Here is a 57,671-nt window from a genome sequence, read left to right as displayed (position 1 = left end):
ACACGACCCCGACGATGGCCGCCGCGCTGCTCGACGCGGGGCTCTTCGAGCACGGCCCCACGACGGTCGTCCTCGGCGGCGAGGCCGCCTCCCCGCACGTGTGGCGCGCCCTCCGCGCGGCGGGCGTCGGGGCGATCAACCTCTACGGCCCCACCGAGGCGACGGTCGATGCCCTCGGAACCGACCCCGCGGATCCGCCCGCGCTCGCCGACGCCGCCGACGCCGTGCCGATCGGCGACCCCCTCGGATCCGTGCGCGCCTACGTCCTCGACGCCGCCCTCGCGCCGGTCGCGGACGGCCAGCCGGGCGAGCTGTTCCTCGCCGGCCCGCAGCTCGCGCGCGGCTACCTCGGCGCCCCCGCTCTGACAGCCGAGCGCTTCGTCGCCGACCCGTGGGGCCCGCCCGGCGCGCGCATGTACCGCACGGGCGACATCGTCCGGTGGAGCCCCGAGACGGGCTGCGTCTTCGCGGGGCGGACGGACGACCAGGTCAAGGTGCGCGGGCACCGGGTCGAGCTCGGCGAGGTCGAGGCGCTTCTCGCCGCGGCACCCGGCGTCGCGGCGTCGGCGGCGGCCCTCCGGGAGGATCCGCGCGTGCGCCTCATCGGGTACGTCGTGCCCGCCACGGGCGCGGCGCTCGACGCGCGTGGCGTGCGCGCGCACCTCGCCGCCATCGCCCCCGACCACCTCGTGCCCGCCGACGTCGTCGTGCTCGACGAGCTGCCGCGCACGGTCAACGGGAAGATCGACCGCGGATCCCTGCCGGCTCCCGCGCGTGCGGCCGCGGCGATCGAGGAGCGCACGGACGCCGAACGCGCGTTCGCCGATGCGGTCGCGGGCGCCCTCGGATCCGGATCCGACGAGATCGCCCTCGACGACGACTTCTTCACCCTGGGCGGCGACAGCATCACGGCGATCGGGGCGAGCATCCGCCTCCGCCGTGCCGGGTGGGAGGCGCCCCCGCGCGAGCTCCTCTCGCGGCGCCCGCTGCGCGCGCTCGCCGCGTCGGCGCGCGCCGTGGCGGCGACCGCGGACGCGGCCGAGGACCTCGCGGTGGGCGAGGTCGCCGCACCGCCGATCCTGCGCTCCCTTCTCGCGCAGAACCCGGATCCGCGCGCGATCGCCGCCTACGCGCAGTGGACCGTCGTCGGACTGCCCGACCCGCCGCACGACTCGGCGCTGCGTGCGGCCGTCGCGGCGATCCTCGATCGCCACGACGCGCTGCGCCTCATCCTGCGCGGCGGCGAGGCGCCGACCGCGATCGTGCGCCAGCCGGGATCCGTCTCAGCGGACGAGGTCGTGGTGGCCCGCGAGGGGGTGCACGCTGCGCGGATCGCGACGACGGATCCCACGATCCGCGCCGTCGCGGAGGAGCTCGCGGGCGGCCTCGACCCGTGGCGCGGGCACACGATCCGCATCGCGCTCCTGCGCGGTGGGCGGCCGGGCGGCGGCGACGCGCTCGTCGTCGTCGCACACCACGCGGTCGTCGACGCCGTGTCGTGGCGCGCGCTGCTCGCCGATCTCGGCGCCGCCCTCCGGCAGGGTGAGGCGTGGCGCCCACCGGCTCCGGGGGGTTCCTGGCGCTCGCACGCCGCGCACCTCGCGGCGCTCGCGGAGGCGGGCGCGCACCGGGCGGAGATCGGATTCTGGCGCGATGTCGTGGGCACCGAGGATCCGCTCGGCTCGCGCGCGCTCGACGCGCGCGACACCGTCGCGACCGCCCGGCGCGAGGTCACGGCGGTGCCCGTCGCCGTCACACGGACCCTGCTGCGCGAGGTGACGGATCGCTACGCGATGACGGCGACCGAGGTGCTGCTCGCCGCGGCCACCGCGGCGCTGCGGCGGTTCGACGCGCGACGCGGGCGCGAGGGATCCCCGCGGTCGCTCCTGCTCGAATCGCACGGGCGCGAGCTCGACGCGGCGGGCCGCGACCACTCCGAGACCGTCGGATGGTTCACCCGCGAATACGCCGTGCGCGTGCCGGATCCGGTCGCCGATCCCGCCGCGCACACATCGGGCGGGGAGGCCGCCGGACGCCTGCTGCGCGCCGCGAAGGAGGCGCACCGCGCTCTGCCCGCCGACGGGGTCGGGTACGCCGTGCTGCGCCACCTCGACCCGGGGGCGCGGATCGGCGCGCCCGACGTCGTCCTCAACTACCTCGGCCGCGTCGCGGAAGGCGCCCCGTCCGGTGGTGTGGAGGCGCCGGAGGGGGAGCCCTTCGCGGTCGTCGAGCCGGCGCGGAAGCGGCTCGGCGAGGCGCTCGCCCTCAACGTGTTCCTGCGTGACGGCGACACCGGTGAGGAGCTGGCGTGCGAGTGGATCGCCGCGGGCGGGGTGCTCTCGGGCGACGACCTCGCTGAGCTGCAGGCGATGTGGATCGACGCGCTCGCGGCTCTCGCCGCGCACGCGCGCCGCAGCGAGGGCGGGCTCACGCCGAGCGATGCGGACGCGGGGCTGGTCGTGACGCAGGGCGAGATCGATGCGCTCGAGGCCCGCCACGGCGCGCTCGAGCGGATCATGCCCCTCTCGCCGCTGCAGGAAGGGCTGCTGTTCCGCGCGCTGGCCGATGGGTCCGCCGATGCGTACGGTCTGGCCGTGCGCCTCGACCTGACGGGGCCCGTCTCCGCGGACGCGGTCGCCGCGGCGTTCCGCGCCGTGCTGCGCCGTCACGCGAACCTGCGTGCGGGCTTCGACGCGGCGGCCGCCGAGGCGCCGCTCGCGTTCGTGCCCCGTTCGGGGGAACCGGAGTGGGATGCCGTCGATCTCCGCGACCTGCCCCGCGAGGCCGCAGAGCGCGCCGCCGACGAGCTGCAGTGCGAGCTCGCCGAGACGCCGTGGGACGTCGCCCGGCCGCCGTTGCACCGGATGCGCGTCATCGCGATGCCGGCGGACGACGACGGCACCGCGCGCACGCGCGTGATCCTCGCCACGCACCATCTGCTGACCGACGGGTGGTCGACGCCCATCGTGCTGCGCGAGCTGCTGCGGATCCTCAACGACGGGGAGGGATCCCTCGCATCCGCACCCGACTTCGCCGACCACCTGCGCTGGCTCGCGGGCGTCGACCGCGGGGCGGCCGCCGATCGCTGGGCCGCACGCCTCGGCCCGGCGCCGGCACCGGCGACGATCGTCGCACCCCGCGCGGCGCGGGGCGGATCCCGCGCCGTCCCCGTACCGCTCCCGGGCGACCTCTCGGATCGCCTCGCCGCCCGCGCGCGCGAGCTCGGCGTCACGCCGAACATCGCCCTCCGCGCCGCATGGGCGCTGCTCCTGCGCGATGTCACGGGCCGCGACGACGTCGTCTTCGGCGCGACGGTCGCGGGCCGCCCCGTGCATCTGCCGGGCGTCGACGAGATGGTCGGGCTGTTCGCCAACACGGTGCCGGTGCGCGCACGGCTGGCCGGCGCCTCGCGGGGCGAGCTGCTGCGGGCGCTGCAGGACGAGCAGAACGACGCCTCCGACGATGCCGTGCTGGGCCTCGCGGAGATCGAGCGAACGGCGGGCGGCGGAGCCCTGTTCGACTCCCTCGTCGTGTTCGAGAACTTCCCCGCGGGCGCGCTCGCGCAGCCCGAGACCCACGCCGTGCGGCTCGACCGCATGCACAACATCGGCGGCACGCACTTCCCCGTCACCGTCGTCGCGCCGCCGTCAGACGCCTTCGAGGTCCTCCTCGTGGTCGACGCCGGCGCGGTGCCCGACCCGGTCGCGGACGCCTGGGCCCATCGCCTCGGCGAGCTGCTCGCCGACGTCGTCGCGGATCCGGACCTGCCGCTGCCCGCGCGCGAGGCGATCCCGGCCGCGGGCGCCGCCACCGCCGGAGGCGCGCGGACCGGTGGCGCGGCGCCGTCGGCCGCCCGCGCGATGGCGGGCGATGCGTCGCCGGCCGCTGTTCCCGCGGCCCATGCGCAGACGCCCGACGCGTCGCCTGCCGCCGCGGGCGGGATCCCCGGGCCGCGTGTGGCCCGTGACGTGGCGGAGGCGATCGCGGGGGAGCTGGCCGAACTGCTCGGCGCCCCCGGCTACGGCGTCGACGACGACTTCTTCGCCGCGGGCGGGCACTCGCTCGTCGCGATGCGCCTCGTCGGGCGCCTGCGCCGCCGCGGCGTCCGCGTGAACGTGCCGCAGCTGCTCGACGCCCGCACACCCGCGGCGCTCGCCGCCGTCGCCGAGATCGAGGCCGACGCGGACCTGGGGACAGGGACGATGAGCGCTCCCGATCGGCACGGCGCGTCGCCACGCGAGATCGCGCCTGGATCCCTCGGCGCGGCTCCCGGCCGTGCGGCCGGCATCGGCGCCGCCGCGGCGCTGCCGGGCGTCGAACCGTCCGCCGACCGGAAGGGGGCCGCTCCCGCCGCGCCTGCGCACGACGTCTCGGCGGCGCAGCGGCGGCTGTGGTTCCTGCACCGCCTCGAGGGGCCGAGCACGTCCTACGATGTGCCGCTGGCGCTGCGGCTCGAGGGGCCGCTCGACGTCTCCGCTCTTCGCGCCGCGTGGGGCGACATCGTCGCGCACCACGAGGTGCTGCGCACGGCGTATCCCGACGACGGATCCGGCGGGGCGACGACCCGAGTGCTCCCCGTGGATCCCGCGCAGTGGCGCGAGGCCCCGGCGGATGCGCCTATCGCGCCCGTCGACATCCTCGCCGAGGCGCCCGCCCGCGCGATCCTCTCGCCCCTCGGCGTCGATGCGCACCTGCTGCGCATCGTCGTGCACCACATCGCGATCGACGCCTCGTCGTTCGGGCCCCTCCTCGCCGACCTCGACCGCGCCTATCGCGCACGTCTCGCGGGCGCCGCGCCGCGACTTGCGGACCGGCCGACGATGCGCGACCTCGCCCGCGCGGAGCGCGCGACGCCGGAGCGCACGGCCGCCCTCGCGCACTGGCGCGACGCGCTCCATGGCTGCCCCGAGGAGCTCGAGCTGCCCTACGACCGCCCGCGCGGCGCGGTCGCGGACCACGTCGGCATCGCCGTGGAGCGCGACCTCGGCGCCCTGAGCGAGCGGCTCCGGGCCCGGGCGGCCGCGTGGGGCGCGACGCCCCTCGTCCTCACCCAGGCCGCCGTCGCCCTCGCGTGGAACGCGCTCGGGGCCGGATCCGACATCCCGCTCGGGAGCACCGTCTCGCTGCGCGAGGGCGGCGATCTGCCCCTCGACGATGCGATCGGATACCTCGTCAACACCGTCGTCGTGCGCGCCGACCTCTCCGGGCATCCTCGGGTCGAGGACGTCGTGCGGCGCGTGCGCGACGCGCTGCTCGCCGCGTGGGACCACCTCGACGCGCCCTTCGAGCGGGTCGTCGAGCAGGCCACGGCCGACGGGGTCGTCTCACGCGACGCCGCGCGCTCGCCGCTGTTCCAGACCCTCGTGTCGTATGAGGCCGCGCCGGAGCCGTTCGCGCTCGGGCCGCTGACCGCGATCCCGCGGCCGGTCGGATCCGAGACGGCGCGCTTCGACGCGGGCGTCTGGTTCGTGCGCACGGCGCGCGGCGCGTCCCTGCGGCTCGTCGCCGACGGCGCGCTGTTCGACCGCGCGACGGCCGAGCGCATGGCCGATGCGATCGTCGCGGCCCTCGCCGCGATCGCCGACGCCCCCGAGGCGCCCCTCTCCGCGCTGCGCCTCGCGGGCGGAGAGCGCGCCCAGCCTCCCGCGCGCCGGACGCGGCCCGAGAGCGTCGCCGCGCGGATCCTCGACCGTGCGCGGCGCACCCCCGGGCGCGTGGCCGTCGACGATGGCCGCCGGAAGCTCACCTACGGCGAGTTCTCACATCGGGTCGACGCGATCGCGGCGGGCCTCGCCGCCCGCGGCATCGGCGCCGACGACATCGTGGGCGTCGTCGCCGAGCGCGGCGTCGACCTCGTCGCGGCGCTGCTCGGCGTGCTCCGCGCGGGCGCGGCGTACCTGCCGCTCGACCCCGCCTACCCCGCCGACCGGATCGCCGTCATGCTCGACGACGCGCGGCCCTCCGTCGTCCTCACGACGCCCGGCGCGGGCGCCGCTCTGCCCACGGGGATCCTCGCCGTGGACATCGCGCGCCTCGCCGACGACTCCGACCCCGCGGAAGCCCCCGCCGTTCCCGCCGCCGACGACCGGCTCGCGTACGTGATCCACACCTCCGGATCCACGGGGCGCCCCAAGGGCGTCATGGTCACGGCGGCGAACGCCGCCGCGTTCGCCGCGACCGTCGCCGAGCGCGGCTGGGTGCGGGAGGGCGAGACGATCGTCGCCGTCACGACGGTGTCGTTCGACATCGCCTTCCTCGAGCTCGTCGCGCCCCTCGCGATCGGCGCGAGCGTCGTCGTCGCCGACCGGGCGCGCGTGCTCGATCCCGAGGCGCTGCGCGGGATCCTCGCGCTCCACGGCGCCGATGTCCTGCAGGCGACGCCGTCGCTCTGGCGCATGCTGCAGGAGACCGCGGATCCGGGCGACCCCGCCCTCGCGCGCCTGCGCGGCCTCGTCGGCGGAGAGGCGCTCCCGGGCGACCTCGCCGAGGCGCTCGCCGCGGGCCTCGCCGAGACCCATAACGTGTACGGGCCCACCGAGGCGACCGTCTGGGCGACGACCGCCGAGGTCCGCACGGGACGGCCCGTGCGCATCGGCGAGCCGTGGGCGGGCGTCACGGCCCATGTGCTCGATGACGAGCTCCGCGAGGTTCCCGAGGGATGCGAGGGCGAGCTGTACCTCGGCGGCGCGCAGATCGTGCGCGGCTACCTCGGCCGCCCGGCCCTCACCGCCGAGCGATTCGTCGCCGACCCCGCGGATCCGGGTCGCCGGATGTACCGCACGGGCGACCGCGTGCGCGCTCTGCCCGACGGGCTCGCCTTCGTGCGCCGCGTCGACGACCAGGTCAAGGTGCGCGGCTTCCGCATCGAGCTGGGCGAGGTCGAGGCGGCCCTCGCGCAGGCGCCCGGCGTCGCGGCCGTCGCGGCCGTCGTCAGGCCGGATCCGTCGGGATCCGCGCGCCTGCTCGGCTACGTCGTGCCGCGCGACGGCGCCGCCCCCACGCCCACCGAGGTGGCGCGCGCCGCGGGCGAGCGCGTGCCGGACTACATGGTGCCGAGCATCATCACGGTCACCGACCGCATCCCGACGACACTCAACGGCAAGGTCGATCGCCGCGCCCTGCCGGATCCGGTCGTCGCCGCGTCCGCCGTCGCGCCGCGCGGCGCGACGGGCGTCGTCGCGGAGGCGATGGCGGAGGTCCTCGGCGCGCCCGTGCCGGATCCGTCGACGTCGTTCTTCGCGCTCGGCGGCGACAGCATCTCGTCGGTGCGCCTCGTCGCGGCGCTGCGCGCCCGCGGACTGACGATCGCGGTCGCGGACGTATTCGCGGCGCCGAGCGCCGAGCAGATCGCGTCCCGTGCCGTCGCGGCGACCGCAGGCGGCGCCGCGCGCGTCGCGGCGGCCGACCTCGAGCCGACGCCGGACCAGCGCGCGCGGCTCGATGCCTGGATGCCCGGCTGGCGCCGCGTGCTCCCGCTCGCGCCGCTGCAGGAGGGGCTCCTGTTCGAGACCGCGCTCGAGGAGGGCGAGGGGGCCGCGGTCTACAACGTGCAGCACCGCTTCGACGTCGCCCGCGGCACCGCCTTCGACGCGGCCGCGTGGCGGGCGGCGGCCGACGCGCTCGCGCGCCGATACCCGACGCTCACGGCGGGCTTCGGCCACGCCGGCTTCGACGGACCCGTGCAGGTCGTCCCGGGCGATCCGCGGATCCCCCTCCGCGTCGTCGACGTCGCGGGATCCGACGAGGTCGAGCGCGCCGTGGACGACGAGTTCCGCGAGCCCTTCGACCCCGCGCGTCCGCCGCTCATCCGCCTGGCGGCGATCCGCGACGGCGGCCGGCTCGCGAGCCTCGTCCTCACGCAGCACCACATCCTCAGCGATGGATGGTCGCAGACGATCCTGCTCGACGAGCTGTTCCGGCTGCACGCCGCGGCGCGCCGCTGGGGTGCGGCGGACGACGACCCGGCGCTCGCGCGCATCCTCGACGAGGCCGTGCTCGCGCCGCCCGCCGACTTCGCGGATCACGTGCAGGCGGTGCGCTCGCGCGACCAGGCCGCCGCCGCCGAGGCGTGGCGCGAGCACCTCTCGGGGCTCGAGGAGCCGACGCTCCTCGCGGGCGCCGACGCGGGCCGGCCGGTCCCGCCGCGCCGGCACCGCGCGACGCTTCCCGCGGGGCTGTGGCCGCGCGTCGCAGAGGCCGCCTCCGTCGCGGGAGCGACGCCCGCGACGGCCGTGGCGGTCGCCTGGGCCCTCACCCTGCGGGCGGCGACGGGGCGCGACGATGTCGTGTTCGGATCCACCGTCTCGGGCCGCGCGGACGACGTCCCCGGGGGCGACCGCATCGTCGGCCTCGCGCTCAACACCGTGCCGGTGCGGGTCGCGCTCTCGCCGCGCGAGCGCATCGGCGAGGTGCTGCGACGCGCCCACACGGCGCAGGGCGGGCTGATCGCACACCAGCACCTCGGCCTGAGCGAGATCCAACGGATCAGCGGGCATGCGCGGCTCTTCGACACGCTCCTCGTCTTCCGAAACGCACCGCGCGCCGACCTCGGCGAGGGGGGCGTCTTCGCGGCGGCCGGTGTGAGTGAGGCGAGCGCGCGCGACAGCACCCACTATGCGATCACCCTCGATGTCGACCCGGCCGCGCCGGGCGGTGCCGCGATCACGATCGAGAACCGTCCCGACCTCGTCTCGGACGCCGAGGCCGCGCGCCTGATCGACCGCCTCGTCGCCGTCCTGGAGCAGATGACGGCACCAGCGGATCCGGACACGGCGATGGTCGCGGACGCGACGGGGCCGGCGGCGCCGACGCCGCCCGCGTTCGCCCCGGAGCGGGTGCCTGCGCCGGAGCCGGGCGAGCCCGAGGGCAGCGTCGACGCGCTGCTGCGCGGGCTCGCGCGCCGGCATCCCGATCGCACGAGCCTCGTCTGCGGTGAGGAGAGCATCACGGCGCGCCAACTGGACGAGCGCGTCGACGCCCTCGCGCGCCTGCTCGCCGCGCGCGGCTGGGGCGCGGGCGATGTCGTCGGGATCGCCCTCCCGCGCACGGCGGACCACGTCGTGGCGATCTTCGCGGTTCTGCGGGCGGGCGCCGCCTATCTGCCGATCGACCTCGCGTATCCCGCCGCTCGGCGGCGGATGCTCCTCGAGGAGGCGGGCGCGCGCGGCGTCGTGACGTCGCTCGCCGCCGACGCGAGCGCGCCCGGCGTCGAACCGCTGCACCTCGACGACCCCGAGGTCTCCGATGTGCTCACGGGACAGGCCCCGGCACCCGTCGTCGCGGACGCCGCCGTGTCGGGTCCGCGCGACGCGGGGCAGCCCGCGTACCTCATCTTCACCTCCGGATCCACGGGGCGCCCGAAGGGCGTGCAGGTGCCGCACCGCGGGCTGACGACGATGTTCCACAACCACCGGCGCGAGATCTTCGCGCCCGTGATCGCGGAGGCGGGTGGGCGGGTGCTGCGCGTCGCCCACACGGTGTCGTTCTCGTTCGACATGTCGTGGGAGGAGCTGCTGTGGCTTCTCGCGGGCCACGAGGTGCACGTGATCGACGAGACCGCGCGCCTCGATCCGCACGCGCTCGTGCGGCACTACCGCGACATCGGCATCGACGTCGTCAACGTGACGCCCTCGTATGCGCGCGAGCTGCTCGCGGCCGGCCTGCTCGACGGCGAGATCCACCCGTCGCTCGTGCTGCTCGGCGGTGAGGCCGTCCCCGCGGCGCTCTGGCGCCGACTGCGCGAGCAGCCGGGCGTCACGGGGTACGACCTCTACGGGCCCACGGAGTTCACGATCAACGCGATGGGATCGCCGGCCGCCGCGTCCGAGACGCCCTGCCTCGGCCGACCCGTGCAGGGCGCCGTGGCGCGGATCCTCGACTCGGGCCTGCGCGAGGTGCCCGTCGGCGCCGTCGGCGAGCTCTACCTGTCGGGCGACGGCGTCGCCGACGGATACGTGGGCCGCGGCGGTCTCACGGCCTCGGCGTTCGTGGCGGATCCGTACGGCCCTCCGGGCACGCGGGCCTATCGCACGGGCGATCTCGTGCGGCGCCGGGCCGACGGGGAGTGGGAGTACCGCGGCCGCGCCGACCACCAGGTGAAGCTGCGCGGATTCCGGATCGAGCTCGGCGAGGTCGAGGCGGCCGTCGAGGCCTGCGCGGGGGTCGAGCGCGCCGCGGCGCATGTCTGGGACGGCGCCGGCGCGGCGCGGCTCGTCGCGTATGTGCGGGCGGCGGACGGATTCGACGCCGAGGCGGCCCTGCACCGACTGCGTGAGACGCTCCCCGCGCACCTCGTGCCGTCCGCGCTCGTGGTGACCTCTGAGATCCCGCTCACGGTCAACGGCAAGCTCGATCGCGCCGCGCTCCCGGCGCCGCCGCCGCTCGAGGAGGGAGACCCGCCGCGCGACGAGCTCGACCGCACGCTGATCGGCGCGTTCGGGCGCGTGCTGGGGGAGGAGCCCGCGTCGATCGACCACGCGTTCTTCGATCTCGGCGGCGACTCGCTGCGCGTGATGCGCCTCGTCGGCGAGATCCAGCTGGCGACGGGCCGCTTCGCGCCGGCGCCGGAGGTGCTGGCGCGGCCGACCGTGCGCGCGCTCGCCGATTGGATCCGCACGAGCGCCGAGGCCGTCGGCTGAGATCAGGCGCGTGACGGCGCCGGGGGAGCCGTCGACTCACGCCAGACGATGTGCTGGAACCCGTCCGGATGGGTGGGTTCCGGCCCGCCCTGGAGCATGGCGATGAGGCGCTGCATCGAGTAGCCGCCGAGGAGCTCGCGCTCCTGCACGACCGAGGTCAGCGACGGGCGGAGGAAGGCGCTGCTGTCGGCGTCGTCCCATCCCGTGATGCTCATGTCTCCCGGGATGCTCCACCCGCGCGCGGCGGCGGCGCGGATCGCGCCCGTCGCAAGCATGTCGTTGGCCGCGATGACGGCCAGCGGCGCGTCGTCGTCGAGTGCAGCGATCGCGTCGTAGCCGGACTGCGGATCCCAGCTGTCACCCACGACGCCGAGGGACTGCGCGCCGAGCCTGCCGATCGCCGCGAGATACGCATCCGCCCGCGCCACGGCGGTCGGATAGGAGCTCGCGCCGGCGATGTGGAGGAAGCGCCGATGCCCGAGCTGCGCGAGGCCGTCCATCAGGCCGTCGATCGGGCTCGCATCCGTGAGCTCCCCCGAGGCGCGCATGCTGTCGTCGAACTCCGTGAGGGAGAGGATCGCGGGGCTCGTCTCGCCCGTCGCGGGGGCGGATCCGAGCCGGGTGAATGACAGGATCCCCTCGTGCTGGCCGGCATCGATCAGCTCGTGCACGCGCTCCTCCCGTGCCTTCGGGCCGCCCGGCAGGCTCACGAGCTCCACGGAGTAGCCGGCCTGCTCGGCCGTCGTGATGGCGCCCTCGAGCAGCGGCATGGGGTTCATGGCCGTCGCCACGGGGAGCACGACGACGAGTCGGCCCGTCCGGTTGGTGCGCATCGAGCGCGCCGCGAGATTGGGGCGGTAGTTCAGCTCGGCCGCGACCTCCTCGACCCGCCTCCGGGTGGCGTCGGAGACACCGGCCTTGCCGCTCAGAGCGAGCGATACGGACGCCTGGGACACGCCGGCCAGTCGTGCCACGTCGCGGCTCGTCGCCCGCTTCCTCATGCGATTCATCCTTCCCGCTCGGCGCGGTCCGATCCAGGGGTTGACGTCGTCGACCGGCATCTGCATACTACCTTATACGTATTACTAGTACGTATAAGCAATGAGGCCGATCATCGAGGAGGATGCACGGACTATGAGCATCGCTGAGCTGCGGAGCATGTCGCATGCCCGCGCGGGCGGCAGGCGGAGAGGGCGCGGTTCGCGCCCGCCCGCGCCGGACAACCGCGCCGCGCTGGTCTTCCTGGCGCCCTTCATCCTGGGGGCGGCCGCACTGACCCTCGGGCCGATCCTGATGTCGCTGTACCTGTCGTTCACCGACTTCAACCTGCTGCAGGACCCGAACTGGGTGGGTCTGGACAACTACGTCCGGATGATCGGCGACAGTCGGCTGCACCAGTCGCTCCTCGTGACCTTCCTGTACGTCTTCATCGGAGTGCCGCTTCAGCTCGTGGTCGCGCTCGGCCTGGCGGTCATGCTCGACAAGGGCATGCGAGGGCTGCCGTTCTATCGCTCGGCGTTCTATCTGCCGAGCCTGCTCGGCGCCTCGGTGGCCATCGCCATGCTGTGGCGGCTCATCTTCGGCGCCGAAGGGCTGCTCAACGCGGTGCTCGGGCTCATCGGCATCGAGTCGTCGACGAGCTGGATCGGGAGCCCCGAGACCTCGCTCAGCACGATCATCCTGCTGCACGTGTGGATGTTCGGCTCGCCGATGGTGATCTTCCTCGCAGGGCTCCGCCAGATCCCGGCCGAGCTGTACGAGGCCGCAGCGACCGACGGCGCCCCCGCGTGGTGGCGTTTCCGCGCGATCACGCTGCCGCTGCTGACGCCGATCATCTTCTTCAACCTCGTGCTCGCGGTCATCAACTCGTTCTCCGCCTTCACACAGGCGTTCATCGTGTCGGGTGGCACAGGCGGCCCCGCCGACTCGCTCCTCTTCTACACGCTCTACCTCTATCAGGAGGGCTTCGGCTCGTTCCGCATGGGTTACGCCTCGGCGCTCGCCTGGCTCCTCCTCATCATCATCGGGGTGCTCACCGCGGTGAACTTCTGGCTCTCGAAGTACTGGGTGCACTATGACGACTGAACCCACGACCACGCGAACCCTCGTCGCGCCGAAGAAGCGCGGTGCCGGCCCCTATCGCCAGCCGAGCCGATCCCGCTGGGGCACCGCGGCGCGCCAGTCCGTCATGATCGTCATGGTCATCGTGTCGCTCTACCCCGTGCTGTGGATGGTCGTGAGCTCGCTCCGACCGGACGGCGCGATCTTCTCGAACCCGTCGCTTCTGCTGACGACGTTCGAATGGGAGAACTACGCCTACGGATGGACCGCGCTCGGCACGCCATTCGGGCAGTACCTGCTCAATTCGGGGGTGATCGTGCTCGGCTCGATCATCGGAAACCTGTTCAGCTGCTCGCTCGCGGCGTACGCCTTCGCCCGCCTGCGGTTCCGCTTCCAGCGCCCCGCGTTCGCCTACATGCTCATCACTCTCATGCTGCCGATCCACGTCGTGATCGTGCCGCAGTACATCCTGTGGGCGCAGCTGGGGCTGAACGACTCGTTCCTGCCGCTCATCGTCCCGAAGTTCCTCGCGACCGACGCGTTCTTCGTCTTCCTGATGGTGCAGTTCATCCGCGGCCTGCCGAAGGAGCTCGACGAGGCGGCGCGCATCGACGGGGCGGGCCACGGTCGGATCTTCTTCCAGATCCTGCTCCCCCTCATGATGCCGGCGCTCGCGACGACGACGATCTTCACCTTCATCTGGGTGTGGAATGACTTCTTCTCACAGCTCATCTTCCTCACGACCCCCGACAACTACACGGTCCCGATCGCGCTGCGGTCGTTCATCGACGCGCAGTCGTCCTCGTCGTTCGGTGCGATGTTCGCGATGAGCGTCGTGTCGATCATCCCCCTCGTGCTCATCTTCGCGTTCGGGCAGAAGTTCCTCATCAAAGGCATCGCCACAACCGGGCTCAAGTGAGCCCGCCTAACCCAGGAGAATCATGAAGCGCAACATCCTCCGCGCCGGGGCCGGCATCGTCGCCGGATCCCTCGCGCTCGGGCTCGCCGGCTGCGGGCTCGGAACCGGTGGGGACGTCTCCACCGAACTCAGCGACGAACCCGTCACTCTCCGGATGTACTGGTGGGGCGGCGATAACCGCCATCAGCGCACGCAGGAGGTCATCGCGCTCTTCGAGGACGAGCACCCGAACATCACGGTCGAGCCCGAGTTCGCCGACTGGACCGGGTACTGGGAGAAGCTCGCCACCGCGACGGCGGGCAGCAACTCGCCCGACGTCATCCAGATGGATCTGCTGTACCTCGCCGAATACGCGGGCCGCGGATCCCTCACGCCGCTCGACGATCTCGACATCGATCTGGCCGGTATGGAGGACAGCGTGCGCGACATGGGGGCATGGGGCGACGCCCTGTACGCCGTACCGGTTTCGACGTCGAGCCTGACGGTCGCCGTCAACACCGACCTGCTCGACGAGATCGGCGTCGACATGCCCGACGCCGAAGGCTGGACCTACGACGAGTACGAGAGCTGGGCGCTCGAGGTCAGCGAGGCGGCGCCGGACGGCGTCTACGGCGGGTCCGTCATGACGGGCGGCCACATGCTGAGCCTGTTCGCGCGGCAGCACGGAGAGGAGCTGTTCGAAGGCGACACGGTCGCGGTCTCGCCCGAGACGGTCGCGGCCTTCTTCCAGAAGGCCCTCGACATGACGACGAGCGGCGCCGCGGCTCCCGCGTCGGTCTTCGCCGAGACGTCCGGGCTCGCGCTCGACCAGCTGCCGATCTCGACGGGGGCCGTCGTATCCGCTGTCGTATACGCGACGCAGGTGTCGGCCTATACGCAGGCGGCCGACGCGAATCTCGAGCTGCTCGAGCTGCCGACCGAGCCGGACGGGGTCGAGGCCTACGACTACTTCAAGCCGGGCATGTACTGGTCGGCGTCATCGCAGTCGGAGCACCCTGCGGAGGCGGCGCTGCTCATCGACTTCTTCCTCAACGATCCCGAGGCGGTGAAGATCATCGGCACCGAGCGGGGTCTGCCGGCGATGTCGACGACGCTCGAGCTGATCGCCGACGACCTCACGCCCGAAGAGGACAAGGCCGTCGAGTACTCGAACAGCGCGATCCCCCGGCTCGGCGCCGCGCCTGATCCGTACCCGCGCGGGTCCTCGGAGCAGGACGCCGTGATGACTCGGTACATGCAGGAGGTCCTCTTCGAACGGATGAGCCCGGCGGAGGCCGCCGAGGGCGTCATCGCGGAGCTGCAGTCGGCCATCGACGCGGCGAACTGACCACACCCGGCGGTCCCGGCCTGGCGACCGGGACCGCCACCTCACGAGAGAGAAAGAGAGCATGCTCAGAATCGGAATCATCGGCACGGGCTCGATCGCGAACGCTCACATCAACGGGTATCTGGCGTTCCCAGGCGAGTGCGAGATCGTCGCTCTGGCGGACGTGGTGCCAGGGAAGGCGGCGGAGAAGGCCGCGGAGTTCGGCCTGACGGGCGCGACCGGCTACGACGACCCGACGCGGATGATCGCGGAGGCGGGGCTGGATCTGGTGAGCATCGCCACGCCGCCGTCGACGCATGCGGCGCTGTCGATCGCGGCGCTGGAGGGCGGGGCGCATGTGCTGGTGGAGAAGCCGATGGCGCCGTCGCTGGAGGAGTGCGATGCGATGCTCGCCGCGCAGGAGCGCTCGGGCCGGATCCTCTCGGTCGTCGCGCAGAACCGCTTCCGCGACGATCTGGCGACGCTGAAGACCGTCGTGGACTCGGGGCTGCTGGGCTCGGTCTCGCATGTGCGGGTGGATTCGGCGTGGTGGCGGGGCCTGTCGTACTACGACCTGTGGTGGCGGGGCACGTGGGAGAAGGAGGGCGGCGGATGCGTGCTGAATCACGCGATCCATCACATCGATCTGCTGCTGTGGCTGCTGGGGTCGCCATCGGAGATCACGGCGATGCTCGCCAACGCACAGCACGACAACAGCGAGGTCGAGGATCTCTCGGTGGCGGTGTTCCGCTATGAGCGAGGCCTGGCCCAGCTGACGAGCTCGGTGGTCCACCACGGCGAGGAGCAGGAGATCGTCATCCAGGGCCAGCATGCCCGGGTCTCGCACCCGTGGGACGTCATCGCGGAGCGTGCGGGTGGGGGCGGTTTCCCTGCGGCGGGCGGGGCACCGGATGTCGTGGCGGAGATCGAGGCGCTCGTCGCGGGCCGGGAGCCGCTCGCACACCTCGGTCACGAGGGGCAGATCGGGGATCTGCTGGCGGCGATCCGCGAAGGCCGTGCGCCGATCGCGGACGGCGTGGATGGCCGGAATGCGATCGAGGTGGTCACGGCGATCTACCAGGCGGGTATCGAGCATGAGCTGGTGTCGCTGCCGCTGAAGGCCGACGATCCGTATCGCCGATCCGGGTACCTCGTGGAGCACGCGCCGCACTTCTTCGAGAAGGAGCGTTCGCTTGCGGAGGCCGCGACATGAGCGGCTCCTCCTTCCCCGGCGGCACCTCGCTGTCGCACCTCGACATCTACGGCGATGAGGCGCCCGACGGCGTCTGCGGCGGCAGCCCGCACATGCACCTCGTCTCGACCGAGGCCTATGTCGTCGTCTCGGGGCGCGGTGCGCTGCAGACGATCGACGGCGCGGGCTTCCGCGAGACCGAGCTCGAAGCGGGCGATGTCGTGTGGTTCACGCCCGGCACGATCCACCGGGCCGTGAACCGCGGGGACCTGAAGGTCGTCGTGCTCATGAGCGATGCCGGCCTGCCGGAGGCGGGCGACGCGGTCATGACCTTCCCCGCGGACGTCGTGGCGGATCCCGGATCCTATGCCGAGGCGGCGTCGCTCGGCGACGCGGACGGCCGCGCCGCGCGCGCATCGGCCCGCCGGGACCTCGCCGTGGCGGGGTTCGAGGCGCTCCGCGACGCGGTCGTCGCGGGCGACCGCGGCCCGCTCGAGGAGTTCCACCGGGCGGCCGGCGCGCTCGTGCGCGAGCGCGCGGCGGCGTGGGGCGACATCGTGCGCGAGCGCCCGCTGGCGCAGGCCGAGCGGTCGCTCACCCTGTCCGACGCCGTCGCGCGCGGCGATGTGGCGCACCTGTCCGATGCGCGCGTGCAGCAGGCGGCGCCCGCCGCGGGCGAGCGCGCCTTCGGGATGTGCGGCCGACTCCGCGCATACGACGTGACCGATTCCGAGGAGAACCCCGCATGAGCCGCCCGTACACCTTCGACCCCCTCCCGGATCCCGTCGTCGGGCCGGGGGAGTTCGTCTTCGCGGCGGTCGGCCTCGACCACGGCCACATCTTCGGCATGGCCGACGGCCTGACGGGGGCGGGCGCGACCGCGAAGTGGGTCTACGACGCGGATCCCGCCCGCGCGGCGCAGTTCGCCGAGCGCTACCCGGGCGTGCGGATCGCGTCGAGCGAGCAGGAGATCCTCGACGATCCCGAGGTGCGGCTCGTCGCGTCCGCGGCGATCGCGTCCGAGCGGGCGCCGATCGGGCTGCGCGCGATCGAGGCCGGGAAGGACGCGTTCGTCGACAAGGCGCCGCTGACCACGTTCGCCCAGCTCGAGGCCGTCCGCGAGGCGACGGCTCGCACGGGTCGGAAGTACGCCGTCTACTACGGCGAGCGGGTGCACTCCGAGGCGGCGATCCTCGCCGGTCAGCTCATCGAGCGCGGCGCGATCGGCCGGGTCCTGCAGGTGGTGTGCTTCGGGCCCCACCGCATCGGCGGCGGGCGGCCCGACTGGTTCTACGACCCGGCGCAGTACGGCGGGATCCTGTGCGACATCGGCAGCCACAACTTCGAGCAGATGCTGCACTACACGGGTGCGTCGGGCGGGCGGATCACGGCGTCGACCGTCGCGAACTACGCGCACGCCGAGACGCCGGGGCTGCAGGACTTCGGCGACGCGCACGTCGTGCTCGACAACGGCGCGACGGGATACGTCCGGGTGGACTGGTTCACGCCCGACGGGCTGGAGGTGTTCGGCGACGGCCGCACCCTGATCCTCGGCACGGACGGATACATCGAGATCCGCAAGTACGTCGACATCGGCACCGACAACGGCGGCGGACAGGTGCTGCTGGTGAACCAGGAGGGCCAGCACCGCTTCGACGCGAACGGCATGACGGGCTTCCCGTTCTTCGGGCAGCTGATCCGCGACTGCCTCGACCGCACCGAGACGGCGATGACGCAGGACCACGCGCTGAAGGCGGCGGAGATGAGCCTCCAGGCGCAGGACGGCGCCCTCGTCCTCGCCCCCTGAGGCGCGGGCGGCGCGCAGGCCGGAGCCCGCGCGCCGCCTTCGGTGCGCTCAGCGCGCTGTGAAGAGCACGCCCTCCACGCCCCAGCCGAGGGGGACGACCTCGTCGCGACGCCAGCCGTGGGCGCCTGCGAGCGCCGAGATCGCGTCGGCATCGCGCAGCGCGGATCCGGTGAGGGCGAGGTGGCGGACCTCGGTGTGCGCAGACGCGCCCGCGAGCGCATCGGGGCGCGACGCCTCGAGCACGAGCAGGCGCGGTGCGATGCCCGTCACGCGCGCGACCAGCTCGGTCGCCTCGGCGTCGGTGCGGTGCCCGAGCGCGTGGGCGAGGACGATGACGTCCGCCTCGTGCGAGGCGGCGGACACCGCGTCGAGCGGATGCGTCGGGATCGCGCCCGCGACGTCCTCGCGGATGGCGGCGAGGCCCGCGCGCGGCTCCGCGATCGAGACGTCGGCGACGGCGCGGTGGCCGCGCAGCGCGAGGCCGACCGGTGTCGACCCGGGGCCCACGACGAGCACGCGCGAAGCGGACTCCCACACCGCGTGGGCGAGGAGGCCGTCCGTCAGATAGGCGAGCTGCTCGCCGCCCTCCTGCAGCTCCTCCTGCAGCTCGGCGTCGCCGTCCGCCTGTGCGGCGAAGCTCGCGCCCGTGCGCCGGCTCCATGCCGAGGTGCCGGAGCGGAGGGCGTCGCCGAGACCGTCGAGGCTCGCGAGGATCTCGCTGTCGAGGCCGTCGTAGACCTCGCGCGCATGCTCGTCGGCGAGGAGCTCCTCACCCGCCGGGCCGAGGCGCAGCCCATCGGCGTCGCCCGCGAGGATCCCATGCGTGAGCAGGTCGCCCAGCAGGGGAGCGAGCGGTCCCGCGTCGATGCCCACCGCGGTCGCGGCATCCGCGAGGGCGATGCCCGGCGAGGCGGCGACCGCGTCGACCAGCCCCACCTGCAGCGCCGCGCGCACCACGAACCAGGCGCGAGGTGACGGCACGGGAACGGGGTGCGCATCGTCTCCCGCCGCGGCCGGATCCTCCGGCGCCTCGTGCTCGTCCTCGTGGTGCCAGTAGCCGGTGATGTCGAGGCGCTCGCGCGGCAGGCCGACCTCGCGCGAGAGATGGCGCCGCAACGGCAGCAGAGCGCGGCTCTCGGCACCGCACCAGGCATAGCCCGTGGCGACATCGGGGCGCTCGGCGAGGCCCAGCGCGCGCACGGCGGCCACGAGCGCATCGCCGTCGGTCGGATCCGCGAGGATCCACTCCACGCGATCGTCCGCGCGCACGGCCAGCTCCTGCCGCGCCGTCGGATCCGAGATCGTCAGCACGATCGTCGCGGGGGCGTCGATCGGCCGCTCGTCGAGGAATCGCCCGACCGCCGGCAGGCCCGTCTCGTCGGCGACGAGCAGGATCCAGTCGATGTGCTCGGGCGCCTGGGTCGAGGCCTTCGGGCCGACGAACCAGAGATCGTCGCCCGGCCGCGCCTCCTGCGCCCACCGCGACGCGACGCCGCCGTCGTGGATGACGAAGTCGAGGTCGAAGCCGTCTGCCGTCACGTTGCGCGGCGTGTAGTCGCGCGCGCGGCGGGTCTCGGACGCCGTCCACTCGATCCCGTGCGGGAGCTGCACGGGGAGGGCCGGCGCGATGTCGCCCTCCGCGAAGATGAGCTTGATGTGGTCGTCGAAGGCCGACGACACGAAGGGCGGGTGCGTCGTCCCGTCCTTCTCGAAGGATCCCAGCTGCGCGCCCGTGAGCGTGATGCGGCGCATCCGGGGAGTGATGTCCCGGATGCGCCGCACCTCGGCGCGGCGCAGGACCAGCGGGTGGGTGGTGAAGCGTCGCCGTGCCATCGGTCGATCAGGCGAAGAGGTCTTCGAGGATGTCGAGCGTGGCGAGCGCCTCGTCGTAGTCGCCGCGGAGCGTCCAGTGCGGCAGCAGGTGCACGCTGTCGCTCTCGAACGCGGGCAGCGCCGCGTAGACGGGGTTCTCCTCGAGGGTCGCGATGTCGATCACGTCACCGTTGAAGCCGAGCACGAACAGCGTCGGCTGCGTGTAGACCTGGCCGACCTGCTCGGTCGACAGCTCGAACATGTCGCCGCCGCCTCCGTACACCTCGAAATCGTTGTCGGCGAAGACGGTGTCGACCTCGATGCCGACGTCGGCGAACTGCGTCGGGAGGCCGAGATCCTCGACCAGGCCGTACGGCGTGCCGTCGCCTGTGAAGACGAGCTGCGCGACGGGGCCCTCGGGCGGTGTGATCGCGTCGGCGACCTCGGCCGCGCGCTCCTCATACGCGGTCACGGCGTCGGCGTACACCTCGGGGGCGTCGAAGACGTCCTCGGCGAGGAACGCGAACTGCTGCTGCCACGTCGACAGGCTTCCGCTCACGAGGACCGTCGGCGCGATATCGCTGAGCTCGTCGTAGACGGCCTCGGCCTGGAACAGCGGGAAGCCGATGCCGCCGCCGATGATGAGGTCGGGGTCGGCCGCGAGCACGGCCTCGAGGTCGAAGCCGTCGACGCTCCAGGGCAGGAACTCGGTGCCGGCCGCCTGGGCCTCGTCGGCCCAGAACTCCGAGTATTCGCCCTCGGTCGCATCCGCGTCCTCGGGGATCGTCGCGGTGACGGGGACATCGAGGTCGTACAGGTAGCCGGCGAGGGCGTAGTTGAGCACGACGACGCGCTGGGGGTCGGTGGGGACCTCGACGTCGCCGTAGTCGGTGGTGACGGTGCGCTCGGCGGGAGCGGTCTCCTCGGCCTGCGCGCCGTCGGACTCGGCGGCCGAGCCCTGGTCAGCGGCGCAGCCCGCGAGGGCGAGGACGCCGGCGAGTGCCAGCGCGGGGATGGTGCGGGTGAGATGCATGGAACCTCCTGTGCGGGGATCCGCGGCGCATCGGACTGATGCGCGGCGGCGTCGACGCGCCCGGGTGCGCGGCGTCGGAACGGGGGAACACTATCAGCTAAGCTGAGGCTAACCTAAGTTGTTTTGTCGATCGGCGTCGACCGCCCCGTCCGATGCCACGGAGACCGCCATGGCCGCTCACACCGCCGCGCGACCGCGCCCCGGCGTCGCGCGCTCGGTCGGGCTCCTCGCGTGCATCGCGGCGCTCGCCGTGGCGATCGCGCTCAGCATCGCCGTCGGATCCGCCATGCTCCCGCTCGACGTCGTGTGGGCCGCCTTCGCATCACCCGACGGATCCGTCGACCACGCGACCGTCGCGGACGCGCGCGTCGCGCGCACCCTGCTCGGCATCGCCGTCGGCGCCGCGCTCGGCGTCTCCGGCGCGCTCATCCAGGGGCTCACGCGCAACCCCCTCGCCGATCCCGGTGTGCTCGGCGTCAACGCCGGCGCCGGCTTCGCCGTCGTGCTCGCGGTCGCGGCCTTCGGCTTCACGCGCATCGACCAGTACCTGCCGTTCGCCTTCGTCGGCGCCCTCGCGGCCGCGGCCCTCGTGTATCTCGTCGCGAGCGGCGGGCGCGGAGCCCCGACGCCGCTGCGGCTCACGCTCGTCGGCGTCGCGCTGGGATCCGTCCTGACGGGCATCTCGCAGACGCTCGCGCTCATCGACGTCGAGACCTTCGACGCCATGCGGTTCTGGGGTGCCGGATCCATCGCCGACCGCCCGCAGGGCACGCTCGACGCGATCGCGCCCTTCCTCGCCGCGGGGCTGCTGCTCGCCGCCGCGAGCGCGCGGGGGCTCAACGCGCTCGCGCTCGGCGACGACACGGCCCGCGCCCTCGGGGCGGGTGTCGGCGCGACGCGGATCCTCGTCGTCGCCGCGGTCACCCTGCTCTGCGGCGCCGCGACGGCCGCCGCGGGGCCCATCGCGTTCGTCGGACTCATGATCCCCCACATCGTGCGCTGGGCGACCGGCCCCGACTGGCGCTGGATCGCGCTGTTCTCCGCGCTGCTCGGGCCCGCCTTCGTGCTCCTCGCCGACACCCTCGGGCGCGTCATCGTGCTGCCCGCCGAGCTGCAGGTCGGCATCGTGGCGGCGCTCGTGGGGGCGCCCGTCCTGATCGCGCTCGCCCGGACGAGCCGTGCGAGGGCGCTGTGAGCGCTCAGGCCCTGGTCGTCCGCGCGGGGGTGTGGAGCGCCCGCACCACGCGCCGCGCCGTGATCGTGCGCGTCGCGCTCGCGGCCGCGATCCTCGCGCTCGCGACGCTCGCGCTCTGCCTCGGGAGCTATCGGGTCGGCGTCGTCGACGTGATCCGCGCCCTCGCCGGCCTCGCTGACGGGCCCATCGCGACGGTCGTGCTCGAGTGGCGTCTCCCGCGCGTCCTCGCGGCCGTCCTGTTCGGCGCGGCCCTCGCCCTCGGCGGCGCCGTGTTCCAGTCGCTCACCCGCAACCCGCTCGGCAGTCCCGACGTCATCGGCTTCTCGGCCGGGTCCTACACGGGAGTCGTCGGCGTGCTGCTGCTCGGCGCGAGCGGGTACGCGGCGATGGCCGCCGGCGCGCTCGCGGGCGGCCTCGCGACTGCGTTCGCCGTCTACGTCCTCGCCTTCCGGCGCGGCGTGCAGGGATTCCGATTCATCGTCGTCGGCATCGCCGCCGGCGCCTTCCTCACGGCGCTCAGCACGTGGTTCTCGGTCAAGGCCGACGTCGACGCCGCGCTCCGCGCGGCCGTCTGGGGGGCCGGCAGCCTCAGCATCGTGTCGACCGCGTCGCTCGCGCTCGCCGCGGCGGTGCTCGCGTGCGTCCTCGTCGCGGCGCCCGCCGCGCAGCGCCGCCTGCAGGCGCTCGAGCTCGGCGACGACGCCGCCGCGATGCTCGGCGTGCGCGTCGAGCTCGTGCGCGCGGCGCTCATCGTGCTCGGCGTCGTCGCGACGGCGCTCGTGACGGCTGCGGCGGGGCCGATCTCGTTCGTCGCGCTCGCCGCGCCGCAGATCGCTCGCCGCCTCTGCGGCCGCGACGCCGGCGTCGACCTGCTCGGGTCGGCGCTCGTGGGATCCGTGCTCCTCATCGGCGCCGACATCGTCGCCCAGCACGCGATCCCGAACATCAGCCTGCCGACGGGATCCGTCACGGTCTGCGTCGGCGGCGCCTATCTCGTGTGGCTGCTGATGCGCGAGGCGAGAAGGGAACGCGGATGATGGCCCGAGACGAGAGGGAGGGCGCCGTGAGCGCACTGGAAGCGCGGGGGCTCGGCGCCGGATACGGCGACCGCGGCGTGCTGGACGGGCTCGACGTGCGGATCGCCGAGGGCGAGTTCACGGCGATCGTCGGCCCCAATGCGTGCGGCAAGTCGACCCTGCTGCGTTCGCTCGCGCGGCTGCTTCCCGCGAGCGCGGGATCCGTGCTGCTCGACGGGCGGGACATCCGCCGCCTGCCGACGCGCGACGTCGCGCGACGGCTGGGCCTGCTGCCGCAGACCTCGATCGCGCCCGACGGCATCACGGTGTTCGACCTCGTGGCGCGCGGACGCTTCCCGCACCAGTCGGTCCTGTCGGGCTGGTCGCGCCGCGACGAGGAGGCCGTGCGCACCGCGATGCGCGAGACCGACGTCGAGGCCCTCGCCTCGCGCCCCGTCGACGAGCTGTCGGGAGGCCAGCGGCAGCGCGTGTGGATCGCGATGGTGCTCGCGCAGCAGACGCCGACCGTCCTCCTCGACGAGCCGACGACCTTCCTCGACATCGGCCACCAGCTCGAGGTGCTGGATCTCGTCTCGCGCCTGCGCGACGAAGGTCGCACGGTCGTGGCGGTGCTGCACGAGATCAACCACGCGGCGCGGTACGCGACCGACCTCATCGTCATGAGGGACGGCGTCGTCGTCGCGCAGGGGCCCCCGGCCGACGTGCTCACCGCGGAGACCATGGCGGACGTGTTCGGAGTCGACGCCCGGATCATCGCCGACCCCGACACGGGGGTGCCCGTCATGCTCCCCCGCGCGGTCGCGCGGCGGGGCGCTCAGGTCGACACGTCCGCCCGCTGATCCCTCTTGCTCACTTTGCCGACGCCCGTGCTCGGGAAGGCGTCGACGAGCTCGAAGGCGTCGGGGATCTTGAACACGGCGACGCCGCGCTCGCGCAGGTGGCGGCGCAGCGCGCGCGCCGACAGCGCGGCCGCATCGGCGCCGTTGCGGGCGATCACATAGGCCTTCGTGCGCTGGCCGAGGACGGCGTCGGGGACACCGACGACCGACGCATCGTGCACGCCGTCGTGGCCGAGCAGGAGGTTCTCGACCTCCTCGGGGGCGATCTTCTCGCCCCCGCGATTGATCTGATCCTTCGCGCGCCCCACGACCGTGAGGGATCCGTCGGCCAGGCGCCGCACGATATCGCCCGTGCGGTAGAAGCCGTCGGCCGTGAAGCTGCGCCGGTTGTGCTCGGGTGCGCGGAAGTAGCCGCGGATCGTATAGGGGCCGCGCGTGAGCAGGTGCCCGCTCTCGCCGTCGGGGACGTCGCGGTCGTCGTCGTCGACGACGCGGACCTCGTCGTCGGGAGAGATCGGCCGCCCCTGCGTCGTGACGATGGTCTCGATGTCGTCATCGAGCCGCGTGTAGTTGACGAGCCCCTCGGCCATGCCGAAGACCTGCTGCAGGGTGCACCCGAGCTCGGGGCCCACGCGCCGGGCCGCCTCCTCGCTGAACTTCGCTCCGCCGACCTGCAGCACCTCGAGGCTCGACAGGTCGAACTCGGCGCGGCGCGGCGAGTTGAGCCACGCGAGCACGAGGGGCGGTACGAGCGCCGCCTGCGTCACACGGTGTCGCTCGATGAGAGGGAACGCCGTGTCGGGGCTGCCATCGGAAGCCAGCACGATCGTCGCACCCGCCGCGAGCGCGCCGAGCACGCCGGGAGAGCTCATCGTGAAGTTGTGTGAGAGGGGGAGCGCGGCGAGCTGCACGGTGTCGGCCGTCACGCCGCAGATCCGATTGCTCTCGCGCACGGAGCAGAGATAGTCGTCGTGCGTGCGGGGGATGAGCTTCGGGGTGCCGGTCGTCCCTCCGGACAGCTGCAGGAACGCGAGGTCCTCCGGCAGCGAGCGGGGCTCGTCGGCGAGGGGCGCGTGCGCGAGCAGTCGCACGACCGCCTCGCCTCCGCCGCCCGGCGCGACGAGGATCGCGTGCGCGAGCGAGGGAGCGGACCGGAGGAGCTCGTCGGCGAGGCCGGCCAGATCGGCGCCGTCGTGGCTCGCGACGGCGATGTAGGCGCGGGCCTCGGCCGTGCGCACCATGTGCTCGATCTCCGTGCGCCGATGCGCGGCGAGCGCGAAGACGGGGATCGCGCCGAGTTCGAAGAGCGCGAACGTGAATGCCGTGTGCTCGGGGATGTTCGGGAGGTGCACGACGACGCGGTCGCCGCGCGCGATCCCGAGGTCCGCGAGGCCGGCGGCGAGGCGGAGCACGCGATCGCGCAGCGCGCGGTATGTGATCCGCTCGTCGCCCGCGATGATCGCCGTGCGATCGGCGTGTGCGCGAGCCGAGGCGGCGAGCATCTCGGCATGCGTCTGGCCGATCCAGTGTCCCCGCTCGCGGTGGGCGCGCGCGGCCTCGGGCGGGTACGGCACGACGCCGTCGACGCGCAGCGGGGCGAGGGATCCGCTCATCGCTCGACCACGGCGGCGGACGCGGCCTGCTTCTCGCGCAGCGATCGCGGCCGCAGATCGGTCCAGTGCTCCTCGATCCAGGCGAGCACGTCGCCGCGGGGTGCGCCGTCGGGGCCGCCGTAGGCGATCTCCCAGCCGTCCGGGACCGGCCGGAAGGTCGGCCACAGCGAGTGCTGCTCCTCGTCGTTGACGAGCGCGTAGAAGGATCCCTGCTCGTCGTCGAAGGGGTTCGGTGCCATGGTGCTCCTTGTCGTCGACTCGACGGACGCACTGCCGTCGTTAGTTAGGCAAGCCTAATCTAATACGCAACGCGTCGTCGTTCGAATGTCAGACCTCCCGCCTAGCCTGGTGGCATGGCTTCGAAACGATCCGCCGCCCCGGCATACGTCTGCGGCGAGTGCGGCTGGACGACGATGAAATGGGTCGGCCGCTGCGGCGAGTGCCAGCAGTGGGGCACCGTCGTCGAGCAGGGGGCGAAGCCCGCGTCGCATCGCGTACAGGCGCTTGCGCCGAGCTCGGCCGCACAGCCGATCACGCAGGTGTCGACGACCGACTCTCCGCGACGCCCGAGCGGCGTCGGGGAGTTCGACCGAGTGCTGGGCGGCGGAGTCGTCCCGGGCGCGGCCGTTCTGCTCTCGGGTGAGCCGGGCGTCGGCAAATCGACGCTGCTGCTCGAGGTCGCCGCGCGCTCGGCACGCGAGGGGCGGCGCGTGCTCTACGTCAGCGCGGAGGAGTCGGTCGCGCAGGTGCGGCTGCGCGCCGAGCGAACGGGCGCCCTGCACGACGAGCTGTTCCTCGCGAGCGAGACCGACCTCGCGACGGTGATCGGCCACATCGACACCGTCGAGCCCGAACTCGTCATCGTCGACTCGGTGCAGACCGTCGCATCGAGCATGCAGGACGGCGCGGCGGGCATGCCGGGGCAGGTGCGTGAGGTCGCCTCGACGCTCATCCGCGTCGCAAAGGAGCGTGCGCTGCCGATCATCCTCGTCGGCCACGTCACGAAGGACGGCCAGGTCGCGGGCCCACGCGTGCTCGAGCACCTCGTCGACGTCGTGTGCCACTTCGAGGGCGATCGGCAGACGGCGCTGCGGTTCATCCGCGCGCTCAAGAACCGCTTCGGCCCGACCGACGAGGTCGGCTGCTTCGAGATGGCGGGTGACGGCATCCAGGAGGTGCCGGATCCCTCGGGCATGTTCCTCTCGCAGGGCGAGCCCGAGCCGGGCACGTGCGTGGGCATCGCCCTCGAGGGCAAGCGCGCCCTGCCCGTCGAGGTGCAGGCGCTCACGACCCCCACGGGCGCGCCGAACCCGCGCCGCATCGTGCACGGCGTCGACTCCTCGCGCGTCGCGATGGTGCTCGCGGTGCTCGAGCGCCGCGCGGGCATCAAGACGAGCGACATGGATGTCTACGTCTCGACGGTCGGCGGCGTGAGGTTCACCGAGCCAGCGGCCGACCTCGCGATCGCCGTCGCCGTCGCCGGATCCCTGCGCCAGTTCGCCGTGCCGCGCGACATCGCGGCCGCGGGCGAGCTCTCGCTCGCGGGCGAGGTGCGCCCCGTCACGCAGGCGGCGCAGCGCCGCGGCGAGGCGAACCGGCTCGGCTACTCGCGCGTCATCGACGACCGATCGGGCAAGCTGCGCGCGGCGCTGGAGGACGTGCGCGCCCACCGCGTCCCCGTGCTGAAGGACGTGCCCGAGTTCTGAGGCTCCGGCGGCCCGAAGAGCAGCTGCGGCACACCGGCGGCGTCGATGCGCTGTGTGCGGATGCGGTACACCGGCTCGAGGATCTCGGGGCGCAGCACCTCGGCGGGTGTGCCGCTCGCGACGACGCGACCCTCCTCGAGCAGTACGACGTCGTCGCAGTACCGTGCCGCGAGGTTGAGGTCGTGCAGCACGACGATGCTCGTCTGGTGCAGGGCGCGCACGAGCGCGAGCACCTCGTGCTGGTAGCGCACGTCGAGGTGGTTCGTCGGCTCGTCCAGGAGCAGGTGGCTGGCGCCCTGCGCGAGGGCCCGCGCGATGAGCACCCGCTGGCGCTCGCCGCCGGAGAGCAGGTGCACGTGGCGCGGCGCGAGGTGCAGCACCCCGGCGCGGCGCATCGCGTCGGCCGCGCGCTCCTCATCGGCTGCGTCGTATGCGCGCCAGCCCGTGCGGTGCACCGAACGGCCGAGCAGCACCGAATCCCAGGCGGTGACGTGCGCGTCGGGCACCTCCTCCTGCGCGACGACGGCGATGAGTCGCGCGCGCTCCGCGGCCGAGCAGGCGGCGAGTTCCCGTCCGTCGACGAGGATCCGCCCCTCCTGCCGGCGCGCGGCGCCGAGGATCGCGCGCAGGGTCGTCGACTTCCCGGATCCGTTCGGTCCGATCAGGCCGAGCATGCGCCGCTCGTGGGCACGCAGATCGACGCCGTCGGCGGCGACCCTCCGGCCGTACCGGACGGTCAGCCGCTCGACGCCGATCATGGGCGCGGCGCCCCCTCGAGGACGACGCGCAGGCCGTCGATGGCGCCGGGGTCGGGCGCCAGCGATGACCCGGGCACGCCGACGACGGCGCCGGAACGCACGGCGGCGAGGTCCTCGGCACCCGGCTCGGATCGCAGCTTCGCGAGCGCGTCGTCGAAGCTCTCGCCGTACATTCCGTAGGCGATGACGATCATGGCGGGGTCGGCGTCGAGCAGGGTCTCGATGTTCGCCTCGAGGTACACCGACGGCTCGTCTCCGTACACGTTGCCGTAGCCGGCGCGTGCGAGCACGTCATCGGCGATGCCCTGGCCGCCGCGCGCCGACAGCGACGCGCTCTCGGAGAAGTAGTAGACGACGGCTGCCTCGGCATCGTCGCTCGGCTCGGGGGCCGTCGCCGTGAGCTCGTCGAGCTCGGCGCGCAGCGTGGTGAGGTTCGCCGCCGCGTCCGATTCGGTGCCGAAGATGCGTGCGAGACGCTCGACGTCGGCGAAGATCGCCTCGAAGTCGGTCTGACCGGTGAGCGCCGCGTCGTGGCTGCACTCGCCGTCGATGATGACGTTCGGGATCCCGGCGGCCGCCACATCGTCCTCGGACGCGTTGAAGAGGCCGTAGCCGACGATGATGTCGGCCTCGGAGCCGACGATGGTCTCGATCGCGGGGTCCGCGGGGTCGAGCACCTCGGCGGAGGTCGGCGGGTTCTGCAGATCGGCCGGCAGCTCGGCGCCGAACTCGCCCGTGCGGGCGATGATCCGGTCGGATGCGCCGGCGGCGTCGAGGAGCGACACCGACGACGTGCCGACCGTGAGGATCGTCTGCGGCTCGGCGTCGATCGTGAGCTCCTCGCCGCAGTTCTCGATCGTGAGCGGGAAGCCGGCCGCGGCATCGGGCGCGGAGCCCTCCGCGGCGGGAGAGCATGCGGCGGCGGCTCCCGCCGTGACGAGGGCGAGCGCGGCGGCGGCCGCGCGGAGGAGGTGGCGTGCTGTGGTCATCTCGGTTCTCCTGTGCTGTGGGGTGTGCGGGTGCGGATCAACGAGTGAGGGAGCGGCGGACGAGCGCGATGAGCATCGGCGTGCCGATCAGGGCGGTGAGGATGCCGAGCGGCAGCTCGCGCGGGGCGAAGGCGATGCGGGCGAGCGCGTCGGCGGAGACGAGAAGAAGCGCACCGAGGAGAGCTGAGGTCGGGAAGAGCGCGCGATGGGTGCCGCCGACGAGGCGTCGGGCGATGTGCGGGACGACGAGGCCGACGAAGCCGATGAGGCCCGAGACCGAGACGGCCACGGCGACGACGAGGCTCACCGCGAGGGCCGCTGCGGCGCGGAAGCGTGTGGGATCCGTTCCCAGCGCGAGTGCGGTGTCGTCGCCGATCGCGAGCGCATCGAATCGGCGCGCCCACCACGTGAAGACGAGCAGGCCCGCGATGACGGCGACCGCGAGGAGCGGCACGGACTCCCAGCGGCTCTGCGCGAGGGAGCCGAGCATCCAGAACATGACGGCGCGGGCGCCGTCGCGCGACTCGCTCGCGAAGACGAGGAAGTTCGTCAGGGCCGTGAGGGCGAAGCCGACCGCGATGCCGGCGAACACGAGCCGCGAGGTGACGAGGCGCCCGCCGATGCGGGCGACCGACAGGACGAGGGCGATCGCGACGACGGCGCCCGCGAACGCGCTGCCGGTGAGGGCGACGACGCCGAGCCCGCTTCCGAAGCCGAAGAGGATGCTCGCTGCCGCACCGGCGGAGGCGCCCGAGGAGATCCCCAGCAGATAGGGGTCGGCGAGTGGATTGCGCACGAGCGCCTGGACGGCGACGCCCGCCATCGCGAGCGCGGCGCCGACGAAGGCGCCGAGCAGGACACGGGGTGTGCGGATGAGCCAGACGATCGCGTCTTCCGCGGATGAGCCGACGGGTGCGGGGAGCGCGCCGAGGCGGTGGAGGACGACGCCCGCGACCGTGCCGGGGTCGACCGCGACGGGACCGATGCCGATCGCGAGGAGCGTCACGCCGACGAGCACGACGCTGAACGCCGCGATCAGCGCGCGGGCGCGACGGCGTGTCGCGGCCGCTGTCGCGGGAACGGCGGTGAGCGGGCGGGTCATGGGTGGCGGGATCCTCAGGGCGTCGTGTAGAACTGTCTTCACGTCTATTGAAAATGATTATCAATAAAGATAGCAGGAGTACGTGGATCACCTTCGCCTCGCCGCGCTCACCCGGCCGGTCGTCATCGGTCAGCTCGTCTGCGCCCTCGTCGGGCTCGCGCTCAGCGGGCTCGCGATCGGCCAGGCGCTCGCGATGTCCGCGCTGTTCTCCTCCCTCGTGACCGGAGGATCGCTCGCCGCGCTCACGACGCCCTTCCTCGCCCTGTGCGCCGTGCTGCTCGCGCGCCCCGCCGTGACCGCCCTGCGCGAGATCAGCGCACACGCCGTCGCGGGCCGGATGAAGCGCGTGCTGCGCCGCCGCCTGCTCGACGCGGCCGCCGCACGCGGCCCGTTCGCGGGGGCGCAGGAGAGCGTGGGAGCGCGCCAGTCGCTCCTCGTCGACGGGGTCGAGAACCTCGAGCCGTACGTGACGCGCTACATCCCGCAGATCGTGGTCACGACCGTCGGCGCGACGATCGCGATCGCGATCCTCGTCATCGTCGACCCGGTGGTCGGCATCGCCGCGGCGCTCGCGGCCCTCGTCGTGCCCCTGATCCCGCGCCTGTGGGATCGGGTGCTGCGTGCGCACGGCGACGCGCACTGGGCGGCATACTCCGGCATGCACGCCGACGTCGTCGACTCGATGCGCGGGATGGAGACACTCAAGCTGCTCGGCGCGTCCGGCCGACGACGCGCACAGCTCCGGGCGGCGAGCGCCGATCTGCTCTCGTCGACCCTGCGCCAGCTGCGCCTCTCGCTCGTCGAATCCGGCCTCACGGGCCTGCTGCTCGTCGCCGGCCCCGCGATCGTCCTCGCCGTCGGGGTGGCGCGCGTGTGGTCGGGCACGCTCGCCCCCGAGGACCTGTTCGTCGTCACGCTCGTCGGCTTCGAGGTGTTCCGCCCCTTCCGCGAGCTCGCCAATCACTGGCACGCCGGATACGTCGGGCTCTCGGCCGGTCGCCGGATCCTGGAGGCGCTCGCGGATGACGCACACGCCGCCCCGACCGCGGCAGAGCGCCCCGCTCCGAGCGACCCCGATCTCGCGATCGAGCTCTCGGGGGTCGACGCCCGCTACCCGGGGGCGGACATGCTCGCCGTCCGCGATCTCCACCTCGGCGTGCGCCGCGGATCGTTCACCGCGATCGTCGGCGCATCGGGGGCGGGCAAGTCGACGATCGGCGATCTCATCCTCGGCGTCCTCGCTCCTGAGCGCGGCACGGTCGCGATCGACGCGGGCGGGGGATCGGCCCCCGTCGCCCTCGTCTCGCAGGATCCCGTCCTCTTCTCCGGTTCTCTGCGCGAGAACCTGCGCGCTGTGGCGCCTCTCGCGGCGGACCACGAGCTGGAGCATGCCCTGCGCACGGCGCAGGCGAGCGATCTGATCTCCGACGGCTCGGGCCTCGACCGCGAGGTCGGCGAGAGCGGCGGGCTGCTCTCGGGCGGACAGCGCCAGCGCGTCGCCGTCGCGCGAGCGCTGCTGCAGCACGCGCCGATCCTGCTCCTCGACGAGGGGACGTCGGCGCTCGACGGGCGCCGCGAACGCGACCTCGTCTCCGCGCTCAGCGGCCTGCCCGAACGCCGCACGCTCGTCGTCATCGCGCACCGGCTGTCCGCGATCGAGACCGCCGACGAGGTCGTCGTCGTCGGCGACGGGCGGGTGCTCGAGCGAGGCGCGTATGCGGATCTCGCCGCGGGCGACGGGCCGTTCGCGCGCCTCGCCGCCGCCCAGCGCGAGGGGATCCCCGCATGAGCGCCGCTGCGCGGCTGCTGCGCCCGATCCTGCGCCTCATCCGGAACGCGTCGGGCGAGCGCGCGCTGTTCCTGCGCTCGACCGCGTCGATGACGGTCCTTCAGCTCGCGACGGCCGCCGCAGCGGGGCTCAGCGCCGCGGTGGGGTCCGCCGTCGTCCGCGGCGACGGCGGAGGGATCGTCGCCGCGCTGCTCGTAGCGCTCGCGGCTGCCGTGATCGCCGTCGCCGCGTTCACCTGGATCGAGTCGTGGCTCAGCCATTTGCTCGCCTACCGCGTCATCGACGCCCTGCGGATGCGCGTCTACGACGCCGTCGAGAAGCTCGTGCCCACCCGCACGGGGCGCCGTCGCGCCGGTGAGGTGGCGGGAACCGCGATGGGCGATGTCGAGGTGCTCGAGTGGTTCTACGCACACACGCTCGGGGCCGGCGTGAACGCCCTCGCGACGCCGCTCATCGCGACCGCCGTGCTCGTCGGGATCGTCGGTCCGGCCGGCCTCATCGTCGGCGCGGGCGTCGCCCTGGTACTCGCCGTGCCGTGGCTGCTCGCGGGGATGCAGGTGCGGCAGGGGCGCGAGATCCGGGCGGAGGTCGGAACTCTGCACGCGGCATCGGCCGAGGGCGCCGGCGCGCGCCGCGAGCTCGCCGTGCTGGGCCTCGAGGCGCGCCACCGCGACGAGGTGCTCGACCGGACCTCCGCCGTGCAGGCGGCCAAGCGGCGATTCGCGCTGCGCGCCGCGGCCGAGAGCGCCCTCGCCGACGTCGTCCTCGCCGTCACGAGCATCGGCTTCCTCATCGCCCTCGGCGCGCTGTCGTCGAGCGGCCGGCTCGACGCGTTCTGGATCCCGCCCGCCATGGTGCTCGCCGTCGCGGCCTTCGCGCCGTCGGCCGGGGCGTTCGCGATGCTGCAGCGGCTCGGCGAGATGTCCGCGGCGGCGGGTCGCGTGCAGGCGCTGCTCGACGAGGCCGACGAGGTGCGCGGCGACGTGACGGGGGAGGAACAGGTCGCGCCCGGCCCGGGCCGGGTCCGCTTCGAGAGGGTGCGCTTCGCCTACGACGACGATCGCCCGGCGATCGCGGGCCTCGACCTCGAGATCCGCGCGGGGCGCACGACGGCGCTCGTCGGAGCCTCCGGAGCGGGCAAGTCGACCCTCGCACGCCTGCTCACGCGGCTGTGGCCGACGGATGAGGGGCGGATCCTCCTCGACGACGCCGACATCGGCGCGCTCGACGTCGAGGCGCTGCGACGCGAGGTCGCCCTCGTCGCCCAGACCCCATTCGCGTTCCGAGGCTCGATCCGCTCGAACCTGCTCCTCGCAGATCCCGCCGCCGCCGATGCACGACTCGCGCGCGCTCTCGACGACGCCGGCCTCGGAGACGTCGTCGCCGCATGGCCCGACGGCCTCGACACCGAGATCGGAGACCGCGGCGCGACGCTCTCGGGCGGCCAGCGTCAGCGGCTCGCCCTCGCGCAGGCGTTCCTGCGGGATCCGTCCGTCCTCATCCTCGACGAGGCGACGGCGCAGCTCGACGCGCACCGCGAGCGCGACATCGGGGCCACGCTGCAGCGGCTCCGCGACGGGCGCACGACGATCGTGATCGCGCACAGGGTCTCGACGATCCGCCGCTGCGACCACGTGGTCGTCCTCGACGCGGGCCGCGTCCGCGAGCAGGGCACCCACGACGCGCTCGTCGAGGGATCCGAGTTCTACCGCCGGCTCATCGGCCAGCGGGACGAACCGGCGCTGACCGGCGCCGGCGAGCACGACGACCACGAAGGGAGGTGAAGAACATGCAGCAGATCGCCATCACCGAGATCGCCACCGAGCGCTCGGACGACCAGATCCTCGCGCCCAACGCGAACAATCACGGCCACGTCTCGACCGCGTTCGCCTGGTCCTGATATGCCAGCGGGCGCTCCCACCCGGGTGGGGGCGCCCGCGCCCGATTCCGCCCCACCCGATGGAGAGAACATGCCGACACACACCGCCCGCGCCACGCGCGTCGAGGTTCGCCCTCTCGCGCCCCGACGCGCCCTCATCACGACCCCGACCGGATCCTCGTTCGCCGTCGACGCGCCGGCGGACGTCGTCCTGCGGATGATCGACGCGTGGGCGACCGGCACCGCATCGCCTGCCCTCGGTGACGACTGGGAGGGCGCATCGGCGATGCTGCGCGAGGTGCTCGAGACCGACGGCGCCTTCGTGGAACCCACGGCGCTCCCCGCGGCGCCGGCGGTGTCCGACGACTTGGGCGACGGCGCCGAGGGCGACCTGCTCGTCACGGGCGCCCCCGATGTCGTCGCGGCCCTGCAGGCGGCAGGCGGCGACGGAGCACTCCGCGCCGTGTCCGACGGCGACTGGCAGCGCGTCGTGCACCGTGCCTTCCGCACGGGCGAGATGCTCGTCTACGCGATCCGCGGATCCGATGACCACACGCTCTGCGCCTTCGACCGGCTGTGCAGCGACGCGCGCACGCCGTGGGCGCCCATCGAGGTCACGCGGTCGACCGTGTGGATCGGCCCGTTCGTGACGCCCGGTGTGGGGGCGAACTACGAGGATCTCGCGGCGCGCCGCACCGCGGCCGCGTTCGACGCGGCCGCGCATCGCGCGCTGCGCGCGCCCGCCGTGGGCGGCGACGCCGGTCCGGATCCGCGGCACCTCGGCGCCGCGATGGCGCGCGCCCGCGAGATCCTCGCAGGGGATCGCCCCGGCGACACGCTCTTCGAGATCGCGGCCGACGGATCCGTCACGACCCACCCCGTGCTCCCGCTGCCGTCCAGCGTCCTGAGCGCCGCGCATCCCCACACGCCGGCCGATCTCGTGGATCCGCTCACGGGGCTCGTGCAGCGCACGCGCGATGTGACGCACCACCCGAGCATCCCGCGCACGCTCGCGACGGCGCAGAGCGATGTCTGCAATATGCGACGCGTGTCGCGATGGGCGAACAACACCTCCTGCCAGGGATCCGCATTCGGCGATCCCGAGCAGGCGCGCGCGAGCGCGATCGGCGAGGCGGCCGAGCGCTATTGCGGCAACCTCCTCGACACGCTCCCCGTGACCTTCGCGAGCTATCGGGATCTCCGGCGCGGGCCCGTGCGCGTGCTCGATCCCGATGCGCTCGTGCTCTACTCCGACGCGCAGTACGACGAGCCCGGCTTCCCCTTCGTGCGGATGACCCACGACCTCGAGATGCACTGGGTGCCCGGGCGGTCGCTCACGACCGACGAGGAGATCCTCGTGCCCGCGAGCATGGTCTACGTCAACTGGTTCACGGCCGGGTACTCGGCGGCGCCCGTGACGAACTTCTGCCCCTTCGCGGGGATCGCGGCCGGGCCGAACATGGACTACGCCGTGACGTCGGCGCTCGAGGAGATCATCGAGCGCCACGCGACGATGGTCTGGTGGCTGAACGGCCACCCGATCGACGCCACCGATCCGGGCGCGCTCGCGCGCGTCTGGGACGATGTGCCGGCCGCGGTCGGGCAGCGCCCGTCGCTCATCATGCTCGACAACGAGTTCCAGGTGCCCGTCGCCGCCGGCGTGCTCCACAACGACGTCGACACGCTCGTGAACGTCGGCTTCGCCTGCCGCGACACCCCGGAGGCGGCGGCCTCGAAGGCCTGGACGGAGGCCTGCACGCTGCAGGAGGGCAGCCGGGACCTGCTGCGAGCGGACGGCGCGCACTGGGACGCGATGTCGCGCGGCGAGCTGAACAGCCGCTCGTTCAAGCAGTGGCGCGCCGACCGCCGGTACCTCGACGACTATCGCGATGACATGCGCGACTGCGACGACCTCATGGTGCAGCAGCAGGTGCACCTCGACCCCCGCGCCGTCGCGCGCGTCGCGCCGCTGCTCGACCGCCCCGTCACCCGCACATTCGCGGACGCGCCGCGCCTGGTCCAGCGCACGCCCGACGCGTACCGCGCCCGCCTCGAGGCGGCAGGGCACGAGGTGATCGTCGTCGACATCACCTCCCCCGATGTCGCGAGCACGGGGATGGCCGTCGTGCGCGCGATCGTGCCCGGGACGGTGGGGAACGCGCCGGCGGCGTTCCCGTTCCTCGGTGGGCGGCGCGTGCAGGATCTCGCCGTCGAGCTCGGCTGGCGCGAGACGGCGCTCGCCGAGGACGAGCTGAACCACTTCCCCGTCCCGCACGCGTGACCGCGCTCACGGGGTATTCGCTTGCGGGCGACGCGCTGCTCGTCTGCGGCGACGACGGGCGGCGGTGGGTGCTCGAGGGGATCGAGTTCGGAACGCCCGAGGCGGCGGAGGCGCTCGACACGCTGCGTCTGACGGGGCCCGATGCGCCCGGTCCCGCGCTCGGCGCGGACACGTGGCTGCCTGCGCTCGACGCGCTCGGCGAGCTCGCGGGTCGGATCGACGCGGGGGGCGCGCCGCCCGCGACGGTGCGATGGCGCTTCGGCGGGCGGATCCATCGACTCGCGCTCGTGCGCGGATCCGCCGTCGAGCGCGCGGGATGCGCACGCGACGCGCTCCTCGCGACCGTCGCCGACCCTGCGCACGCGCGGGCGCTCGCGGCACGGCCCGTAATCGCGGACGGCGAGGGCGCCGGAGCGGCGGCGTGCGTCGACAAGGCGGTGGCCCATGCGGGGCTGCGCGGGGGCGGAGATCTCGGCGCGGCGGATCCCGATCCCGCCCTCGACCCCGACACGCTCTGGACGTGGGCAGGCGATGCATGGCGGCCGCATGCCCTGGCGCCGGCGCCGATCGTCGACCCCGTCACGGGCGTGCTCCACGCGATCCGCCGGCGCCGGGAACCGTGGCACCCGGACCGATTCCATCACCTGCACGCGGAGCTGCCGCATCCGGCGAGCGTCGACGCGCGGCATCAGCCGGATCCGCTCGCCCCCGCCGCGGCGTTCGACGGCGTCGGCGCCGCGCCGGAGGAGGCCGCGACGCTGTCGGGCATCGCGCACCTCTGCGGCGCCTACCTCGGCCAGGGGCATCGGCGCCTCGCTTCGCGCGAATCCCTGCGGCGGATCGGGGGCCGGGTCCTCGACGTCGACGAGTGGGGGCCGCACGATCCTCGCCTGCACGATCGGCCCGGCTTTCCATTCCGACGCGCCGGCGCCGGCGAGGGATCATGGTGGCTGCGGGGCGTCGAGCGGGACGAGGAATGCTGGGTGCCGCTGAGCCTCGTGCACGCCGGCTATCTCGCGAGCGCGCTGCCGGGACTCGTCGCGACGAACGGACACAACCTCGTGGGCCTCGAGGCGGGTCGGACGCTCGAGCACGCGCGGGAACGCGCGGCCGCCAGGATCATCGCGCAGGACGCGATCGCGCGGTGGTGGTTCGACGGCGGGGCCCCGCTGCGTCCGGTGCAGGCGCCCGTGCAGATCGACATCGGCGGCGCGCTCGCGCTGCGTGTACGGGATCTTCCGACCGGTGCAGGGATCCCCGTGCGGCTCGCCGTCGTGCACGACGAGGATCGCATCGTCGGGCTCGGCGGGGGCGCCGCGGCGGATCCCGAGGAGGCCGCGGCGATCGCGATCGGCGAGGCGCTGATCCAGTACTCGTCCGCGCGGGATCTGCGGGATCCGGGCAGCCTCATCCGGCGCGCGTGCGAGCTCGGCAACGGCGGCGTCGCGGGGCTCGCCCCGCACCGCGCCGATCGCCGATACGGCCGCGACTTCGCCGATCGCCGCCGCCTCATCGACCCCATGTGCCATGTGCAGCTCGGCCTGGATCCGGGCGTCGCGGCGCACTTCCTCGCGCGTACGGAGAAGGAAGGGGACCCGTCGTCGCAGGTGGACGGACCCACGGCCGGATCCGTGTTCGACGCGCTCGCGCGGATCGCGCCGCGCATCGTGTCGGTCGATGTCACCGTCCCGCGCGTGCGCGAGGCGGGGTACGCCGCCGTGAGGCTGCTCGCGACGGGCACGCGGCGCCTCGCCGTGGGCGCGTTCCCTCAGCGCATCGGCGACGAGCGCATGCCGTATCCGGGGTGGTGATGGGCGGCGCCGGAGACGGCCCGGATCGTTGAGATGTCGGATCCGCGGATCGAGACGCGCTGTCACCCGGCTTTCCCTTAGGGTAGCCTTCCCTTCATCATGCAGACGGAGAGAAGATGACCATGCCGCCTCGCCTATCGGGCCGCGTCCTCGTCGGCGCGGCCGTGCTCGGGGTGCTCGCAGTGTCCGCCTGCTCGTCGGACACCGAACCGAGTGAGCCGGCCGGATCCGACCGGTCCCATCCGTTCAGCTACACCGACGCGCGCGGGACGGCGGTGTCGCTCGACCGTACGCCTGAGGTCGTCGTCGCGCAGACCAGCGTCGCCGCCGCGCTGTGGGACAACGGATATCAGGCCGCCGGTGTCTTCGGCGAGCTGCCCGACCCGCTCGACTACCAGGCCGGCGACATCGATCCCTCTCAGATGACCGTGCTGGGCACGACGTGGGGCGAATTCAGCGTCGAGGAGTACGCCGCCCTCGGCCCCGATCTGCTGATCGACATGACCTTCGACCTCGAGACCCTCTGGTATGCCGGAGAAGTCGAAGGGCAGATCACCGAAGTGGCGCCCACAATCGGCATGCAGCTGACCGGTCTGTCCGTGACCGAGCAGATCGAGGCCTTCGTGGACCTCGCCGAACGGCTCGGCGCCGAGCCGGACATCGCTGAGGCGAAGGCCGAGTTCGAGGCGGCGGGCGGGCGGGTCGCGGAGGCCTCCGAAGGCGACCCCGAGCTCGTCGTGCTCGCGCTGTCGGTGACCGAGGACGGAGCGTGGTTCGCGAATCCCGCGCAGCACCCCGACCTCGCCCACCTGGCCGATCTCGGGGTGGAGTTCGCCGAGGTGACGCCGGACGAATCGGGCGTGTGGGAGCAGGTGAGCCTGGAGAACCTCGGCAAGCACCACGCCGATGTGCTGCTCGTCGACGCCCGCGACGCCTCCGGACTCGACGCGATCCGCGACATGGAGATCTGGCGGAACCTGCCGGCGGTGGTCGCCGGTCAGCAGTACGCGTGGTATCCCGCGGCCCCGTACAGCTACGAGAGCTACGCGAACATCATCGGCGAGTATGCCGACCACCTCGAGAGCGCAGAGGGGCTCTGAGGCGACGCGGATGACGGAGAGCGAGCCCGAGACCGCGGCGCTCTCCGGCCTGCTCGCGCGCGAGGCCGGAGCCGCACAGCGGGGCGACCACACCAGGGTCGAGGTCCCGCGCGGCCCGGCGCCCCTGCCGCTGCGCCTGCTCGCGGCGATCGCCGATGCGGCGGTCGCCGCCGCGCCGGCGATCGTCGGGGCGCTGATCGTGCACTCCCTGCGGGACGTGAACGGCGGCGGGCAGGCCGACCGGCTGATCTTCGGAGCGATGGCGGTCGTGGCGACCGCGGCGACATACGTCTGGAACCTCGGCTTCGCCCAGGGCCGGACCGGCTCATCGGTCGGCAAGACATGGTTCGGGCTGGTCGCCCGCGGGCGTGATGGCCAGCCGCTCGGAGCGCGGTCGAGCCTGCTGCTCTTCTCCTCACGCGAGGTGGTCCGCCGGGCGACGGCCGTCGACGAAGGATTCGTCGAGCACGTCGCGGAGGCGTCTCCCGCCTCGATGCGGACACGCCGCATCACCGGGCTCGTGGTCTGTGCGCTCCTGCTCCTCGTCGTGGCGCTGGCGAGCGTCGCCGTCGGCGCCCGACCACTCAGCCTCGCCGAGATCGGCGCGGCGATCGCCCCACCCTACGGCGTCAGCGCGAGCGATTCCGAGATCATCGTCCGCAGTCTGCGACTGCCGAGGACCCTGCTCGCCCTCGTCACCGGCCTGGCGCTCGGTATGGCGGGCGCGATGATCCAGGGGCACACCCGCAACCCGCTGGCCGACCCCGGCATCCTCGGGGTCAGCGCGGGGGCGGCCTGCGCCGTCGTCCTCGCCACCCTGCTCCTGGGCGTCGGCTCGGCGACCGGCACGGTGTGGTTCGCCCTCGCCGGGTCGTTCGTCGCCACCATCGTCGTCTTCGGGCTGGCCGCGATGGGCGGCCGCGCTCTCTCGCCGATCTCGCTGATCCTCGGCGGCGCGGCGATGGCCGCCTTCCTCTCCTCGATCACTGCGGCGGTGGTGCTGCTCGACCAGGACACCCTGGACTCATACCGGTTCTGGGTGGTCGGGTCGGTCGCGGCTCGCGGCCTGGATGTCCTGACGCCGCTCCTCCCGTTCTTCGCCGCCGGGATGGTGATCGCATTGGCCAGCGCTCCCGGGCTCAACCTGATGAGCCTCGGCGAGGATGTCGCGCGTTCGCTCGGCGGCAGCATCCTGCTCAGCCGGATCGCGGGCGTCGCGGCGATCACGCTTCTGGCCGGCACGGCGACGGCCGCCTGCGGACCGATCGGCTTCGTCGGGCTGGTCGTGCCCCACATCGCCCGCGCGATCACCGGCCCGGACTACCGTTGGATCCTGCCGTACTCTGCGCTGATCGGGGCCACCCTGCTGACGATCTGCGATGTCATCGGCCGCGTGGTGGTGCGGCCGGGCGAGCTGCAGGTCGGGATCGTGCTCGCGCTCGTCGGCGGCCCGTTCTTCATCGCGCTCGTGCGCCGGCGGAAGCTGGCGAGCCTATGAGCCGGGCGGGCGTGCGAGAGGCAGTGGCGGCCCCGTCACGCCGCGCCGTGAGACTGGGGCGCATCTCGATGGTGTGGCGCCCGGGCCTCGTGGTCGCGCACCTGGCGTTCGCGGCGATCGTCTTCCTCCTGGTCTGCGCCGGCATCGGCCAGGGTGACTACCCGATCAGCATCGGGGGCGTCGCCCAGGTTCTGTTCGGCGGCGGAACCGACGCCGAGCGGTTCATCGTGATGGACCTCCGGCTGCCGCGCGCCGTCATCGGCGTCCTCGTCGGCCTCGGCCTCGGCATCTCGGGCGCGATCACCCAGTCGATCACGCGCAACCCGCTGGCCAGCCCGGACATCCTGGGCATCATGGCCGGTGCGAGCGCGGGCGCCGTCGCCGTGATCGTCCTCGGCGGATCGACCGTCATCGGCGCGACCTTCGGGGTGCCGACGGCCGCGTTGCTCGGCGGTCTGCTCACCGCGACCGCCATCTACCTGCTCGCCTGGCGCCGCGGCATCGAGGGGTTCCGGCTGATCCTCGTGGGGATCGCGACGAACGCGATCCTCGTCGCACTCACATCGTGGATGCTCGTCGTGGGCGACATCTGGGACGTCACCCGGGCGACGGTATGGCTCAACGGTTCGCTGAACGGCCGCGACTGGGGTGATGCGCGGGCGGCGATCGCCGTCATCGCGATCGGCACGGTGGCGATCGCCATGGCGTTTCCGTTGTCGGCGCTGAAGCTCGGGGACGAGACGGCGCGGGCTCTCGGCGTCCGCGTCCGCACCAGTCAGGCCGCGCTGCTGATCGCCTCGGTGCTGCTGGCCGCGATGTGCGTCACGGCCGCGGGCCCGATCGGCTTCGTGGCCTTCGTCGCCCCACAGCTGGCCCTGCGCATCCTCAGGACAGCGGGCCCCCCTCTGCTGGCATCCGGTCTGATGGGCGCCGCGCTGGTCGTCGGCAGCGACTATGTCGCCCGGGTGCTGCTGCCGGTCGAGCTGCCCGTCGGCGTGGTCACCACCGCGATCGGCGGCCCTTTCCTCATGTATCTCATCATCCGCACCAATCGAAGGCTCTCTCGATGACGTCCCACGAGCTGTCCGCCCGCGACCTCACACTCGGGTACGGCGACCGACTGGTGGTCGAGGGGCTCACCACGGAGATCCCCGCCGGTGCCATCACGACGATCATCGGTCCCAATGGCTGCGGAAAGTCCACCCTGCTGCGCGCGCTCGCGCGGCTGCTCGCGCCGCAGGCCGGCCGAGTCATGCTCGACGGCAAGGCGATCACCTCGATGCGCACACGTGACGTCGCCCGGGTGCTGGGGATGCTGCCCCAGTCGCCCGTTGCGCCGGAGGGTCTCACGGTCGCCGATCTCGTGGCCAAGGGGCGCCATCCCCACCAGTCCTGGTGGCGGCAGTGGTCGAGCGATGACGAGTCTGAGGTCGAGGCCGCACTCCGGCTGACCGGCATGCAGAGCCTCGCCGGACGCCCGGTCGACGAGCTCTCCGGGGGTCAGCGCCAGCGGGCCTGGATCTCGATGGCGCTGGCTCAGGAGACCGACGTGCTCCTGCTGGACGAGCCGACCACCTACCTCGACCTCGCCCACCAGGTCGAGGTGCTCGACCTCGTCGATCAGCTCCAGGCCGAGCTGGGGCGCACCATCGTGATGGTGCTGCACGACCTCAACCTGGCGATTCGCTACAGCGACCACCTGATCGTGATGCGCGATGGAGCGGTCGTCGCCTCCGGCGCGCCCGGTGAGCTGATCACCGCCGAGCTCCTCAGGGAGGTCTTCGGCCTCGAGAGCGTGGTGCTCGCCGACCCTGTCTCCTCCCGGCCCCTGATCGTTCCGGTGGGCGCACGACGGGCGGTGGCCATGCGATGACTCGAACTTAGGTTAGGGTTATCTAAGTTCGAGAGGTGGGCGCATGTACGGAGAAGTGGTCGCGACCGAGCGACTGACACCGCAGCTGATTCGGGTCGTGCTGGGCGGTGAGGGCCTCGCGGGATTCCAGCCCTCGGAGAGTTCCGACGCCTACGTGAACTGCTTCTTCCTGCCCGATGCGGCGCCATATGGCGTGCCGTTCGACGCGGAGTCGGTTCGCGAGCTGCCGAGGGACCAGCGGCCCTATCCGCGCCGGATCACGGTGCGGGCATGGGATCCGGTGCGCCGGGAGCTCACGCTCGACCTCGCCGCCCACGGCGACGTCGGGTATGCCGGGCGCTGGGCGCTGGGCGCGCAGCCGGGGGCCCGGCTGCAGTTCCGCGGTCCCGCGGACGGGTACCTTCCGCATCCCGAGGCCGATGCCTATCTCTTCGTCGGCGACGAGAGCGCGCTGCCGGCGATCGCGGTCTGCGCGGAGTCGGTTCCGGCCGGTAGGCCGGTGACGATCGTCGCCGAGGTCGATGACGCCGCCGGAGAGATCGCGCTGTCCTCGCCCGGCGAACTGAGCATCCAGTGGGTGCATCGAGCCGGTCGCGCCGATCCGGACGCGCTGCTCGCCGACGCGGTCGCCGCCCTGCCGCGCCCCGAGGGGGTGGTGAGCGCCTTCGTGCACGGCGAGGCCGTCGCCACCCGCGCGGTGCGCCGTGTGCTGCTGCGCGAGCGCATCGTCGACCTGGACCACCTGTCGTGCTCTCCCTACTGGCGGCGGGGGTACGACGACGAGCAGTGGCGCGCCATCAAGGGCGACTGGGTGCGTGAGGTCAACGCCGAGACACCGCAGCCTGTGCAGGCGGCACCCACCGAGGGCGCCCCTTCGATCTCGAACGGCAGGCGATGAGCGGATGACGCACCTCACACGTCGGCGGCGTCGCTGGGCGATGCCCACCGCCGCCCTGCTCGCCGCAGGCCTCGCCCTGACCGCCTGCTCCGGTGACGCCGGCGCGGGTGACGACGACGCCGCGTCGGCGACTCACGAGATCGAGGACTACTTCGGTGACGTCGAGATCCCGTCCGATCCGCAGCGCGTGGTCGCCGGCGACAGCGTCACGCTCGCGAACCTCCTCTCGCTGGGCGTGACGCCCGTGGCGTCGCCGGTCAATCCGAACTCCCTGCCGACCTACCTGGCCGACAGAATGGAGGACGTCGTTCTGGTCGGAGACAACAGCGAACTCGACTGGGAGAAGGTCCTCGCACAGGACCCCGATCTCTTCATCACCTTCGCCGGTTTCGAGGACGACCCCTGGAACCAGGAGACGTACGACAAGGCGGCCGAGGCGCTGCCGACCTTCGGGTACGTCTACAACTACGTTCATCTCGACGAGATCAAGAAGAACTTCACCGAGGTCGCCCGCGCCCTCGGCGAGGAGGAGACGGCCGATGCGCGTCTCGAACAGCTCGACGATCGGCTCGCCGAGCTGAAGGCGCGGGTCGCGGCCGCCGACCTCACCGATCAGCCGGTCTCGACGCTGCGCGTCAGCGCGGACGGAAGCTACTCGATTCGGATCGGGACGTCGGAGAGCATCGCCTTCCGCGCCCTCGGCATCGCCCAGCCTGAGGGGCAGACCGATCCCGACGACTTCAGCATCGACGTCAGTGAGGAGAACCTCGACCTTCTCGACTCCGCCGACATGCTGTTCGTCTACGTCGACGACACCGCGGACGGCGAGCGCGAGAGGATCGAATCCTCGCCCCTGTGGGAGAGGCTCCCCGCCGTCGAGAACGACCGGGTCCACTTCGTGAGCTCCGGCGTGTGGAACAGCGTCGACATCGACGGGTTCGAACTCATCCTCGATGACATCGAGGAGCTCTTCCTCGCGCCGGCCGAATAGGCGGCGAGCACGGCGCGGGGCTTCGGGCCGCGAGCGCCAGGGCAGGTGACACGGGGCGCGAGATCACATCGTCTCGCGCGCCGCGTCCGCCGTGCGCGTCAGCGTCTCCGCGGACGCGCGCAGCTGCTCGAGCTCGCGGTCCGAGAACTGCATCTCGCGCACCGGGGTCGCGCCGGCGCGGCCGACGAGACACGGCACCGACATCGCGACACCGTCGATCCCGAGGTATCCCGTGAGCACGGTCGAGACGGGGAGGATCGCGTTCTCGTCGCGCAGCACCGCCTCCGCGATGCGCGTGGACGCGAGCCCGATCGCATAGTTCGTCGCGCCCTTGCCCTCGATGATCGTGTACGCCGCCGTGCGCACCTCGCGGGCGATGTCGTCGAGATCGCCGGACGCGAAGACCCGCTCGCCCCCGCGAGTCCACTCGAGCAGCGGGACCGGGCCGATCGAGGCGGATGACCAGAGCGGGAACTCGGTGTCGCCGTGCTCGCCCACGATGAGGGCGTGCACCGAGCTCTCGGCGACGCCCGCCCGCTCGGCGAGCATCCATCGCAGCCGCGACGTGTCGAGCACGCACCCCGACGCGAACAGGCGCGCCGGATCCATGCCCGTCCGCTCGACGGCGAGCATCGTCAGCACATCGCACGGATTCGTCACGACGATGACGATCGCGTCGGGCGACGCCTCGACGAGCTGAGGGATCATCGTCGCGAAGATGCGCGCGTTCGTCTCCACGAGTTCGAGGCGCGTCTGTCCTGGCTTCTGCGCCGCGCCCGCGGTCACGACGATCACATGCGATCCGGCCGTCGCCGCGATGTCGCTCGACCCGATCACCGACCCGGATCCCGTGAACATCGCCCCGTGAGCCAGGTCGAGCGCCTCCGCCCTCACCCGCGCGGCGTTGATGTCGTAGAGCACGACATCGCGCGCCGCGCCGCGGATGAGCATCGCGTACGCCGTCGCGGATCCGACGGCCCCCGCGCCGACGATCGTGACCTTCGGACTCTCGATGCCGGTCATACCGTCATCCTCTCAGCGCGCGCCGCGGCGGGGAAGGCTTCGTGCGCCGGCGCCCGGACGCCGTAGTTTGGATCCATGGCCTCATCCCTCCGCGAGCGCTCCCTGCTCGCGTTCGCCGCGATCGCGCCCCTGATCGCCTTCGTCGCCGGGGCGCGCCTGCAGGCGCCGCGCGGATCCGCTTCCCACGGGTCCGACTCGCCGGCCGTCGCCCCCGTCGTCCCCGAGCGCGACGCCGATCCGCGCCCGCCGCGCTGGCTCGCGTCAGCGCAGCGGCGCAGCTGGATCGCGACCCTCGCGGTCCTCGTCCCGACGGCGATCTTCGTCGCGCGGACGCTCCTGGATCCGGGCCCGCCCGACCGCTCGGCCATCCTGCCGCTGCTCGTGATCGTCGGCATCGTGTACACGCTCGCGCACTCGATCCTGACGGTGCTGGGGCTGTGGGGAACCGAGGGCGGGCGCCTGCGGCGGTCGGTGCGGATGTCGAAGGTGCGCGACTTCGGGATGACCTCGAGCGCGCGGGCCCTCGCGGTGCAGACACCGCTCGTCGTGCTCGTCGTCGTCGCGATGCTCGTGTTCTCGCCCGCGCTGCGCGGCGAGACCGCCCTCGTCGCCCTGACGCTCGCCTTCGTCGTCTCGAGCTGGATCAACATGGCGCTCCTGTTCGCCGAGAACTACGTCGACCAGGACGCGACAGGGCTCCGATTCCCCGGCGGCGAGGCGATCGGCTTCTCCGACTACGTGTACTTCTCGCTCAGTGTGCAGATGACGTTCGGGACGACCGACGTCGACGTCCTCACGCGCGCCGCCCGCCGCAACGTCGCGATCCACGGCGTGACGGCCTTTGCGTTCAACACCGTCATCATCGCGATGATCGTGTCGCTGCTCGTGAGCGGGTGAGGCGGGCGTGCGGACGTCGACGGGTCAGACCGCGGACAGCAGTGCCTCCGCAGCCGCCCGCGCGTGCGCGAGCCGGGACGGATCGCGGTCGAAATCGCCCAGGAACACCGATCCGAGAGCACACGTGAGCACGCCATAGGCCGCGGTGGCGCAGGACTCGGGGGACGCGTTCGGACGCTCCCGAGCGATGAGCTCGCGCAGCTGGACGCGTGTGCGGGTATATGCCGTCGTGAGCACCTCCGCGATCTCGGGCCTCTGCCGAGAGAACTCGACGAGGCCGAGAACGATGGCGTTCTCGACGTCGGGGCCGCCGAACTCGACGCCGAAGAGGTAGTCCAACGCGCCCCGCATATTCTGGACGCCGGCGGGCAGAATCGAGCCGACCGCGCCGCTGTCGTCGGCGAAGACAGCGACCGCCGTGTCGAGAAGCAGCTTGTCGCGGTTTCCGACGAAGTGGCGCACGTGGCCGCGGGACATGCCTACCGCATCGGCGATGCGATCGAGTGTCGTGCCGTGGATTCCGTGCTCGGCGATCGTCGTCATCGTCGCGCCGATGATCTGTTCACGTCGCTCCGCGGCGACTGATGGGCGTGCCATGCGTCGGTCTCCTTTCATCGCAGGCGGTCGGACCGCATCTGCGCCCCTCGCCGTGTGTAACGTCCGGGTAAACAATAGTCTAGTCGGACTTGACTAGAAACGTCGACGTCCGTAGCGTGACCGTCATCCGCACCCCGAGTGCGGCGTCACGAAGGAGCGACATGCCCGAGATTCACCGCATCGAGCCGGCGCCTGAGAGCGAGCTCGCATCCTCGGCTCGCGTGCGAATGCGCGACGGGGTCCTGCTCGCAGCGGACGTCTATCTGCCCGGTGCTCCGCAGGCACCGGACGCGGAGCCGGGTGACACGATCCTCATCCGCCTGCCATACGACAAATCTGGCGAGTACTGCTTCATCCCCGAGATCGCGGCCTACTTCATGGCGCGCGGATATCGCGTCGTGGCGCAGGATGTGCGTGGGAAGTTCCGCTCGGAGGGCGAGGCGCTCCTGTTCGTCAACGAGGTCGACGACGGCTACGACACGATCGAGTGGATCATCCGACAGCCGTGGTCGAACGGCCGCGTCGCGATGTGGGGCGACAGCTACTACGGCTACACGCAGTGGGCGGCGGCCGCGAGCGGGCACCCCGCACTCATGGCGATCGCACCGCGCGTGACGGGAACGGGCCTTGGCGAGCCGATCCGACGTGTCGCCGGGAAGCGCACACGCGACGTCGAGTGGGCGGTGACGTACATGTATCCGCTGACCCAGTTCTTCGACAGCGACATGATCCACTGGGAGCCCGACTGGTCGCGTCGCGACTTCGCCGCCCAGGCGGAGGAGTTCATGGCGCAGGTCGGTTCGCGCGGACTCTCGTATGACCAGTGGTACCCGAACCCCGTGCTGCTTTCGCGATTCCCGGCCGGGGACGCGTTCGCCGGGCGCTCGGTCCCGGCACTGCACACCATCGGCTGGTGGGACAACTGCGCGCCGCTCGCGTGGGCGGACGTCGATCGGATCCACCGACATCCGAACTGGGACGCGCACCACTTCCTCCGGCTCGAGTCGATCGATCACGAGGGCTTCGCTCTGCTCGACGCGGAGGAGGACCTCGTCGCCGAGCGCAGCGCCGAGCAGGTCCGCGACCTGTTGCCGCGCACGCTCGATCCCGCCCTCGCGTTCTTCGAGATCTTCGTGCGCGGCAACGGGGCAGCCTCGGATGTGCCGCGCGTCGCGTGGAACCTGGCGGGGACCGAGGGCGAGAGGGAGAGCGCGTGCTGGCCGCCGGAGGGAACGCGGAGCGTCACGCGATGGGCGACCTCGGAGGGGACGCTCGTGGCGGACGAGCCGGGAGAAGAGGCGACGCTCTCCTGGACACACGACCCCGACGATGTCGTCCCTTCGGCGGCGCCCGACGCGTTCTCCTACCTCCTGCACCGCCCCGACGAGGCACCGCTCGGTGATCGTGATGACGTGCTCCGATTCGATTCGCCCCCGCTTGCGGGCGACGTCGATCTCGCCGGTCCGGCGGCCGCGCGGGTGCGCTTCACCTCGTCGGGGCCGACCGCCGACTGCTTCGTGCGCGTGCTCGACGTCGGCCCCGATGGATCCGCGTTGCGGATCGCGCGCGGCCAGCTGCAGCTGCACGGAGCGACAGAGCCCGAGACTCTCCGCATCGATCTCGGGCACATCGGATACCGGCTGAGGGCCGGGCACCGGCTCCGCGTGCACGTATGCAGCAGCGACTTCCCCGAATTTCTGCCGCAGACGGGCACGGGGGCCGACCCGTGGACGTGGGGCGAGACGCATCGGAACACCCAATCGCTCGTCGTCGGCGGGCCGACGGGGCTCGCCCTCACCCTCACCGTCCTGGAAGGGGACCTGCCATGAACCTGCCCGAGCTGGAGTTCGTCTTCGAGATCCGCGCGACGATCGACACGGATGTGCACATCGGTCGTGGTCCCGAGGAGCGCCTGTCCTTCACACCCGTCACCGGCGGCGCCGTCGCCGGTCCGCGTCTCAACGGCGAGGTGCTGGGCGGCGGCGGGGACTGGGCCGTGGAGCGCTTCGGGACGGCGCAGCTCGAGGCCAGATACATGATCCGCGCCGACGACGGATTCGTGATCGACGTGCTCAACCGCGGGTACTTCCGAGCGACGGACGACGTGATCGAGCGGATGGAGCGCGGAGAGGACGTCCCCGAGGACGACCCCGGGCTCTATTTCCGCACCGCGCCCGTCTTCCAGACCGACGGCCCCCCGCATCGATGGCTGGCCGAGAACCAGTTCGTCGGCCTTGCCCGCGACGAGGGCGGTCAGGTCTGCATCCGCATCTTCCTCGTGCGCTGAGGTCCCGTACAGCGGGCCACCCGCCCGATCGACCGCAGCAGAACACAGAACACAGAACATCGCGCGAAGCGACGGCGGTTCGACGACGAACCGAGAAGACGACGCGCTGAGACGACGGGAATGAAGATCATGAAGACAACAGCTCTGACGATGGGTGCGATCGTGTTCACGGGCGTTCTCGCCCTCGCATCGTGCGCGCCGCGGGACGGCGGGACAGGCGGTGACGGCGGCTTCGGCGACGTGACGCTCGTCGACTCCCTGCCCGCCGGCACGCAGCCGGTGGACGAGGTCACGTGGGCGATCGTCGAGGGCGAACCAGCGACGCTCGACCCCGCGGCCTCCGCGAACCTCATCATCCCGAACCTCTGCGACAACCTGCTGTCGCTGCAGCCCGACTTCTCGATCGAGCCGGGGATCGCCTCGAAGGCCGAGTTCGTGGACCCCGTCACCTTCGTCATCACGCTCCGCGAAGACGTGACCTTCTGGAACGGCGACTCCGTCACGGCCGAGGACGTCGCATACAGCCTCCGGCGGAGCATGGATCCGGCGTCGCAGTGGTTCGCCGCCTTCGCGCTGGTCGTCCCGGATCCCGAGGTCGGCATCGTCGTCACCGGACCGAACGAAGTGACTGTGAACCTCGTCGCGCCGGACACGACGTTCCGAGATGCGCTCGCGGGGCAGGGATCCGCGGTGATGCAGAAGGAGTTCGGAGAGAAGGCGGGCGATGCGCTCGGCACCGCCGAGGGCGGCCTGATGTGCACCGGGCCGTATCAGCTCGAAGAGGGCGGGTGGACGCCAGGCGGCGACATCGTCACGACCGCGAACGAGGACCACTGGCGGGGTGCACCGCTCGTCGACACCCTCACCTACACCTTCGTCACCGACAGCTCGACGCTGACGACGGCCCTCACACAGGGCGAGATCGACGGGGCGATCAATGTCCCGCCGAGCGGTCGCGCCGCCTTCGAAGGCGACGGAGCGGGGTCGCTGGTGGTCGGCCCGTCGACCGCGTCGTACAGTTTCGGCCCCGCGTCTGCGACGGGCCCCGCGGCGGATCCGAATATCCGCCGTGCGCTGAGCCTCGCGATCGATCGCACGCAGTACATCGACACGGTGGTCAGCGGTCTCGGTGCTGCGCAGAAGACGATCGTGCCCGAGCTCTCCTTCCAATCGATGGACGAGGCCGAGACGTATCAGGGCGCATATGATGCGCTGCCTGAGCCGGTGCTCGACCTCGATGAGGCGAAGCGCCTCGTCGAGGAGAGCGATGCCGACCTGAGCACGCCTCTCGTGCTCGCCGTGCCCGCAGGGGCGACGGAGTTCCAGCAGACGGCGACGATCATCCAGAGCGCGGCGAAGCAGATCGGCATCGACATCGAGATCGACGCGATGCAGGCCTCCGACTTCGGGGCGATGTTCTACGACGCCGGCGCCCGCGAAGGCATCGACTTCGTGGCGACACAGGGGTACCTCGAGCTCCCGGGCGTGTTGGGCTACCCGTCGCTGTTCATGCTCCCCGAGGAGCTCGGCGGAGTCTTCAACTGGAGCGGCTACGACGAGCCCGACGTCACCGCGCACATGACCGCCGCGCGCAACGCGACCGACGCCGCGGCCGCGGCCGAGGAGTACGTGGCGGCGCAGGAGATCTTCGCCGCGGACATGCTCCAGGTCACGCTGGCGGGCACCTATCACCTCACATACATCAGCGACGACCTGACGGGCGTGACGACGTCCGTCGCCGCCTACGGCACGCCGTGGGCGCTGCATCTCGGCGGCAAGTAGTCGTTCGGCGGATGACGCGACGGACTGGAGAAAGCGCATTGTGAACCTCGTAGCCAGAACGGTGCTCGGGAGGCTCGGCGGCCTGCTGCTGACGCTCGTCCTCGCGAGCGTCGGGATCTTCTCGGCCGTCCTCCTGACCGGCGACCCGATCGCGGCGCTCGCCGGGGGCGCTAAGCCGACTCCCGAGCTGATCGAGCGGATCCGCGACGAGCACCGTCTCGACGAGCCCGTCTGGGTGCGCTATGGCGACTGGCTCACGGGGGTTCTGCACGGTGACTTCGGGCGCTCGTACGTCTATCAGACCGACGTGATGACGCTCGTGGCACCGCGGTTCGCCATCACGCTGCAGCTGGTGCTGCTGACGATGGCGATCATCGTCGTCTTCGGCGTCGGCTCGGGCGTGCTCGCCGCCGTCCGCGGCGGGGGCGTGGACCGCGCGATGGTGATCCTCACCTCGCTCGGGATGGCGCTGCCCACCTTCGTCGTCGCGATCCTGATGATCTGGATCTTCGCGAAGACGCTCGGTTGGTTTCCCGTCTATGGCGAGGGCGGGGGGTTCTGGGATCGCCTCTGGCACCTGGCCCTCCCCGCGGTGTCGCTCGCCGTGCTCTTCAACGCGTACGTCAGTCGCGTCACCCGGGGCTCGCTCGTGGCGCAGCTGCAGGCGGAGCACGTCGACACGGCGCGCGTGCGCGGCATCCCACGTGCGCGCATCTTCGGCGTGCACGTCTTCCGGAACGCCGCCCCGCAGATCCTGGCGATCTCGGGGACGACCGTCGCCGGCCTGTTCGCCGCGTCGGCGATCGCCGAGGTCGCCTTCGGCCTCGGCGGCCTCGGCTCGCTGCTCGTCCAGGCAGCGGCACGAGCCGATCTGCCCGTCGTGCAGATCGTGTCGCTGCTGCTCGTCGCGATCTTCGTCGTGCTGAACGCGGTCGCCGATCTGATCAGCCTCCTCATCGATCCGTCGAGCGTCGCGGGAAGGGGCCGCTCATGAGCGTCGCCCAGATCGGAAAGGGATCCCTTCCCGGCATCGCCCGCCGCGCCGCGCGTCGTGACGTGACGTTCTGCGTCGCACTCATCGTGTTCGGAATCGTCACCGTCGTCGCCATCGCCGGACCCTGGCTGTCGCCCTACGGGCCCAACGATCTGTACGTCGGCCCCATCAACGGCGCGCCGAGCCTCGCCCATCCGTTCGGCACAGACGATGTGGGGCGCGACATCCTGTCCCGCACGCTCGCGGGCGCGGCGACCAGCGTCTTCGCGCCGATCGTCGTGGTGCTCGTCTCCACGGTCATCGGTGGAACCCTCGCCGTCGCGAGCGCCTGGTTCGGCGGGATCGTGAGCGGCGCGATCGCGCGGATCATCGACGTGATCTTCGCGATCCCGGGCCTCGTGATCGCCGTGCTCGCAGTGGCGATCTTCGGCAAGGGGCTCGCCGCCCCGATCATCGGGCTCTCGATCGCCTACATCCCGGTCGTCGCGCGGCTGTCGCAGTCGGCTGCCGCTCGAGAGCTCGGGCGTCCCTATATCGCCGCCCTGCGCGTGCAGGGAGTCTCGAGCCTTGCGATCTGCTTCCGACACCTGATTCCCGCGATGGTCCCGATCCTCGCGGCGCAGATGGCGGTCGGATTCGGGTACGCGATGCTCGACCTCGCCGCGATCTCGTTCCTCGGTCTGGGGCAGCAGCCGCCGGCACCCGATTGGGGATCGATGATCTCGAGCGGTCAGGTCGGCATCCTCGCGGGCGCGCCGGAGCAGTCGGTATTCCCCGCCGTGCTCGTCGTCGTGACGGTGCTCTCGGTCGGCGTGATCGGCGCACGGGTCACGGCCTGGGCGGAACGGAAGGAGCAGTGATGGATACTCCCGTGCTCGAGATCTCCGATCTCGACATCTTCGCCCCTGACGCGGGCGGCCGGCGGCAGCTTGTGTTCGAGAGCTCCCTGTCTGTCGGTCGAGCCGAGGCGGTCGGCCTCGTCGGAGAATCCGGATCCGGGAAGACGCTCACCGTACGAGCCATCGCGGGCCTGCTTCCCGCTGGGTTCACGACGCGAGGCGATGTCCGGATCGACGGACGCGAGCTGCGATCGATGGATCCACGGGAGGTGACGGCGCTGCGCGCGCGTCGGGTGGGAATGATCTTCCAATCCCCGCGCGCTCATCTGAACCCGCTGCGCACGATCGGCGACTTCATGACCGAGGCGCTGCTCCACGTCGCCCGCGAGAAGGCGGACACCGCCCGCGCGCGGGCGATGGACCTGCTCGACGAAGTCGGAATCACGGATCCCGCGCGGCGCATGCGCCAGCACCCCGCGGAGCTCTCGGGCGGTCTCCTGCAGCGCGTGATGATCGCGGCGACACTCGCGATGGATCCCGACATCCTTCTGGCCGACGAGATCACGACGGCCCTCGACGTGACGACGCAGGAGGAGGTCATGGCCGTGATCGCCGAGCTACGCACGAACCGCGACCTGTCTCTGCTCTTCATCACCCACGACCTCGCCCTCGCGAGCGCGGTCTGCGATCGCGTGAACGTCATGCGGAACGGCCGCATCCTCGAGACACTGAATGCCGCGACGATGCGAACGGATGCGCGCGACGAGTACACGCGCGCGCTGATGTCGGCGTCGCTCGCGGATGAGCCGCCGATCGAGGCCGATGTCGCCGGGGAGACCCCTCTCGTCACCATCGAGAGTCTGAGGAAGTCCTACCGGGTGCGCAGCGCGCGCGGCCGGAAGGCGACACTTGTCGCGGTGGACGACGTGTCGCTGTCGCTCCCGGCAGGCGGGTCGCTCGGCATCGTCGGTGAGTCCGGGTCGGGCAAGTCGACGACTGCCCGCCTCCTGCTCGGCCTCGAGCGCGCCGACCACGGGACGATCTCGGTCGGCGACGAGGACTGGGGCACCCCAGCTCGACGCGGTCGCGACCGGCGGCGTCGAGCGAAGGTCGCGCAGATGGTGTTCCAGGATCCCTATCAGTCGCTCGACCGACGCCAGACGATCCGACAGTGCCTCCTCGAGGCGATCCGAGTGCATCGACCGCGGGAAGCCCGAGCCGCCATCGACGCGCGCGTGGACGAGCTGATGGCGCAGGTGCGCCTCGACGAGGCACTCCTCGACGCGCGACCGCGCGCTCTTTCAGGAGGCCAACGGCAACGCGTCGCGATCGCTCGTGCGCTCGCCGCGGAGCCCTCCCTCCTCGTGCTCGACGAGGCCGTCTCGGCGCTCGACGTGACGACGCAGGTCGAGATCCTCACCCTTCTCGATGGGATCCGTCGGGAGACGGGAGTCGCCCTGCTGATGATCACACACGACCTCACGGTGATCAGGCGCCTCTGCGACCACGTCGTCGTCATGCGCGAGGGCCGGATCGCGGAGCGCGGCACGGCCACGCAGATCCTCGATGCCCCGACACACGAGTACACCCGGCTGCTGCTCGACTCGATCCCGCGAGAGGGGTGGACGCCGCGGAGACGGCGCCTCGGCCGCACCCAGGCGCTGCCGATCGTGACCGGCAGCCAGATCATCCACACACCAGGAGAGACACGACGATGACGACGGAGAACCTGATGGAGCCGTCGCTCGAGCACTGCTTCGAGCTGCGGTGCCGCGTCGACGACCCCGTGCCACTCGGCGCGAGGACGCCCGGGGAGGGGCGGCACTTCGCCCGCATCACCGGCGGCGCCGTCACCGGGCCGCGTCTCGAGGGCACCGTCCTCGCCAGCGGAGGCGATTGGTGGGTCGGGCGCGGCCTCACGGTCTCGCTCGATGCGCGCTATGTGATCATGGCCGATCTTCCAGACGGGCCGGCCGGCGTCGAGGTCGTCAACCGCGGAATCTGGCGCACAGACGAGGCGACGTTCGCGAGGATGCTCGCCGGCGAACGGGTGGAGGAGACCGACCTCTACTACCGGACGGCATTCGAGTTCCGCACCGATCACCCGGACCTCCAGTGGCTCACAGAGTCGCAGTTCGTCGGCTACGCCAGAGCGGAACCAGGTGTCGTCATCATCCGAGTGCTCCGCCTCGTCTGATGCGCCCTTCCTCCTCCCCATCTCCCACAGAAAGTCGACACACCATGGCCGAATCGGCTGACCTCGTGATCACAGGCGGACGCGTGTTCGACGGCGACATCCGCACGCAGAGCACCGCCGTCGCCGTCGCGCGCAACCGCATCATCCGAGTGGGATCCGATGAGGACGTGCGCGCGCTCGCGCACGCCCGCACCCGGACGATCGACGCGGATGGAGGGCTGATCCATCCCGGATTCGTCGATGCGCATGTGCACGCGGCGTTCGCCGGCGTGGAGCGGATGAGTCTCGACCTCAGCGCCGCGAGGAGCGTCGCCGAGATGTTCGATCTGATCCGACAGGCCGCGGCGCGGCACGGCAGCGGCTGGCTCACCGGCGGAGGGTGGGACCACGAGCTGCTCCCCACGCCGACTCGGCAGATGCTCGACGAGATCGTTCCGGATCGGCCCGTCGCGCTGAGCGATGCGGGGCACCATACCCTGTGGGTGAACTCGGCGGCGCTCGCGCTCGCGGGTGTCGATCGATCCACACCGCAGCCGCACAACGGGCATATCCACGTCGACGAGCGCGGTGAGCCGACCGGTTACCTCAACGAGAGCGCCGCGGAGCTCGTCGGACGGGTGATCCCCGACGCGACGGTGGACGAGATGCACGCCGGTCTGCTGAACGCGCAGGATCACCTCCGGTCGCTCGGCATCACGGGCTGGCACGAGGCCATCCTCGGCGAGTTCAACGGCAAGGCTGACTGCACGCCCGCCTATCACCGGGCCATCGCGGACGGGACGCTCACGAGCGATGTGTCCGGCGCGTTGTGGGTGCCGCCTGGGCTGACCGAGGCGGAGGTGCCCGCGCTCGTCGACCGGTTCATCGACCTGCGGGCCCAGAACGCCGCGGCCGGGTTCCCGACATCGACGGCGAAGGCGATGATCGACGGGGTGCCGCACGGTGAGACGGCTGCGCTGCTGGAGCCGTACTGCAACCACGGCGACGACGGCTTCGCCGGGGAGCTGCACTTCGACGAGGCGGCGATCCGTGCATTCGTCTCGCAGCTCGATTCGGCGGGCTTCGCCCTGCACCTGCACATCATGGGGGATCGCGGGGTCCGCGTCGCGCTCGACGCGATCGAGGCGGCTCGGGCACGGCATGGCGTGGGGCCGCGGCACCACATCGCGCACCTGTCGATGGTGCGTCCCGAGGACGCGCGCCGCTTCGGGCCGTTGAACATCACCGCGAACATACAGGGCCTCTGGGCCGCACCCGATCCCTTCGTCGTCGAGCTGATCGGGCAGGAGCGGATGGAGCAGGGCTATCCGTTCCGCGCGATCGCCGACGGCGGCGCGGCGCTCGCGATGGGGTCAGACTGGCCCGTCTCGCCGGCCGACCCGTGGCTCGCGATCCACGTGGCGGTCAACCGCTGGGCGCCGCCCCCTCCCGGCGTCCCCGCCCTGCCCGGCCCGACCGCGCCCGCGACGCTGGATGCCGAGCACCAGTCGCTGGGCCTCGCACAGGCGCTCGGCGCCTACACGAGCGGATCGACCGCACTGGTCCTCGGCCGCCCCGGTCGGCTGCGCGTCGGCGAGCGCGCCGATCTCGCCGTGGCGACCGCGGACCCGTTCGACCTGCCGCCCGAGGCGATCGCGTCGGTGCGCACAGCCGCCACGGTCGTCCGCGGCGACATCGTGTTCCGGGCCGACAGCGCACAGGATCAGGGGCGCGACGCATGAGTCCGCACACGACGGTCTTCGAGCGCAGGGCGCCCTCGCCGCAGACGATCGCAAGCGCCCTGGCGTCCGCGCGGCACGCAGTGTTCTGGCTCGACGACATCGAGCGGCCGACGCGCCCGCGGCTCGAGGCGACCGTCGACGCGGATCTGGCGATCGTCGGCGGCGGCTACACGGGCCTCTGGGCGGCGGTGCGTGCGAAGGAGCGCAATCCCGATCAGCACGTCGTCGTACTCGAGGCGAGCCGCATCGGCTGGGCCGCCTCTGGTCGGAACGGCGGATTCTGCGAGGCGAGTCTCACCCACGGCCGTGAGAACGGGGAGAAGCGCTGGCCCGGCGAGATCGACCTGATCGACGAGATGGGCCGCCGCAACCTCGACGAGATCGAGCAGGCGGTCGACCGATACGGGATGGATGTCGACTTCGAGCGCCCGGGCGTCCTCAGCGTCGCGGTCGAGCCCCATCAGGTCGACTGGCTCCGCGGATCCGCCGAGTTCCTCGACGCGGACGCCGTCCGCGCGGAGGTCTCCTCACCCACCTTCCTCGCGGGCGCCTGGGACCGCGACAGCAGCGCCCTCGTGCACCCGGCGAAGCTCGCGATGGAGCTGGCCCGCGTCGCGACGGATCTGGGCGTCGAGATCTTCGAGGGATCGCCCGTCCGCGCACTCGAGGGAGGAGCCTCGCCGGAGGTCGTGACGGCCGATGGTCGTGTGCGCGCGACGAAGGCGGTGCTCGCGACGAACGTCTTCCCCTCGCTTCTCAAGCGCAATCGGCTGATGACCGTTCCGGTGTACGACTACGTGCTGATGACCGATCCGCTGTCGGCCGATCAGCAGGACGCGATCGGCTGGAAGAATCGCCAGGGTCTGTCGGATCTGGCGAACCAGTTCCACTACTATCGCCGGACGGCGGACGACCGGATCCTGTTCGGCGGCTACGACGCGATCTACCACTATGGCCGTCGTGTGCGGAGCCGATACGAAGACCGCATCGCGTCCCACGAACGGCTCGCGTCGCACTTCTTCACGACCTTCCCTCAGCTCGAGGGCCTGACCTTCAGCCACCGGTGGGCAGGCGCGATCGACACCTCGACGCAGTTCTGCGCCTTCTTCGGCAAGGCGCGGGGTGGATCCGTCGCCTATGCCTCGGGCTTCACGGGCCTCGGCGTCGCGGCGTCGCGCTTCGCGGCCGACGTCATGCTCGACCTGGTC

41 protein-coding genes (2 of these 41 running past the window's edge) are annotated in these 57,671 nt (G+C 72.4%); 31 read left to right on the top strand and 10 right to left on the bottom strand.

Translation table 11 applies throughout. The features are described 5' to 3' along the window. A protein-coding gene (locus GB932_RS02375) for a non-ribosomal peptide synthetase (protein WP_197517255.1) crosses the window boundary here: on the top strand, positions 1-10,637 show its 3' portion. The gene continues 2,143 nt to the left of window position 1, outside the view; 10,637 of the gene's 12,780 nt are visible here — the last part of the coding sequence; its start codon lies off the left edge, out of view; it ends in the stop codon at positions 10,635-10,637. Positions 10,638-10,639: 2 nt separating this feature from the next. Here the strand turns inward: GB932_RS02375 and GB932_RS02370 are convergent, their stop codons facing one another. Then, the gene (locus GB932_RS02370) at positions 10,640-11,638 is read right to left on the bottom strand and encodes a LacI family DNA-binding transcriptional regulator (RefSeq protein WP_197517254.1); all 999 of its coding nucleotides are present in this window, start codon (positions 11,636-11,638) and stop codon (positions 10,640-10,642) included. Between the two features lie 133 nt (positions 11,639-11,771). Here GB932_RS02370 and GB932_RS02365 point away from each other — a divergent pair, with 133 nt between their 5' ends. The 6 genes from GB932_RS02365 to GB932_RS02340 all read left to right on the top strand — a co-directional run bounded on the left by GB932_RS02365 (position 11,772) and on the right by GB932_RS02340 (position 17,922). Beyond that, positions 11,772-12,722, top strand: a complete 951-nt coding sequence (locus GB932_RS02365) for a carbohydrate ABC transporter permease (protein ID WP_156759118.1) — start codon at positions 11,772-11,774, stop codon at positions 12,720-12,722. Beyond that, positions 12,712-13,617, top strand: a complete 906-nt coding sequence (locus GB932_RS02360; RefSeq protein WP_156759117.1) for a carbohydrate ABC transporter permease — start codon at positions 12,712-12,714, stop codon at positions 13,615-13,617. The genes GB932_RS02365 and GB932_RS02360 overlap by 11 nt, the downstream gene beginning before the upstream one ends. Before the next feature lie 22 nt (positions 13,618-13,639). Beyond that, positions 13,640-14,944 (top strand): ABC transporter substrate-binding protein, encoded by a 1,305-nt coding sequence (locus GB932_RS02355; protein WP_156759116.1) that lies wholly within the window; start codon positions 13,640-13,642, stop codon positions 14,942-14,944. A 61-nt stretch (positions 14,945-15,005) separates the two neighbouring features. Then, positions 15,006-16,136 carry a Gfo/Idh/MocA family protein gene (locus GB932_RS02350; RefSeq protein ID WP_156759115.1) on the top strand — a complete coding sequence of 377 codons (1,131 nt, stop codon included), beginning with the start codon at positions 15,006-15,008 and terminating at the stop codon, positions 16,134-16,136. Next, on the top strand, positions 16,133-16,864 hold the full coding sequence (locus GB932_RS02345) for a cupin domain-containing protein (RefSeq protein ID WP_156759114.1): 732 nt from the start codon (positions 16,133-16,135) through the stop codon (positions 16,862-16,864). The genes GB932_RS02350 and GB932_RS02345 overlap by 4 nt, the downstream gene beginning before the upstream one ends. Then, positions 16,861-17,922 (top strand): Gfo/Idh/MocA family protein, encoded by a 1,062-nt coding sequence (locus GB932_RS02340; protein ID WP_156759113.1) that lies wholly within the window; start codon positions 16,861-16,863, stop codon positions 17,920-17,922. Before GB932_RS02345 ends, GB932_RS02340 begins: the two co-directional genes overlap by 4 nt. Positions 17,923-17,970: 48 nt before the next feature. On the opposite strand, the gene GB932_RS02335 is transcribed toward GB932_RS02340, so the two are convergent. Beyond that, positions 17,971-19,755: a siderophore-interacting protein gene (locus GB932_RS02335; RefSeq protein ID WP_156759112.1), complete on the bottom strand. Its 1,785-nt coding sequence runs from the start codon at positions 19,753-19,755 to the stop codon at positions 17,971-17,973. Positions 19,756-19,762: 7 nt separating this feature from the next. After that, positions 19,763-20,767 (bottom strand): ABC transporter substrate-binding protein, encoded by a 1,005-nt coding sequence (locus GB932_RS02330; RefSeq protein ID WP_156759111.1) that lies wholly within the window; start codon positions 20,765-20,767, stop codon positions 19,763-19,765. Between the two features lie 169 nt (positions 20,768-20,936). On the opposite strand from GB932_RS02330, the gene GB932_RS02325 reads away from it, so the two are divergent. The 3 genes from GB932_RS02325 to GB932_RS02315 are packed head-to-tail and all read left to right on the top strand — an operon-like array spanning position 20,937 to position 23,838. Continuing rightward, positions 20,937-21,962 carry an iron chelate uptake ABC transporter family permease subunit gene (locus GB932_RS02325; protein WP_156759110.1) on the top strand — a complete coding sequence of 342 codons (1,026 nt, stop codon included), beginning with the start codon at positions 20,937-20,939 and terminating at the stop codon, positions 21,960-21,962. Continuing rightward, positions 21,959-22,999 carry a FecCD family ABC transporter permease gene (locus GB932_RS02320; protein WP_197517253.1) on the top strand — a complete coding sequence of 347 codons (1,041 nt, stop codon included), beginning with the start codon at positions 21,959-21,961 and terminating at the stop codon, positions 22,997-22,999. The genes GB932_RS02325 and GB932_RS02320 overlap by 4 nt, the downstream gene beginning before the upstream one ends. Continuing rightward, positions 22,999-23,838, top strand: a complete 840-nt coding sequence (locus GB932_RS02315) for an ABC transporter ATP-binding protein (RefSeq protein ID WP_197517274.1) — start codon at positions 22,999-23,001, stop codon at positions 23,836-23,838. The genes GB932_RS02320 and GB932_RS02315 overlap by 1 nt, the downstream gene beginning before the upstream one ends. Here the strand turns inward: GB932_RS02315 and GB932_RS02310 are convergent. Then, positions 23,814-25,451, bottom strand: a complete 1,638-nt coding sequence (locus GB932_RS02310; protein WP_156759108.1) for a (2,3-dihydroxybenzoyl)adenylate synthase — start codon at positions 25,449-25,451, stop codon at positions 23,814-23,816. The genes GB932_RS02315 and GB932_RS02310 overlap by 25 nt on opposite strands. Then, the gene (locus GB932_RS02305) at positions 25,448-25,690 is read right to left on the bottom strand and encodes an MbtH family protein (protein WP_156759107.1); all 243 of its coding nucleotides are present in this window, start codon (positions 25,688-25,690) and stop codon (positions 25,448-25,450) included. The genes GB932_RS02310 and GB932_RS02305 overlap by 4 nt, the downstream gene beginning before the upstream one ends. A gap of 114 nt (positions 25,691-25,804) precedes the next feature. On the opposite strand from GB932_RS02305, the gene radA reads away from it, so the two are divergent. Further along, on the top strand, positions 25,805-27,157 hold the full coding sequence (gene radA / locus GB932_RS02300; protein WP_156759106.1) for a DNA repair protein RadA: 1,353 nt from the start codon (positions 25,805-25,807) through the stop codon (positions 27,155-27,157). Here radA and GB932_RS02295 read toward each other — a convergent pair. The 3 genes from GB932_RS02295 to GB932_RS02285 are packed head-to-tail and all read right to left on the bottom strand — an operon-like array spanning position 27,055 to position 30,006. Beyond that, the gene (locus GB932_RS02295) at positions 27,055-27,915 is read right to left on the bottom strand and encodes an ABC transporter ATP-binding protein (RefSeq protein WP_156759105.1); all 861 of its coding nucleotides are present in this window, start codon (positions 27,913-27,915) and stop codon (positions 27,055-27,057) included. The two genes, radA and GB932_RS02295, sit on opposite strands and share 103 nt — an antisense overlap. Further along, complete coding sequence (locus tag GB932_RS02290; RefSeq protein ID WP_156759104.1) at positions 27,912-28,904, bottom strand: ABC transporter substrate-binding protein; 993 nt, start codon at positions 28,902-28,904, stop codon at positions 27,912-27,914. Before GB932_RS02290 ends, GB932_RS02295 begins: the two co-directional genes overlap by 4 nt. A 37-nt stretch (positions 28,905-28,941) precedes the next feature. Next, positions 28,942-30,006, bottom strand: coding sequence for a FecCD family ABC transporter permease (locus GB932_RS02285; protein WP_156759103.1), 1,065 nt, complete (start codon positions 30,004-30,006; stop codon positions 28,942-28,944). 82 nt (positions 30,007-30,088) lie between these two features. Here GB932_RS02285 and GB932_RS02280 point away from each other — a divergent pair, with 82 nt between their 5' ends. The 10 genes from GB932_RS02280 to GB932_RS02235 all read left to right on the top strand — a co-directional run bounded on the left by GB932_RS02280 (position 30,089) and on the right by GB932_RS02235 (position 44,126). Next, entirely contained in the window at positions 30,089-31,795 is a 1,707-nt protein-coding gene (locus tag GB932_RS02280; protein WP_156759102.1) for an ABC transporter ATP-binding protein/permease, read from the top strand. Further along, the gene (locus tag GB932_RS02275) at positions 31,792-33,579 is read left to right on the top strand and encodes an ABC transporter ATP-binding protein (protein ID WP_156759101.1); all 1,788 of its coding nucleotides are present in this window, start codon (positions 31,792-31,794) and stop codon (positions 33,577-33,579) included. Before GB932_RS02280 ends, GB932_RS02275 begins: the two co-directional genes overlap by 4 nt. A 186-nt stretch (positions 33,580-33,765) precedes the next feature. Next, the gene (locus GB932_RS02270; RefSeq protein ID WP_156759100.1) at positions 33,766-35,955 is read left to right on the top strand and encodes a YcaO-like family protein; all 2,190 of its coding nucleotides are present in this window, start codon (positions 33,766-33,768) and stop codon (positions 35,953-35,955) included. Beyond that, entirely contained in the window at positions 35,952-37,766 is a 1,815-nt protein-coding gene (locus GB932_RS02265) for a YcaO-like family protein (protein WP_197517252.1), read from the top strand. Before GB932_RS02270 ends, GB932_RS02265 begins: the two co-directional genes overlap by 4 nt. A 116-nt stretch (positions 37,767-37,882) precedes the next feature. After that, positions 37,883-38,866: an ABC transporter substrate-binding protein gene (locus tag GB932_RS02260; protein WP_156759098.1), complete on the top strand. Its 984-nt coding sequence runs from the start codon at positions 37,883-37,885 to the stop codon at positions 38,864-38,866. A 10-nt stretch (positions 38,867-38,876) separates the two neighbouring features. Then, on the top strand, positions 38,877-40,364 hold the full coding sequence (locus GB932_RS02255) for a FecCD family ABC transporter permease (protein ID WP_156759097.1): 1,488 nt from the start codon (positions 38,877-38,879) through the stop codon (positions 40,362-40,364). Positions 40,365-40,375: 11 nt separating this feature from the next. Then, the gene (locus tag GB932_RS02250) at positions 40,376-41,434 is read left to right on the top strand and encodes a FecCD family ABC transporter permease (protein WP_231915963.1); all 1,059 of its coding nucleotides are present in this window, start codon (positions 40,376-40,378) and stop codon (positions 41,432-41,434) included. Beyond that, the gene (locus GB932_RS02245; RefSeq protein WP_156759095.1) at positions 41,431-42,237 is read left to right on the top strand and encodes an ABC transporter ATP-binding protein; all 807 of its coding nucleotides are present in this window, start codon (positions 41,431-41,433) and stop codon (positions 42,235-42,237) included. The genes GB932_RS02250 and GB932_RS02245 overlap by 4 nt, the downstream gene beginning before the upstream one ends. A gap of 43 nt (positions 42,238-42,280) precedes the next feature. Beyond that, entirely contained in the window at positions 42,281-43,135 is an 855-nt protein-coding gene (locus GB932_RS02240) for a siderophore-interacting protein (protein ID WP_156759094.1), read from the top strand. Between the two features lie 4 nt (positions 43,136-43,139). Continuing rightward, a complete protein-coding gene (locus tag GB932_RS02235; RefSeq protein ID WP_156759093.1) occupies positions 43,140-44,126 on the top strand; it encodes an ABC transporter substrate-binding protein in 987 nt (328 codons plus the stop codon). 63 nt (positions 44,127-44,189) lie between these two features. Here GB932_RS02235 and GB932_RS02230 read toward each other — a convergent pair whose 3' ends face one another. Beyond that, positions 44,190-45,149: an L-lactate dehydrogenase gene (locus GB932_RS02230; RefSeq protein WP_156759092.1), complete on the bottom strand. Its 960-nt coding sequence runs from the start codon at positions 45,147-45,149 to the stop codon at positions 44,190-44,192. Between the two features lie 75 nt (positions 45,150-45,224). On the opposite strand from GB932_RS02230, the gene GB932_RS02225 reads away from it, so the two are divergent. Next, the gene (locus tag GB932_RS02225; RefSeq protein ID WP_156759091.1) at positions 45,225-46,046 is read left to right on the top strand and encodes a DUF1345 domain-containing protein; all 822 of its coding nucleotides are present in this window, start codon (positions 45,225-45,227) and stop codon (positions 46,044-46,046) included. A 24-nt stretch (positions 46,047-46,070) separates the two neighbouring features. On the opposite strand, the gene GB932_RS02220 is transcribed toward GB932_RS02225, so the two are convergent. After that, positions 46,071-46,643 carry a TetR/AcrR family transcriptional regulator gene (locus GB932_RS02220; RefSeq protein ID WP_156759090.1) on the bottom strand — a complete coding sequence of 191 codons (573 nt, stop codon included), beginning with the start codon at positions 46,641-46,643 and terminating at the stop codon, positions 46,071-46,073. A 161-nt stretch (positions 46,644-46,804) separates the two neighbouring features. On the opposite strand from GB932_RS02220, the gene GB932_RS02215 reads away from it, so the two are divergent. From GB932_RS02215 to GB932_RS02175, 9 genes are all read left to right on the top strand, one after another. Continuing rightward, complete coding sequence (locus GB932_RS02215; RefSeq protein ID WP_156759089.1) at positions 46,805-48,472, top strand: CocE/NonD family hydrolase; 1,668 nt, start codon at positions 46,805-46,807, stop codon at positions 48,470-48,472. Continuing rightward, entirely contained in the window at positions 48,469-48,930 is a 462-nt protein-coding gene (locus tag GB932_RS02210) for a DUF3237 domain-containing protein (protein WP_156759088.1), read from the top strand. The genes GB932_RS02215 and GB932_RS02210 overlap by 4 nt, the downstream gene beginning before the upstream one ends. A 129-nt stretch (positions 48,931-49,059) precedes the next feature. Continuing rightward, complete coding sequence (locus GB932_RS02205; protein ID WP_156759087.1) at positions 49,060-50,712, top strand: ABC transporter substrate-binding protein; 1,653 nt, start codon at positions 49,060-49,062, stop codon at positions 50,710-50,712. 40 nt (positions 50,713-50,752) lie between these two features. Beyond that, the gene (locus GB932_RS02200) at positions 50,753-51,706 is read left to right on the top strand and encodes an ABC transporter permease (RefSeq protein WP_231915962.1); all 954 of its coding nucleotides are present in this window, start codon (positions 50,753-50,755) and stop codon (positions 51,704-51,706) included. Then, the gene (locus GB932_RS02195) at positions 51,703-52,566 is read left to right on the top strand and encodes an ABC transporter permease (RefSeq protein ID WP_156759085.1); all 864 of its coding nucleotides are present in this window, start codon (positions 51,703-51,705) and stop codon (positions 52,564-52,566) included. Before GB932_RS02200 ends, GB932_RS02195 begins: the two co-directional genes overlap by 4 nt. Continuing rightward, positions 52,566-54,263 (top strand): nickel ABC transporter ATP-binding protein NikE, encoded by a 1,698-nt coding sequence (gene nikE, locus GB932_RS02190; RefSeq protein ID WP_156759084.1) that lies wholly within the window; start codon positions 52,566-52,568, stop codon positions 54,261-54,263. The genes GB932_RS02195 and nikE overlap by 1 nt, the downstream gene beginning before the upstream one ends. Next, positions 54,260-54,742: a DUF3237 domain-containing protein gene (locus GB932_RS02185; RefSeq protein ID WP_156759083.1), complete on the top strand. Its 483-nt coding sequence runs from the start codon at positions 54,260-54,262 to the stop codon at positions 54,740-54,742. The genes nikE and GB932_RS02185 overlap by 4 nt, the downstream gene beginning before the upstream one ends. Before the next feature lie 44 nt (positions 54,743-54,786). Continuing rightward, positions 54,787-56,463 carry an amidohydrolase gene (locus tag GB932_RS02180; protein WP_156759082.1) on the top strand — a complete coding sequence of 559 codons (1,677 nt, stop codon included), beginning with the start codon at positions 54,787-54,789 and terminating at the stop codon, positions 56,461-56,463. Continuing rightward, on the top strand, positions 56,460-57,671 hold the 5' portion of the coding sequence (locus GB932_RS02175) for an NAD(P)/FAD-dependent oxidoreductase (protein WP_156759081.1). The gene runs 192 nt beyond the window's last position; the window shows 1,212 of its 1,404 coding nt (coding positions 1-1,212); the start codon lies at positions 56,460-56,462; the stop codon falls past the right edge of the window. Before GB932_RS02180 ends, GB932_RS02175 begins: the two co-directional genes overlap by 4 nt.

Origin of the sequence: Microbacterium karelineae (assembly GCF_009745985.1) — a bacterium.
Taxonomy (GTDB): Bacteria; Actinomycetota; Actinomycetes; order Actinomycetales; family Microbacteriaceae; genus Microbacterium; species Microbacterium karelineae.
The sequence above is the reverse complement of the archived record's forward strand: the minus strand, read 5'-3'. Positions and strand labels throughout refer to the sequence as shown.

Bases quoted from the DNA above. Each gene is read 5' to 3' on its own strand.
- GB932_RS02365 (WP_156759118.1), top strand. From the start codon at position 11,772: ATGAGCATCGCTGAGCTGCGGAGCATGTCGCATGCCCGCGCGGGCGGC.
- GB932_RS02355 (WP_156759116.1), top strand. From the start codon at position 13,640: ATGAAGCGCAACATCCTCCGCGCCGGGGCCGGCATCGTCGCCGGATCC.
- GB932_RS02255 (WP_156759097.1), top strand. From the start codon at position 38,877: ATGACGGAGAGCGAGCCCGAGACCGCGGCGCTCTCCGGCCTGCTCGCG.
- GB932_RS02295 (WP_156759105.1), bottom strand. From the start codon at position 27,915: ATGATCGGCGTCGAGCGGCTGACCGTCCGGTACGGCCGGAGGGTCGCC.
- GB932_RS02285 (WP_156759103.1), bottom strand. From the start codon at position 30,006: ATGACCCGCCCGCTCACCGCCGTTCCCGCGACAGCGGCCGCGACACGC.
- GB932_RS02220 (WP_156759090.1), bottom strand. From the start codon at position 46,643: ATGGCACGCCCATCAGTCGCCGCGGAGCGACGTGAACAGATCATCGGC.
- GB932_RS02245 (WP_156759095.1), top strand. From the start codon at position 41,431: ATGACGTCCCACGAGCTGTCCGCCCGCGACCTCACACTCGGGTACGGC.
- GB932_RS02370 (WP_197517254.1), bottom strand. From the start codon at position 11,638: ATGAGGAAGCGGGCGACGAGCCGCGACGTGGCACGACTGGCCGGCGTG.
- GB932_RS02330 (WP_156759111.1), bottom strand. From the start codon at position 20,767: ATGCATCTCACCCGCACCATCCCCGCGCTGGCACTCGCCGGCGTCCTC.
- GB932_RS02275 (WP_156759101.1), top strand. From the start codon at position 31,792: ATGAGCGCCGCTGCGCGGCTGCTGCGCCCGATCCTGCGCCTCATCCGG.
- GB932_RS02235 (WP_156759093.1), top strand. From the start codon at position 43,140: ATGACGCACCTCACACGTCGGCGGCGTCGCTGGGCGATGCCCACCGCC.
- GB932_RS02290 (WP_156759104.1), bottom strand. From the start codon at position 28,904: ATGACCACAGCACGCCACCTCCTCCGCGCGGCCGCCGCCGCGCTCGCC.
- GB932_RS02225 (WP_156759091.1), top strand. From the start codon at position 45,225: ATGGCCTCATCCCTCCGCGAGCGCTCCCTGCTCGCGTTCGCCGCGATC.
- GB932_RS02185 (WP_156759083.1), top strand. From the start codon at position 54,260: ATGACGACGGAGAACCTGATGGAGCCGTCGCTCGAGCACTGCTTCGAG.
- GB932_RS02180 (WP_156759082.1), top strand. From the start codon at position 54,787: ATGGCCGAATCGGCTGACCTCGTGATCACAGGCGGACGCGTGTTCGAC.
- radA (WP_156759106.1), top strand. From the start codon at position 25,805: ATGGCTTCGAAACGATCCGCCGCCCCGGCATACGTCTGCGGCGAGTGC.
- GB932_RS02195 (WP_156759085.1), top strand. From the start codon at position 51,703: ATGAGCGTCGCCCAGATCGGAAAGGGATCCCTTCCCGGCATCGCCCGC.
- nikE (WP_156759084.1), top strand. From the start codon at position 52,566: ATGGATACTCCCGTGCTCGAGATCTCCGATCTCGACATCTTCGCCCCT.
- GB932_RS02270 (WP_156759100.1), top strand. From the start codon at position 33,766: ATGCCGACACACACCGCCCGCGCCACGCGCGTCGAGGTTCGCCCTCTC.
- GB932_RS02310 (WP_156759108.1), bottom strand. From the start codon at position 25,451: ATGAGCGGATCCCTCGCCCCGCTGCGCGTCGACGGCGTCGTGCCGTAC.
- GB932_RS02205 (WP_156759087.1), top strand. From the start codon at position 49,060: ATGAAGACAACAGCTCTGACGATGGGTGCGATCGTGTTCACGGGCGTT.
- GB932_RS02340 (WP_156759113.1), top strand. From the start codon at position 16,861: ATGAGCCGCCCGTACACCTTCGACCCCCTCCCGGATCCCGTCGTCGGG.
- GB932_RS02360 (WP_156759117.1), top strand. From the start codon at position 12,712: ATGACGACTGAACCCACGACCACGCGAACCCTCGTCGCGCCGAAGAAG.
- GB932_RS02325 (WP_156759110.1), top strand. From the start codon at position 20,937: ATGGCCGCTCACACCGCCGCGCGACCGCGCCCCGGCGTCGCGCGCTCG.
- GB932_RS02240 (WP_156759094.1), top strand. From the start codon at position 42,281: ATGTACGGAGAAGTGGTCGCGACCGAGCGACTGACACCGCAGCTGATT.
- GB932_RS02230 (WP_156759092.1), bottom strand. From the start codon at position 45,149: ATGACCGGCATCGAGAGTCCGAAGGTCACGATCGTCGGCGCGGGGGCC.
- GB932_RS02305 (WP_156759107.1), bottom strand. From the start codon at position 25,690: ATGGCACCGAACCCCTTCGACGACGAGCAGGGATCCTTCTACGCGCTC.
- GB932_RS02315 (WP_197517274.1), top strand. From the start codon at position 22,999: ATGGCCCGAGACGAGAGGGAGGGCGCCGTGAGCGCACTGGAAGCGCGG.
- GB932_RS02345 (WP_156759114.1), top strand. From the start codon at position 16,133: ATGAGCGGCTCCTCCTTCCCCGGCGGCACCTCGCTGTCGCACCTCGAC.
- GB932_RS02260 (WP_156759098.1), top strand. From the start codon at position 37,883: ATGACCATGCCGCCTCGCCTATCGGGCCGCGTCCTCGTCGGCGCGGCC.
- GB932_RS02215 (WP_156759089.1), top strand. From the start codon at position 46,805: ATGCCCGAGATTCACCGCATCGAGCCGGCGCCTGAGAGCGAGCTCGCA.
- GB932_RS02210 (WP_156759088.1), top strand. From the start codon at position 48,469: ATGAACCTGCCCGAGCTGGAGTTCGTCTTCGAGATCCGCGCGACGATC.
- GB932_RS02335 (WP_156759112.1), bottom strand. From the start codon at position 19,755: ATGGCACGGCGACGCTTCACCACCCACCCGCTGGTCCTGCGCCGCGCC.
- GB932_RS02350 (WP_156759115.1), top strand. From the start codon at position 15,006: ATGCTCAGAATCGGAATCATCGGCACGGGCTCGATCGCGAACGCTCAC.